The organism is Clostridium omnivorum (genome assembly GCF_026012015.1).
Lineage (GTDB): Bacteria > Bacillota > Clostridia > Clostridiales > Clostridiaceae > Clostridium_AX > Clostridium_AX omnivorum.
In genome coordinates, this window is the sequence record NZ_BRXR01000001.1 from 2,050,001 (window position 1) to 2,107,671 (window position 57,671).

Annotated in this window: 54 protein-coding genes, 7 tRNA genes and 2 rRNA genes (2 of these 63 running past the window's edge); 47 read left to right on the forward strand and 16 right to left on the reverse strand. The window is 32.0% G+C overall.

What is annotated here, in order from left to right; genetic code table 11:
- The 12 genes from bsdE14_RS09740 to pcp form a co-directional block, all read left to right on the forward strand.
- Positions 1-1,055 (forward strand): 23S ribosomal RNA (locus tag bsdE14_RS09740); it begins 1,854 nt to the left of the window's first position.
- A gap of 115 nt (positions 1,056-1,170) precedes the next feature.
- A 5S ribosomal RNA gene (gene rrf, locus bsdE14_RS09745) occupies positions 1,171-1,287 on the forward strand.
- 6 nt (positions 1,288-1,293) lie between these two features.
- Positions 1,294-1,370, forward strand: a tRNA-Ile gene (locus bsdE14_RS09750).
- 3 nt (positions 1,371-1,373) lie between these two features.
- Positions 1,374-1,449, forward strand: a tRNA-Ala gene (locus bsdE14_RS09755).
- A gap of 374 nt (positions 1,450-1,823) precedes the next feature.
- A complete protein-coding gene (locus bsdE14_RS09760; RefSeq protein WP_264849740.1) occupies positions 1,824-2,993 on the forward strand; it encodes an ABC transporter substrate-binding protein in 1,170 nt (389 codons plus the stop codon).
- A 73-nt stretch (positions 2,994-3,066) separates the two neighbouring features.
- Positions 3,067-3,960, forward strand: a complete 894-nt coding sequence (locus bsdE14_RS09765; protein WP_264849741.1) for a branched-chain amino acid ABC transporter permease — start codon at positions 3,067-3,069, stop codon at positions 3,958-3,960.
- A 3-nt stretch (positions 3,961-3,963) separates the two neighbouring features.
- Entirely contained in the window at positions 3,964-5,013 is a 1,050-nt protein-coding gene (locus bsdE14_RS09770) for a branched-chain amino acid ABC transporter permease (RefSeq protein ID WP_264849742.1), read from the forward strand.
- Complete coding sequence (locus bsdE14_RS09775) at positions 5,013-5,786, forward strand: ABC transporter ATP-binding protein (protein WP_264849743.1); 774 nt, start codon at positions 5,013-5,015, stop codon at positions 5,784-5,786. The genes bsdE14_RS09770 and bsdE14_RS09775 overlap by 1 nt, the downstream gene beginning before the upstream one ends.
- Positions 5,779-6,495 carry an ABC transporter ATP-binding protein gene (locus bsdE14_RS09780; protein WP_264849744.1) on the forward strand — a complete coding sequence of 239 codons (717 nt, stop codon included), beginning with the start codon at positions 5,779-5,781 and terminating at the stop codon, positions 6,493-6,495. The genes bsdE14_RS09775 and bsdE14_RS09780 overlap by 8 nt, the downstream gene beginning before the upstream one ends.
- A 205-nt stretch (positions 6,496-6,700) precedes the next feature.
- Positions 6,701-7,366 carry a DUF969 domain-containing protein gene (locus bsdE14_RS09785; protein WP_435382605.1) on the forward strand — a complete coding sequence of 222 codons (666 nt, stop codon included), beginning with the start codon at positions 6,701-6,703 and terminating at the stop codon, positions 7,364-7,366.
- A gap of 19 nt (positions 7,367-7,385) precedes the next feature.
- Complete coding sequence (locus bsdE14_RS09790; protein WP_264849746.1) at positions 7,386-8,342, forward strand: DUF979 domain-containing protein; 957 nt, start codon at positions 7,386-7,388, stop codon at positions 8,340-8,342.
- Between the two features lie 80 nt (positions 8,343-8,422).
- Positions 8,423-9,064, forward strand: coding sequence for a pyroglutamyl-peptidase I (gene pcp / locus bsdE14_RS09795; RefSeq protein ID WP_264849747.1), 642 nt, complete (start codon positions 8,423-8,425; stop codon positions 9,062-9,064).
- A gap of 57 nt (positions 9,065-9,121) precedes the next feature.
- On the opposite strand, the gene bsdE14_RS09800 is transcribed toward pcp, so the two are convergent.
- Positions 9,122-10,387, reverse strand: a complete 1,266-nt coding sequence (locus bsdE14_RS09800) for an MFS transporter (protein WP_264849749.1) — start codon at positions 10,385-10,387, stop codon at positions 9,122-9,124.
- Between the two features lie 282 nt (positions 10,388-10,669).
- On the opposite strand from bsdE14_RS09800, the gene bsdE14_RS09805 reads away from it, so the two are divergent.
- From bsdE14_RS09805 to bsdE14_RS09860, 12 genes are all read left to right on the forward strand, one after another.
- On the forward strand, positions 10,670-11,167 hold the full coding sequence (locus tag bsdE14_RS09805; protein ID WP_264849750.1) for an HDIG domain-containing metalloprotein: 498 nt from the start codon (positions 10,670-10,672) through the stop codon (positions 11,165-11,167).
- A gap of 99 nt (positions 11,168-11,266) precedes the next feature.
- Positions 11,267-11,782, forward strand: a complete 516-nt coding sequence (locus bsdE14_RS09810; RefSeq protein ID WP_264849751.1) for a transcription repressor NadR — start codon at positions 11,267-11,269, stop codon at positions 11,780-11,782.
- A gap of 22 nt (positions 11,783-11,804) precedes the next feature.
- Positions 11,805-12,968: a DUF362 domain-containing protein gene (locus bsdE14_RS09815; protein WP_264849752.1), complete on the forward strand. Its 1,164-nt coding sequence runs from the start codon at positions 11,805-11,807 to the stop codon at positions 12,966-12,968.
- Between the two features lie 5 nt (positions 12,969-12,973).
- A complete protein-coding gene (locus bsdE14_RS09820; protein ID WP_264849753.1) occupies positions 12,974-15,697 on the forward strand; it encodes a UPF0182 family protein in 2,724 nt (907 codons plus the stop codon).
- Positions 15,698-15,853: 156 nt separating this feature from the next.
- On the forward strand, positions 15,854-16,684 hold the full coding sequence (locus bsdE14_RS09825) for a L,D-transpeptidase family protein (protein ID WP_264849755.1): 831 nt from the start codon (positions 15,854-15,856) through the stop codon (positions 16,682-16,684).
- A 9-nt stretch (positions 16,685-16,693) separates the two neighbouring features.
- Complete coding sequence (locus bsdE14_RS09830) at positions 16,694-18,091, forward strand: NAD(P)/FAD-dependent oxidoreductase (protein WP_264849756.1); 1,398 nt, start codon at positions 16,694-16,696, stop codon at positions 18,089-18,091.
- A gap of 21 nt (positions 18,092-18,112) precedes the next feature.
- A complete protein-coding gene (locus bsdE14_RS09835; protein WP_264849757.1) occupies positions 18,113-18,475 on the forward strand; it encodes a DUF1667 domain-containing protein in 363 nt (120 codons plus the stop codon).
- A 154-nt stretch (positions 18,476-18,629) separates the two neighbouring features.
- Complete coding sequence (serS, locus tag bsdE14_RS09840; protein WP_264849758.1) at positions 18,630-19,907, forward strand: serine--tRNA ligase; 1,278 nt, start codon at positions 18,630-18,632, stop codon at positions 19,905-19,907.
- 196 nt (positions 19,908-20,103) lie between these two features.
- A tRNA-Ser gene (locus bsdE14_RS09845) sits at positions 20,104-20,194 on the forward strand.
- Positions 20,195-20,205: 11 nt separating this feature from the next.
- A tRNA-Ser gene (locus bsdE14_RS09850) sits at positions 20,206-20,296 on the forward strand.
- 195 nt (positions 20,297-20,491) lie between these two features.
- Positions 20,492-20,568: transfer RNA gene (locus bsdE14_RS09855), tRNA-Arg, on the forward strand.
- A 249-nt stretch (positions 20,569-20,817) separates the two neighbouring features.
- The gene (locus tag bsdE14_RS09860) at positions 20,818-22,014 is read left to right on the forward strand and encodes an oxygen-binding di-iron domain-containing protein (protein ID WP_264849759.1); all 1,197 of its coding nucleotides are present in this window, start codon (positions 20,818-20,820) and stop codon (positions 22,012-22,014) included.
- Positions 22,015-22,056: 42 nt separating this feature from the next.
- Here bsdE14_RS09860 and rd read toward each other — a convergent pair whose 3' ends face one another.
- Positions 22,057-22,221, reverse strand: a complete 165-nt coding sequence (rd, locus tag bsdE14_RS09865) for a rubredoxin (RefSeq protein ID WP_264849760.1) — start codon at positions 22,219-22,221, stop codon at positions 22,057-22,059.
- A 248-nt stretch (positions 22,222-22,469) separates the two neighbouring features.
- Between rd and rpsD the strand changes: the two genes are divergently transcribed.
- Positions 22,470-23,048, forward strand: coding sequence for a 30S ribosomal protein S4 (rpsD, locus tag bsdE14_RS09870; RefSeq protein WP_264849761.1), 579 nt, complete (start codon positions 22,470-22,472; stop codon positions 23,046-23,048).
- A 146-nt stretch (positions 23,049-23,194) separates the two neighbouring features.
- Here rpsD and bsdE14_RS09875 read toward each other — a convergent pair whose 3' ends face one another.
- On the reverse strand, positions 23,195-24,679 hold the full coding sequence (locus bsdE14_RS09875) for a leucyl aminopeptidase (protein WP_264849762.1): 1,485 nt from the start codon (positions 24,677-24,679) through the stop codon (positions 23,195-23,197).
- A gap of 337 nt (positions 24,680-25,016) precedes the next feature.
- On the opposite strand from bsdE14_RS09875, the gene bsdE14_RS09880 reads away from it, so the two are divergent.
- Positions 25,017-25,463: a chemotaxis protein CheX gene (locus bsdE14_RS09880; protein WP_264849763.1), complete on the forward strand. Its 447-nt coding sequence runs from the start codon at positions 25,017-25,019 to the stop codon at positions 25,461-25,463.
- 39 nt (positions 25,464-25,502) lie between these two features.
- On the opposite strand, the gene bsdE14_RS09885 is transcribed toward bsdE14_RS09880, so the two are convergent.
- Positions 25,503-26,393 carry a phosphatidylserine decarboxylase gene (locus tag bsdE14_RS09885; protein ID WP_264849764.1) on the reverse strand — a complete coding sequence of 297 codons (891 nt, stop codon included), beginning with the start codon at positions 26,391-26,393 and terminating at the stop codon, positions 25,503-25,505.
- Positions 26,394-26,685: 292 nt separating this feature from the next.
- On the opposite strand from bsdE14_RS09885, the gene bsdE14_RS09890 reads away from it, so the two are divergent.
- A complete protein-coding gene (locus tag bsdE14_RS09890; protein WP_264852255.1) occupies positions 26,686-27,252 on the forward strand; it encodes a TetR/AcrR family transcriptional regulator in 567 nt (188 codons plus the stop codon).
- 219 nt (positions 27,253-27,471) lie between these two features.
- Positions 27,472-31,323 (forward strand): YhgE/Pip family protein, encoded by a 3,852-nt coding sequence (locus tag bsdE14_RS09895; RefSeq protein WP_264849765.1) that lies wholly within the window; start codon positions 27,472-27,474, stop codon positions 31,321-31,323.
- Between the two features lie 40 nt (positions 31,324-31,363).
- Here bsdE14_RS09895 and bsdE14_RS09900 read toward each other — a convergent pair whose 3' ends face one another.
- The gene (locus tag bsdE14_RS09900) at positions 31,364-32,965 is read right to left on the reverse strand and encodes an ABC1 kinase family protein (protein WP_264849766.1); all 1,602 of its coding nucleotides are present in this window, start codon (positions 32,963-32,965) and stop codon (positions 31,364-31,366) included.
- Between the two features lie 54 nt (positions 32,966-33,019).
- Positions 33,020-33,331 (reverse strand): phasin family protein, encoded by a 312-nt coding sequence (locus bsdE14_RS09905; RefSeq protein ID WP_264849767.1) that lies wholly within the window; start codon positions 33,329-33,331, stop codon positions 33,020-33,022.
- Between the two features lie 168 nt (positions 33,332-33,499).
- Here bsdE14_RS09905 and bsdE14_RS09910 point away from each other — a divergent pair, with 168 nt between their 5' ends.
- The 14 genes from bsdE14_RS09910 to bsdE14_RS09975 all read left to right on the forward strand — a co-directional run bounded on the left by bsdE14_RS09910 (position 33,500) and on the right by bsdE14_RS09975 (position 45,226).
- A complete protein-coding gene (locus bsdE14_RS09910) occupies positions 33,500-34,357 on the forward strand; it encodes a MurR/RpiR family transcriptional regulator (RefSeq protein WP_264849768.1) in 858 nt (285 codons plus the stop codon).
- 119 nt (positions 34,358-34,476) lie between these two features.
- A tRNA-Arg gene (locus tag bsdE14_RS09915) sits at positions 34,477-34,553 on the forward strand.
- Between the two features lie 112 nt (positions 34,554-34,665).
- Positions 34,666-36,642 carry an HD domain-containing phosphohydrolase gene (locus tag bsdE14_RS09920; protein ID WP_264849769.1) on the forward strand — a complete coding sequence of 659 codons (1,977 nt, stop codon included), beginning with the start codon at positions 34,666-34,668 and terminating at the stop codon, positions 36,640-36,642.
- Between the two features lie 33 nt (positions 36,643-36,675).
- Positions 36,676-36,795 carry a Fe-Mn family superoxide dismutase gene (locus bsdE14_RS09925; RefSeq protein WP_435382469.1) on the forward strand — a complete coding sequence of 40 codons (120 nt, stop codon included), beginning with the start codon at positions 36,676-36,678 and terminating at the stop codon, positions 36,793-36,795.
- 114 nt (positions 36,796-36,909) lie between these two features.
- Positions 36,910-37,353, forward strand: a complete 444-nt coding sequence (locus tag bsdE14_RS09930) for a nucleoside deaminase (RefSeq protein WP_264849770.1) — start codon at positions 36,910-36,912, stop codon at positions 37,351-37,353.
- Positions 37,354-37,411: 58 nt separating this feature from the next.
- A tRNA-Ser gene (locus bsdE14_RS09935) sits at positions 37,412-37,504 on the forward strand.
- A 362-nt stretch (positions 37,505-37,866) separates the two neighbouring features.
- Positions 37,867-38,442, forward strand: coding sequence for a DUF5317 domain-containing protein (locus bsdE14_RS09940; protein WP_264849771.1), 576 nt, complete (start codon positions 37,867-37,869; stop codon positions 38,440-38,442).
- A gap of 31 nt (positions 38,443-38,473) precedes the next feature.
- Complete coding sequence (locus tag bsdE14_RS09945; RefSeq protein WP_264849772.1) at positions 38,474-38,962, forward strand: hypothetical protein; 489 nt, start codon at positions 38,474-38,476, stop codon at positions 38,960-38,962.
- Positions 38,943-39,611: an accessory gene regulator ArgB-like protein gene (locus bsdE14_RS09950; RefSeq protein WP_264849773.1), complete on the forward strand. Its 669-nt coding sequence runs from the start codon at positions 38,943-38,945 to the stop codon at positions 39,609-39,611. The genes bsdE14_RS09945 and bsdE14_RS09950 overlap by 20 nt, the downstream gene beginning before the upstream one ends.
- Positions 39,608-39,733, forward strand: a complete 126-nt coding sequence (locus bsdE14_RS09955) for a cyclic lactone autoinducer peptide (protein WP_264849775.1) — start codon at positions 39,608-39,610, stop codon at positions 39,731-39,733. The genes bsdE14_RS09950 and bsdE14_RS09955 overlap by 4 nt, the downstream gene beginning before the upstream one ends.
- 58 nt (positions 39,734-39,791) lie before the next feature.
- Positions 39,792-41,474 carry a bifunctional diguanylate cyclase/phosphohydrolase gene (locus bsdE14_RS09960; RefSeq protein ID WP_264849776.1) on the forward strand — a complete coding sequence of 561 codons (1,683 nt, stop codon included), beginning with the start codon at positions 39,792-39,794 and terminating at the stop codon, positions 41,472-41,474.
- 316 nt (positions 41,475-41,790) lie between these two features.
- Positions 41,791-43,338, forward strand: a complete 1,548-nt coding sequence (locus bsdE14_RS09965) for a leucine-rich repeat protein (RefSeq protein WP_264849777.1) — start codon at positions 41,791-41,793, stop codon at positions 43,336-43,338.
- Positions 43,339-43,479: 141 nt separating this feature from the next.
- Complete coding sequence (locus bsdE14_RS09970) at positions 43,480-44,649, forward strand: MFS transporter (protein WP_264849778.1); 1,170 nt, start codon at positions 43,480-43,482, stop codon at positions 44,647-44,649.
- A 10-nt stretch (positions 44,650-44,659) separates the two neighbouring features.
- Positions 44,660-45,226: a TetR/AcrR family transcriptional regulator gene (locus tag bsdE14_RS09975; protein ID WP_264849779.1), complete on the forward strand. Its 567-nt coding sequence runs from the start codon at positions 44,660-44,662 to the stop codon at positions 45,224-45,226.
- On the opposite strand, the gene bsdE14_RS09980 is transcribed toward bsdE14_RS09975, so the two are convergent.
- The 6 genes from bsdE14_RS09980 to bsdE14_RS10005 form a co-directional block, all read right to left on the reverse strand.
- A complete protein-coding gene (locus bsdE14_RS09980; RefSeq protein WP_264849780.1) occupies positions 45,223-46,782 on the reverse strand; it encodes a serine hydrolase domain-containing protein in 1,560 nt (519 codons plus the stop codon). The two genes, bsdE14_RS09975 and bsdE14_RS09980, sit on opposite strands and share 4 nt — an antisense overlap.
- 13 nt (positions 46,783-46,795) lie before the next feature.
- Complete coding sequence (locus bsdE14_RS09985) at positions 46,796-47,518, reverse strand: ABC transporter permease (RefSeq protein WP_264849781.1); 723 nt, start codon at positions 47,516-47,518, stop codon at positions 46,796-46,798.
- A gap of 11 nt (positions 47,519-47,529) precedes the next feature.
- Complete coding sequence (locus bsdE14_RS09990) at positions 47,530-48,264, reverse strand: ABC transporter permease (RefSeq protein ID WP_264849782.1); 735 nt, start codon at positions 48,262-48,264, stop codon at positions 47,530-47,532.
- Complete coding sequence (locus bsdE14_RS09995; RefSeq protein ID WP_264849783.1) at positions 48,257-49,180, reverse strand: ABC transporter ATP-binding protein; 924 nt, start codon at positions 49,178-49,180, stop codon at positions 48,257-48,259. Before bsdE14_RS09995 ends, bsdE14_RS09990 begins: the two co-directional genes overlap by 8 nt.
- A 121-nt stretch (positions 49,181-49,301) precedes the next feature.
- Positions 49,302-50,231: a sensor histidine kinase gene (locus bsdE14_RS10000; RefSeq protein WP_264849785.1), complete on the reverse strand. Its 930-nt coding sequence runs from the start codon at positions 50,229-50,231 to the stop codon at positions 49,302-49,304.
- Positions 50,232-50,235: 4 nt separating this feature from the next.
- A complete protein-coding gene (locus bsdE14_RS10005) occupies positions 50,236-50,934 on the reverse strand; it encodes a response regulator transcription factor (RefSeq protein ID WP_264849786.1) in 699 nt (232 codons plus the stop codon).
- Between the two features lie 318 nt (positions 50,935-51,252).
- Here bsdE14_RS10005 and bsdE14_RS10010 point away from each other — a divergent pair, with 318 nt between their 5' ends.
- The 5 genes from bsdE14_RS10010 (at position 51,253) to bsdE14_RS10030 (ending at position 55,089) form a co-directional block, all read left to right on the forward strand.
- Positions 51,253-52,317: an HD-GYP domain-containing protein gene (locus bsdE14_RS10010; RefSeq protein ID WP_264849787.1), complete on the forward strand. Its 1,065-nt coding sequence runs from the start codon at positions 51,253-51,255 to the stop codon at positions 52,315-52,317.
- Between the two features lie 112 nt (positions 52,318-52,429).
- Positions 52,430-53,047, forward strand: a complete 618-nt coding sequence (locus bsdE14_RS10015; protein WP_264849788.1) for a hypothetical protein — start codon at positions 52,430-52,432, stop codon at positions 53,045-53,047.
- A 56-nt stretch (positions 53,048-53,103) separates the two neighbouring features.
- Entirely contained in the window at positions 53,104-53,241 is a 138-nt protein-coding gene (locus bsdE14_RS10020; RefSeq protein ID WP_264849789.1) for a hypothetical protein, read from the forward strand.
- Positions 53,242-53,274: 33 nt separating this feature from the next.
- Positions 53,275-54,549: an HD-GYP domain-containing protein gene (locus tag bsdE14_RS10025; RefSeq protein ID WP_264849790.1), complete on the forward strand. Its 1,275-nt coding sequence runs from the start codon at positions 53,275-53,277 to the stop codon at positions 54,547-54,549.
- A 9-nt stretch (positions 54,550-54,558) separates the two neighbouring features.
- Positions 54,559-55,089 carry a DUF5317 domain-containing protein gene (locus tag bsdE14_RS10030; protein WP_264849791.1) on the forward strand — a complete coding sequence of 177 codons (531 nt, stop codon included), beginning with the start codon at positions 54,559-54,561 and terminating at the stop codon, positions 55,087-55,089.
- Positions 55,090-55,274: 185 nt separating this feature from the next.
- Here bsdE14_RS10030 and bsdE14_RS10035 read toward each other — a convergent pair whose 3' ends face one another.
- The 4 genes in view from bsdE14_RS10035 to bsdE14_RS10050 are tightly spaced (at most 21 nt apart) and all read right to left on the reverse strand, a layout consistent with a single transcriptional unit that may run on beyond the window.
- Positions 55,275-56,315 (reverse strand): hypothetical protein, encoded by a 1,041-nt coding sequence (locus bsdE14_RS10035; RefSeq protein WP_264849792.1) that lies wholly within the window; start codon positions 56,313-56,315, stop codon positions 55,275-55,277.
- 14 nt (positions 56,316-56,329) lie between these two features.
- Positions 56,330-56,923, reverse strand: a complete 594-nt coding sequence (locus bsdE14_RS10040; RefSeq protein ID WP_264849793.1) for a hypothetical protein — start codon at positions 56,921-56,923, stop codon at positions 56,330-56,332.
- Positions 56,913-57,641: a hypothetical protein gene (locus bsdE14_RS10045; protein WP_264849795.1), complete on the reverse strand. Its 729-nt coding sequence runs from the start codon at positions 57,639-57,641 to the stop codon at positions 56,913-56,915. Before bsdE14_RS10045 ends, bsdE14_RS10040 begins: the two co-directional genes overlap by 11 nt.
- Positions 57,642-57,662: 21 nt before the next feature.
- A protein-coding gene (locus tag bsdE14_RS10050) for a M73 family metallopeptidase (protein WP_264849796.1) crosses the window boundary here: on the reverse strand, positions 57,663-57,671 show its final stretch. Its footprint extends 594 nt past the window's final position; the window shows 9 of its 603 coding nt (coding positions 595-603); its start codon lies beyond the right edge, outside the window; its stop codon occupies positions 57,663-57,665.

The following is a 57,671-nucleotide window of genomic DNA, read 5'->3' on the forward strand; positions in this document are numbered from 1 at the left end:
AGGTTAAGGGGACTAGTTAGCGCAAGCGAAGCTATGAACTTAAGCCCCAGTAAACGGCGGCCGTAACTATAACGGTCCTAAGGTAGCGAAATTCCTTGTCAGGTAAGTTCTGACCCGCACGAATGGCGTAATGACTTGGGCACTGTCTCAACAACAAATCCGGCGAAATTGTATTGCGAGTGAAGATGCTCGCTACCCGCGATTGGACGGAAAGACCCCGTAGAGCTTTACTGTAGCTTAGCATTGAATTTCGGTATTGTCTGTACAGGATAGGTGGGAGACTGAGAAGTAGGGGCGTCAGCTCCTATGGAGTCACCCTTGGGATACCACCCTGACAGTACTGAAGTTCTAACCACAGTCCATGAAACTGGTCGTGGGACATTGTTAGGTGGGCAGTTTGACTGGGGCGGTCGCCTCCTAAAATGTAACGGAGGCGTCCAAAGGTTCCCTCAGAGCAGTTGGAAATTGCTCGTAGAGTGCAAAGGCAGAAGGGAGCCTGACTGCGACACCCACAAGTGGAGCAGGGACGAAAGTCGGGCTTAGTGATCCGGTGGTACCTCGTGGGAGGGCCATCGCTCAACGGATAAAAGCTACCTCGGGGATAACAGGCTGATCTCCCCCAAGAGTCCACATCGACGGGGGGAGGTTTGGCACCTCGATGTCGGCTCGTCGCATCCTGGGGCTGAAGTAGGTCCCAAGGGTTGGGCTGTTCGCCCATTAAAGCGGCACGCGAGCTGGGTTCAGAACGTCGTGAGACAGTTCGGTCCCTATCCGTCGCGGGCGTAGGAAATTTGAGAGGAGCTGTCCTTAGTACGAGAGGACCGGGATGGACTGACCTCTGGTGTACCAGTTGTTCCGCCAGGAGCACGGCTGGGTAGCTATGTCGGGACGGGATAAACGCTGAAAGCATCTAAGCGTGAAGCCCACCTCAAGATAAGATTTCCCATAGCGTAAGCTAGTAAGACCCCTTGAAGAACACAAGGTTGATAGGTCAGGGGTGTAAGCGCAGTAATGTGTTTAGCTGACTGATACTAATAGGTCGAGGGCTTGACCAAATATTCTTAATCTGTTCAGTCTTGAGAGAATAACATTCTCTTAAAGGAAACTCGCTCAACAGAGTTGAGGAGTACTGATTAGTTAGCAAAATCGAAGATTTTGACTAATCATGTATCTGGTGGTAATGGCAAGAAGGTAACACCCGTTCCCATTCCGAACACGAAGGTTAAGCTTCTTAGCGCCGATGGTACTGCAGGGGAGGCCCTGTGGAAGAGTAGGACGCTGCCAGGTTAAAATGGATCTTTAGCTCAGTTGGTTAGAGCAACCGGCTCATAACCGGTTGGTCCGGGGTTCGAGTCCCTGAAGGTCCACCATACGGGGGTATAGCTCAGTTGGGAGAGCATCTGCCTTGCACGCAGAGGGTCAAGAGTTCGAGTCTCTTTATCTCCACCATATAACAGTCCGAAAGGGCTGTTTTTTTATTTTACTTTGTTTTCTTATTTAAATTTAATGTAATTATAAAGCAGACGATAAGTCTGCTTTTTTTTATTATTAAGAAGTACAAATATAATATATTAAAAATAAATCATAGAAAAAGACATTGTTATGGAAAAGAAAATAGAAATTTAGTTTTAAAAGACCATAGCGATTAATAGTATATTATATATAAAGTTATAAAGTGAATATAGTTTTTATTCAAAGAGTAAATGCAGTAACAGATATAAATAAATAGTGTATTATTTTTTAATTGCTTTTTTATAATTAAAACTGCAGTAATGGCGTTTAAGCTACTAGCTGTAGTTAAAATAAATAAAGGGGGAAAAAACATGAAAAAGAAGCTTTCAATAATTTTAACTGTTTTTCTGATTTCATCTATAGCTTTTACTGGATGTACTAAAAAGGATGAAGGAACAACAAGTACAGCTAGCTCTGATGTTATAAAAATTGGAGTATTTGAACCAATAACAGGAGCTAATGCAGCAGGTGGGGCACTAGAGGTAGAGGGAGTTAAACTTGCTAATAAGATGTATCCTGAGGTGCTTGGAAAAAAAGTTGAGCTAGTAGTAGTAGATAATAAGTCAGATAAAGTAGAAGCTGCTAGTGCTGCAGCTAGATTAGTTGAAAAAGAAAAGGTATCTGCAATTATAGGAAGCTGGGGAAGTTCTTTATCTATGGCAGCAGGAGATATAGTAAAAAAGGGAAAAGTTCCGGCAGTAGGAGCGTCATGTACAAACCCATTAGTTACAAAAGGAAATGATTTTTACTTTAGAGTATGTTTTATAGATCCATTCCAGGGTACTGTTATGGCAAATTACGCTTATGGAAAGTTAAATGCTAAAAAAGCAGCTATAGTAGAGGAAGTATCTAATGATTATGCGGTAGGTCTTTCAAAGTTTTTTACAGACTCATTCAAAAAACTAACTGGAGATGATAACTGTATAGTAGCAGTGTCAAATTACAATACAGGAGATCAAGATTTTACGGCTCAATTAACAAACATTAACGCTAAAAATCCAGATATTATTTTTGCACCTGGTAATTTTACAGAGTCAGCTCTACTAATAAAACAAGCAAGACAACTTGGAATAAAAACTCCTATTATAGGTGGAGATACATGGGAGACTCCAGAGTTTATAGATATTGGTAAAGACGCAGTTGAAGGGGCTGTATTTTCAACTTTCTTTACATCAGAAAAGCCAATAACAAAGGAATCAGAAAAATTTTTAGAAGCATATAGAAAGCAGTATAATAAGGAACCAGCAGCAGTTACTGCTCTATCTTATGATGCCTATATATTAATTTTAGATGCAATTAAAAGAGCTAATAGTTCAGACCCAGTAAAAATACAAGAACAATTAGCTAAGACTAAGGGCTTTGAAGGGGCTGCAGGTATTATAACTCTTGATGAGAATGGAGATGCAGTTAAAAATGCTGTTATAAAGGTAGTTAAGAATGGTAAGTTCACATATTTAGATACTATCGAACCTCAAAAATAATAGTTTTTAAAATTTGATATAATTCCAGTTTTTACTGGAATTATATCAAACTAAATTTATGGGTGGTGAGAATATGAGCTTTGAAATGTTTTTACAACATCTTACTAATGGAATATCCCTAGGCAGCTTATATGCACTTATTGCAATTGGTTACACCATGGTATATGGGATACTGAGACTTATAAATTTTGCTCATGGAGATATATTTATGATGGCTACATACTTTGCCTTTTTTGGTGTTGTTAGTTTTAGTATGCCTTGGTATGTATCATTTATTGCGGCTATAATTCTTACAAGTGTGTTTGGAATGATGGTAGAGGTATCAGCTTATAGGCCATTAAGAGATGCACCTAAAATATCTATACTTATATCAGCTATAGGTGCTTCATTTCTTATAGAAAATGTAGCTATTGTACTATTTGGGGGGAGGCCAAAGGCATTTCCTCAGCCAAAATTATTTACCCAAGTAGTGAAAATAGGAAGTGTTTCATTACAAAGGCTTACATTTATAATTCCAGTAGTAACTATATTGCTTTTGTTATTCTTAGTTTATTTAATAAATCATACAAAAAGTGGGATGGCTATGAGAGCAGTATCTAAAGACCATGAAACTGCTAGGCTTATGGGGGTAGATGTGAATAAAATAATATCCTTAACCTTTGGAATAGGTTCTGCACTTGCAGCTGTTGGAGGTATGATGTGGGGATTAAAATTTCCGCAGATTGCTCCACTAATGGGAATTATACCAGGATTAAAGTGTTTTATTGCTGCAGTAATTGGTGGAATAGGAAATATAACAGGAGCAGTAATTGGAGGATTTATTTTAGGAATTGGTGAAATTATGTTAGTTGCCTTTCTTCCAGGATTAACGGGGTATAGAGATGCATTTGCATTTATAGTGCTTATATTAATTTTATTAATTAAACCTACTGGAATAATGGGCGAAAAAATATCAGAGAAGGTGTAGGCTATGAAGAAAAGAAATATGATTTTAAATGCAATTTCTATTTTGCTTTTATTAGCTTTTCTTATTTATGCAAATAATAACTTAGATGCATATAAGGTTAGAATATTAAACCTCTGTGCTATATATGTGGTATTAGGGTTAAGCATGAATTTAATTAATGGGTTTACGGGACAATTCTCACTTGGGCATGCCGGTTTTATGGCAGTTGGTGCTTATACTACAGCAATTCTTACTATGCCTCAGGCCGTAAAAACTCAAAATTTTTTTATGGTGCCAATGATTAGACCACTAGATTCAATTACCATGCCATTTTTTCCAGCACTACTAATAGCCGGAATATTATCTGCTTTTGTGGCATTTTTAATTGGAGCACCTGCGTTAAGACTTAAAGGTGATTACCTAGCAATAGCAACTTTAGGCTTTGCTGAAATAATAAGGGTTATATTTACAAATACTCAAAGTATTACAAATGGTGCTCTTGGATTAAAAGGGATTCCTAATACAACAAATCTTTGGTGGAGCTTTGGAATTGCCTTTTTTACCGTGGTATTTATGGCGCTATTAATAAACAGTAGTTATGGTCGAGCGCTAAAAGCAATTAGAGAAGATGAAGTTGCCGCAGAAAGCATGGGCATAAACCTATTTAAACATAAAGTACTATCCTTTATTATAGGTGCATTTTTTGCTGGTATTGGAGGAGGTCTTTTAGGTAACTTGCTTGGAACTATTGATCCACTTATGTTTAGATTCTTACTTACATTTAACATACTTCTAATAATAGTTTTAGGAGGAATGGGCAGTATCACAGGAACAATTATATCTGCATTTATTGTAACTATAGCAGGTGAAGCTTTAAGATTCTTAGATGAATCAATTAATCTAGGGTTTGTAGTTATTCCAGGAAAAGCTGGGCTTAGAATGGTTATATTTTCTATGCTGCTTATGCTTGTAGTTATATTCTATAGAAATGGAATTATGGGTACAAATGAGTTTAGCTGGGATAGGATTATAGCGAGATTTACTAGAAAACCTCTTAAAAAGGAGGGAGAATAATGACTGTATTAAGAACTGATAATATAACCATGCAATTTGGCGGGTTAACTGCTGTTAAGGATTTTAACTTGACTTTAAATAAAGGCGAAATAGTTGCATTGATAGGGCCTAATGGGGCAGGAAAGACAACTGCATTTAATATGATAACAGGAGTTTATAAGCCAACAAAGGGTACTATCTACTATAATGAAAAAGATATTACAGGGACTAGATCTGATGTAATAACAAAGATTGGCATTGCAAGAACCTTTCAAAATATTAGATTGTTTAAAGATTTAAGTGTACTTGATAATGTGCTTATAGCAAATCATCTACATATTAAGTCTAATTTTCTAGAGGCTACTTTTAGGCTGCCACGATATATGAGAGAAGAAAGAAATATGCTTAAAAAGTCATTAGAACTTCTTGATATAGTTGGATTAAGTAATATGAAGAATGAAAAATCAAGTTCATTACCTTATGGAAAGCAAAGGAGGCTTGAAATAGCTAGGGCTTTGGCTACAAATCCACAGATTCTTCTTTTAGACGAGCCAGCAGCAGGAATGAATCCAAAAGAAACTGAAGATTTAACTGCATTTATAAAGGATATTAGAAATGAGTTTGATTTAACTGTATTTATGATAGAACATCATATGCAGGTGGTTATGGATATATCAGATAGAATATATGTATTTGATTATGGAATTACTATTGCTGAGGGCAGTCCTAGTGAGATTCAATCAAATCAAAGAGTTATAGAGGCCTATCTGGGGGTGAACGAAGAAGATGCTTAAGGTAGATAATTTAGTGGTTTCATATGGTGGGATTGAAGCATTAAAAGGAGTAAGCTTTGAAGTTGAAGAGGGGAAGATTGTTTCATTAGTTGGTGCGAATGGAGCTGGTAAAAGCACTATTTTGAGAACAGTTGTTGGTCTTGTAAAACCTAAGAGTGGGGAGATAGTTTACAATAATAAAAACTTACTTCAACAAAAGACAAGGGATATGGTGAAGGAAGGTATTGTATTAGTTCCTGAAGGAAGACGGGTATTTGCAAATCTTAGTGTTATTGAGAATTTAAAGATAGGTGCTTATTTTAGAAAAGATGAGAAAAATATAAAAGATGATATAGAATGGGTATATAATTTGTTTCCAAGATTAAAAGAAAGAAGTTGGCAGTCAGCAGGTACTCTCTCTGGTGGGGAGCAGCAAATGTTAGCAGTCGGTAGAGCGCTTATGTCAAAACCTAAGCTTTTAATGATGGATGAACCATCTTTAGGATTGGCTCCATTAGTTGTAAAGGATATATTTAGTATTATTAAAGAAATACACAAACAGGGAGTAACTATATTACTAATTGAGCAAAACGCAAATGCAGCCCTCCACATTGCAGATATTGCTTATGTTATAGAAACAGGAAGAATAACTTTAAAGGGGACTGGTAAAGAACTTCTTATAAATGAAGAAGTTAAAAAGGCATATCTAGGGCAGAGTGCGAAAAGTTAGGAATAGAGCTAGCAGAATTTAAACTGCTAGCTTTATTTTTTAGAATGGCTTTCTTTTTAAGAAATTATATTATTTATTAAGAAGGTTTTAAGCTATTTAGGCATATGTATACGAATTTAATTATAAATATAATGTATAGGGCTTTATATTTAAGAAATTTCATTAATATAGGCCTATATTTATAAAAAAGGGAGGTATATTTATGATTAAACTGTTAGGTATTTTAATTATTTTAGTTGGCTTTATTTTAAAACTAGATACCATAGCTGTAGTTGTGGTGGCTGGCATTACAACTGGTTTAGTTTCTGGAATGTCTTTTAATGAAATTATGACGGTATTAGGAAAGGCTTTTGTTGAGAATAGGTATATGTCGTTATTTATTATCTCTCTTCCTGTTATAGGAATACTGGAAAGGTATGGCTTAAGAGAAAGAGCTGCATATTTGATTGGCAAAATTAAGTCAGCTACGGTGGGAAGACTTACAAGTTTATACTTAGTTATTAGAACCTTGGCAGCTATGTTCAGCATAAGAATAGGTGGACATGTTCAATTTATAAGACCTTTAATACTTCCTATGGCACAAGGTGCTGCTAAATCAAGATATGAAAATATTGATGAAGAGGATGAGGAGGCAGTAAAAGGCTTAGAGGCTGCAGTTGAAAATTATGGTAACTTTTATGGACAAAACTTTTTTGTGGCTTCTGGCGGAGTACTTTTAATAGTAGGTGTTTTGAAAGAACTTAAATATAATGTAGAGGCATTAGATATAGCAAAGGCTTCACTACCAATAGCTATAATAATTATGGTTGTTGGAACATTGCAGTTTTTATATTATGACAAGAAATTTGATAAGAAATACAGGAATAAATAATGTATGGAGGTGAGATATAATGCTTAAAAATTCTTTAACTGAATTACTATATGTATTATGTGGACTAGTTTGCTTTTATTCTGTATATGCCACATTAAAAGATAAAAAACACCCTTCAAGAATTGCTACAGCACTATTTTGGGGTCTACTGGGTATCATATTTACCTTTAGCAGAATCGGTCTATTATGGGGTAATAAAAATATTTTTATAAAGGATATATATATAGGATATGCAATTTTAGTATTAACATTATTATCAGCTTCAAAGAAAGTTAAAATTGGTAAGTTTAAAGAATCTACAGAAGAATTTAAAAAGGCTGCTTCTGAAAAGGTTGGCAATAGTATATTTATACCTGCATTAACTCTTGCTATAGTTACCTTTGCAGTTGCGCAAATATGGACAAAACAATTAGGATCATTAGTTGCACTTGGAATAGCTGCAGTAGTTTCTGCTATTTTAGCACTAGTTATTACAAAAGGAAAATCTAGTGATATGGCAGAAGACGGCAGAAGGCTCTTAGAAATTGTTGGACCAGTTAACATACTTCCTCAGCTCCTTGCAGCTCTAGGTGCTTTATTTACAGCTGCTGGTGTAGGTACTGTAATATCAAATGGCATAAAAGGGGTTATTCCTCAAGGAAATATACTTATGGGAGTTATAGCATATTGCGTAGGTATGGCTTTATTTACAATGATAATGGGAAATGCATTTGCTGCGTTTGCTGTAATTACAGCAGGCATAGGGGTACCATTTGTAATAGCACTTGGCGGTAATCCAGTAGTTGTTGCTGCATTAGGATTAACTGCAGGTTACTGTGGAACTTTACTCACACCAATGGCTGCTAATTTTAATATAGTTCCTACTGCAATACTTGAAATGAAGGATAAGAGATATGGTGTAATAAAGTATCAGGCTCCAGTGGCACTTATAATGCTGACAATACATATAGTTTTGATGTATGTTTGGGCATTTTAGATATTTTAGTATAGGACTTTTAATTAGGTCCTATACTTTAAAATTTTTTATAGAATCTAGTAGTTTTGGAGGGCAGAAAAATGAAAATATTAGTTACTGGTTTTGATCCTTTTGGAGGAGAAAAGGTAAATCCAGCATTTGAAGTTATAAAAAAATTAAAGGATAATATTGAAGGGGCAGAGATAGTAAAGTTACAAGTACCAACAGCCTTTTATAGCTCTGTAAACAAGACTGTTGAGAAGATAGAAGAAATAAAACCAGATGTAGTATTAATGATTGGGCAGGCTGGTGGAAGGTTTGATGTTACAGTAGAGAGAATAGCTATAAATTTAGATGATGCCAGAATACCAGACAACGAAGGTAATCAGCCTATAGATAAGCTAGTAGACGAAGAAGGGCTTACAGCTTATTTTGCAACTTTACCTATAAAAGCAATTGTAAATAGAATTAAGGAAAAAAATATACCTGCAAGTGTATCAAATAGTGCTGGTACATATGTGTGCAATCATTTAATGTACGGTGTTTTAAATCATATCTATAAGAATAAATTAAATATAAAAGCTGGGTTTATACATATACCTTTTTTATTGGAGCAAGTTTTAAATAAACCTAATGTGCCTGCAATGACACTAGATAGCATGGTTACTGCTATAGAATCTGCAATAGAAGTAATTGCAAGGAATGAAGAAGAAGTAAAAGTAATAGGTGGAGTTATTTGCTAGTATAAAAGCTAACCCTTAAAGTATAGTAATACAGCTACTTTAAGGGTTAGCTTATGTTTATTTATGCTTATAGGCTCTATATCTCATAAAGAAGGCTATAGAAGAAAGTAGTCTTAAGCTTCCAACTATAAATAGCGCTATATAGATGTTGGTCCAATGCTTTAAATTCATGCCTAATATAGGTGCCGCCATTAAGGTTATATTAGTAAGCACTGTATATATTCCAATATATAAGGTTCTGTTTTCATTAGGTGCTGATTCATATAGGTTATTTAGAAGCAGCAGTGTAGTTCCAGCTACTGCAGAGCCAGTAACAAAATTAAATAAAACAACATGAATTATATTGGTTGATATCATGTACATAAAAGGAGTTAAGCCCATAATAAAAATAGCTAAAAATATACTAAATTCATTACCTTTTTTCTCGGATAACTTTTGCCATAATGGAAAGGTAATTGCTTGAGCAATACAAGATACTGTAGTTATAAGAGCAGTCCAAGACTCATTTGAGTGAAGTATATCTACTTCATAACTAAAGAAAAGAGGCCAGCCCATTTGCCAAGCAAAGTGAAACATAACTACACAAATGCAGTAGTGGAGAAATCTTTTATTTGAAGTAGTCATATTAATAATATTTTTTATGTTATGTAAAAAGGAACTGCTTTTGAATTCAGTAATAGTTTCAATTTGTCTATTGCTTTTATCTAATTTATATTTAGTAAGTGAATATATCTCAAAAATAGCTAGAATAAAAGCTATGATAAAGAATACTTGATAGAATTTTATTCTCTCTGTATTACTTTTAGGTATGTAAAATAGCAATTGGCCTGTTATAAGGGTAACGACAAGGGCACTTATTGTAGATAGAGCACTTCGTTTTGAAAAGGCTCTACCCCTCCAGGTTTCAGAAAATATATCTGCCATGTAGGATTGCCAGCCCATAGTTGCTATAGAGTTAGGAAAGTTCATTGCCCCATAAAGAAGAACGAACAAGCCAGGTTGAATCCATGCAGGTAAAAATGGTATTAAAACAAAAAGTAAAAAGAAGCTTCTTCCAAATCCAAAGAAAAGCCCTGTTACTCTTTTTTTATTTTTATATTTTCTAAAAAGGTAACTTCCAATGAATACTGCAAGAATTGAAAAGATAGCTGGATATGAATTTAAAAGAGCTATATCATTATCCGTACCATTAAGACGCTTTGTATAAAGGCTTGCAAAAGGAATAACTAAGTTTATTGATAGAGCTTGAAGTATGCCGTTTATATTATTTACCGATAAATTATAATCCAAAATTGACTTCGATTTATTTTTGAAAAGTTTCATAAAAATGCCTTAACTCTTTAAGCTAAAGCTGCACCCCCTTTGTTGTTTTGATACCAGCCCCTAGTATTATATTAATTGAAACCTTCGTTAAAAGCAAAGCAAATGTTATTTTTCATTCATTAACAAATTGTTAATACATCTGCTATAATAAATGTATTAAAATGTTAGTATTACATGAAGTGTTTCTATTAATAATTAAGAAAAAGACCTATATGGACTTTTTAAGGAAACTTAAATTATAAAGTAAAAAGTACCCACTGGTCTAACTTTAAGGAGGATGCAATGTCCTTATATAGAGTAAAGCAGTTTTTTTGGGCAATTACAGCTAAAATGAGCTTAGAGGATATAAATTTTATAAAAAGCTATCTAAATTCTTCAGAAGTAGAATTATTCAATACACTAACGGGTTATGAACAAAAGCATTCAGTAAATGTAGCCATGGATGTTAAAGAAACCTGTAGAGCTAAAAATATGAATAGTTATAATATGATTAGAGTGGCACTTCTTCATGATATCGGCAAAACACAGGCTAGATTGAATCCTATAGAGAAGTCTATTTTTGTTATTATAAATAAATTATCTAAAGGCAGGCTTAAAAATATAAAAACATTAAAAAAAGTAGAGAAATATTATAATCATGGAGAGATAGGTTATAGAATATTAAAAGAATGTGGTAAATATGATGATCGTTTTTTGTATCTCATAGAAAATCACCATAACAAAAGTATAGTCGGAGACAAAGAACTGGAAATACTTATAGAAAGTGATGATAAAAATTAAATTGTTTCTATTTGTATGCTACTAGATTAATGTGCATTAATAACTGATTATATGAGGGCTAATAATAATTATGGTTACCTAAGGATATAGGAGGGCTTTATGAATTCTAAAGAGAGAAGAAAGTATATTGAATCACTTCTTTTACAGTCTAATGAGCCGCAAAAAGGAAGCAATCTAGCAAAAGAATTAGGGGTTACTAGGCAAATAATTGTAAAAGATATCGCTATTTTAAGAGCTGAGGGTGTAAATATAATTGCAACGCCGGATGGATATATAACACCAAAGGAACAAAAGAATTCAATAAAAAGGGTTATAGCAGTATGCCATAAGCCTGAGGATATAGAGAATGAGCTTAGCTGCGTTGTAAAGTTTGGAGGAATTGTAGAAGATGTTATTATTGAACATCCGTTATATGGAGAAATGAGGGGCATGCTTATGATAAAAACCCTATATGATCTTCAAAACTTTATTCAAAGGCGCAGTGAATATGAGGCGGAACCATTATCAGCTTTAACAAGAGGAGTTCATTTGCATACTATAATTGCGGAAAACGAAGAAGTTATGGATAGAATAGTAAAAGAATTAAAGGAAAAAGGTTATTTATTATATGAATAAAAACGAAAACATGGAGGTTTTCATGGAAAAGGTAGCGCTTTTAAGATGTGAAGAATATGATGTAGACTTAATAGAAAAAAAGCTTAGAGAGGGCTTTCAGCTTTTGGGTGGAGATTCTTTTTTACGACAGCTTATTCCAGAAAATAGTAGGGTTTTGTTAAAGCCCAATTTATTAAGTGTAGAAGGTGCAGGATCGCCGGTAATAACTCATTATGCCGTTTTTGAAGCAGTAATTAGAATAATAAAGGAATATTCAAGTGATATTACCTTTGGAGATTCTCCAGGCTTTGGAGACCCTAGAAAGGCTGCTGAAAAGTCTGGGCTTATGGAAGTTGCAAATAAGTATGGTGTAAAGTTTGATGATTTTAGAGAAACGGTACATGTTAAGCTTGATGAGTCAATTTTGTGTAAGTCATGGGATGTTGCAAAAGCAGCTTATGAGTCTGATGTTTTGATAACTTTACCAAAGCTAAAAACTCATGCTATGGCATATTTTACAGGAGCAGTAAAAAATCAATTTGGATGCATATCAGGAACTCAAAAGGCTTCATGGCATACTAGAATGCCTGATGCAAATAATTTTTGCAAAATGCTGCTGGATTTAAATACAGTCGTTAAGACAAGCTTTGCAATTTTAGATGGTATAGTAGCCATGGAGGGTAATGGACCTAGAAATGGCCAGCCACATAAGATGGATACAATTATTATGGGTAAAAGTATTAGTGCCGTGGATTCAGTCGGTGTAAGGCTCATTGGATATGACAATCCACTAGATACACCAGTATTAAAAGAAGTAGCAGATCATAAATGGGGTACAGTGTTACCAAAGGATATTCAGGTTTTAGGTGAAACTATAGATACTATGAAAGCAAGGAATTTTAAGCTAAGCAGGACGGGAGGGAGTTTTTATTTTAAAAGTCCAGCAGTTACAAAGTTTTTAGCAAAGATGCTGGCTCCAAACCCAGTTTTAATACCAGATAAGTGTATTGGGTGTAAGCGATGCCAAGAGGTTTGTCCGGAAACCCCAAAAGTAATATCTATGGTGAAAACCGGAGATAAATTTAATCCAACTTGGGACATGAGCAGATGCATAAGATGCTTTTGCTGTCAGGAGTTATGCCCTGTAGGAGCAATTGAGACAAAGCATTCAACTATTGGAAAAATATTAGGTCATAATAAGAGGTGAGCATTATGAAAAAAAGAGCAGCAGGAATAACTACATTGATTATTTTAATCCTTGTGGTTGCGTTTTTTGACAGAATAGTTAACTTTATAGTTAATATAAAGTGGTTTAAGGAAGTAGGCTATTTATCAGTTTATTTTACGAAAATAGTGGCTGTGCTTGAACTTATGGTACCTATATTCCTTATCGTTTATTTGGGAATATGGTTATACTATAGAAGCATTAGAAAAAGTGTTATAAAGCTTCAAGATGTTGTAGAAATAAATCCAAAGAAAAAGTCTCTAGAAAGAAAAATATTCGTTATAGCTGACTTATTTGTATCATTCTTAATTTCTTATGGAGTTGCTTCTAATTATTGGTATAGGATATTACAATTTAAAAATTCTACTAACTTCAATGTAAAGGATCCAATATTTAACATGGATGTTTCATTCTTTATATTTAAGCTTCCTCTAATTGAATCTATTTATGCGGCGCTAATGACACTGCTTGTATTTTTGGTAATAATAACTTTAGTTATATACTTTGTTTTTAGTGCAAAGGATAGAATAATTTCAGGAAATGTTAGAGATAGAATAAATTCAGTAAAATCCGTAAGAAGCGGGCTTACTAAATTTGCTGGAAAACAGCTTGCAATGGTTTCTTCATTAATTTTATTGCTTTTGTCCTTTGGATATTTAATAAGGGCATGGAATTTAGTATATAGTCCAAGAGGAGTAGCTTTTGGAGCAAGCTATACTGATATGCATGTAAGCTTAATATTCTTCAGAATAATAACAGTAGTGTCTATTATTGCAGCAATAGTTATTTTTATAAGTGTACTTAAATCTAAGGTTAAGCCCATTATTATATCTGTCTCAGCAATAATAATATTAATGGTACTTGAGGGAGTTGCCTCAATGTTGGTTGAAAACCTTGTTGTAAGATCAAATCAAAAGTCTTTAGAGCAGCCTTATTTACTTAATAACATTAACTATACCAGAAAGGCCTTTAATATAGAAAATGTTGAACAAAAACCATTTGAGGTTAAAAATACTTTAACGAAGGAAGATATAGGTGCTAATAAAGATACTATAAATAATATTAAAATAAATTCCTTTAAACCATCACTTGAATTCTATAATCAGGTACAGGTAATAAGATATTACTATGGATTCAATGATATTGATGTAGATAGATATACGATAAATGGAAAGTATAATCAAGTGTTTGTAGCTCCAAGAGAGATAAATTTGGATTCCTTAGAGGGCAATGCAAGTACATGGCAGAATAAACATTTAATTTATACCCACGGCTATGGAGTTGTTATGAGCAAGGTTAATTCTGTTACTTCAGAAGGCCAACCTGATTTTGTAATTAAGGATATACCACCTGACAATTCTACAGATATTAAACTTAATAATCCAAGAATTTATTTTGGAGAAAAGACAAACGATTATGCTATAGTTGATACGAAAATGAATGAATTTGACTACCCTAAGGGTGGAGATAATCAATGGAATAAGTATGATGGTAAGACTGGAATAAATTTAGGGATATTCAATAGATTGCTCTTTGCAATAAACGAGAGAAACATGAATTTCTTATTATCTAAAGATATTACTAGTGATAGTAAAATACTTATTAATAGAAATATAGTAGATAGAGTTAATAAAATTGCTCCATTTTTAAGTTATGATAAAGATCCATATGTAGTTATAAGCGATGGAAAATTGTATTGGATTATGGATGCATATACTACTTCAGATAGATATCCATATTCCCAACCATACGATAATGTAAACTATATAAGAAACTCTATAAAGGTAGTAGTAGATGCTTCTGATGGTACTACAAACTTTTACATTGTTGATAAGAATGATCCTATAGCAGCTAGTTATAAGAAGATATTCCCTGATTTATTTAAGGATGTATCTACTTTATCAAAGGATATAGTGAGTCATTTTAGATATCCTCAAGATTTATTTAATATTCAATGTTCAGTGCTTGGAAAATACCATATGACTGATCCAGGTGTATTTTACAATGCAGAGGACCTATGGGAAGTATCAAAAAATCAAACTACAGTTCAGGGCCAAACAACTGCTAATGAAGGTTCTTATGTAATTATGAGACTACCTGAAAGTAAAGATGAGGAAATGCTTCTTCTACAATATTTTAACATGAGAAATAAGGATAATATGGTGGCACTGTATGGAACTAGGATGGATGGAGATAATTATGGAAAGATGGTTTTATATAAATTCCCTCCTCAAAAGACTATATACAGTCCGTATTTGTTCAAACAAAAAATAAATCAGGATACTACTATATCACAAGCATTATCTCTATGGAATAAAGAGGGCTCTGAAGTTATATATGGAGATACTATGATAGTTCCTATAAATAATTCGTTGCTTTACGTGGAACCAATGTATCTAAGAGCTAGTGGAAAGAATAGTATCCCAGAAATGAAGAGAGTAATTGTGTCTTATGGGGATAAATTAATTCTTGCAGAAAGTATAGATTCAGCGTTAGAACAGTTGTTTAATTATAGTGAAGGAAATGGACAGCAGCCTACATTACCTAATGCAAACGGAACTTCAAATTTAGATGCTAATTCAAAAGAAAAGCTTAAGAGTGCTAAAGAGATGTTTGATAAAGCAATTGAGGCGCAAAAGAGTGGGGATTGGGCTAAATATGGTGAATATATAAATAAAGTATCAGAATTATTAAGTGATTTAAATAAGTAATGAGAGAGATTTCATCCTAATAAACTAAGCATTGGGATGAAGTCTTTTTTCTTTCCCAGGAAATAAAAAATAGGAAAACTCGGTTAGAATATGAAAAAGCTGTCTAGAATACCATTATGAGGCGGTTTAAAAGCTAATATTATTGGAGGCAGCAAAATGAAAAAAAGCATTATAATATTTTTGATTTTTACCATATTTTTTATTTTCGCACCACCTTTTTTAGTAAAGTATGATAAAACTCAGCAAATAACTAGTGTAGAGGCTTCAAAGAAGGATGGAGTTAATACAGAAGTTACAAATAATGAAATAAAGGAAAATGAAAGTAAAGTATCTGAGAATAAAGTAGATAATGAAAAAGATGAAGATATAACGACTTTTTCTTCTAATACTTGTTTTAAGAAGACTTATTATATTAGCGGTGATAGAGTTAATATATATGAGGACAGCACTGGAAAGGATAAAGTAATTGGATATTTAAAAAAGAATGATGTAATAGTAGCATATGAAGAGAAGAATGGATATATATATTGCGAAAATAACGTAGGAAACAAAGGATGGGTAAGAAAGAATAAAGATAATCTAACTGGAAGCAACTATAAAGCAACTCAATATAAAGTAGATATTAACATAACCACTCAAAAAATGAATATTACAAAAGATAATAAAAATATTAAAACTATACTTTGTTCTACAGGAGAAGTAGGAAATGCTGATACTGAAACTCCAATTGGAGTTTTTTATGTTCAAGAAAAGGGATCTTATTTTTATAGTTCAAAGTATAACCAAGGAGCAAAGTATTTTATTAAATTTTTTTCAAATTATTTAATACACTCTATACCTACAGACAAAAATGGTAATATAATAGAAGAGGAAAAGAAAAAACTAGGAATTCCTGTATCTCATGGCTGTATAAGAGTGCCTATGGAAGATTCAAAGTGGATATATGACAATATTCCTAAAGGGTCAATGGTTGAGATACATTATTAGGAGGACGGTATGGATTACGATGTGGTTATACTAGGTGGTGGAATCATAGGCTGTGCTGCTGCTTATGAACTTTCAAAATATAGCTTAAATATCGCAGTAATTGAAAAAAATTATGACATTGCAGATGATGTAGCTTTAGTAAACACAGATATAATATACGATGGAATAGAATGCGATGATACTTTGGTTTCAAAGCTGGAACTAATGGGCAACGGTATGTTTGAGGAATTGTGCGAAAGACTGGATGTACCATTTAACAGGTCTGGCGGACTTATAATTGCTGGAACAGAAGAAGAAGAAAAAAGAATAATACAAATGTATGATAAAGCCATAAATAAAGGAATTAAAAATCTAAGAGTTTTAGATAGTGAAAAAGTTTATGAAATGGAACCTAATCTTAATGTTAAAGTTAGAAAGGCCATATATTCAGAAAATATGGGAGTAATTTGCCCCTATGATCTAGCTATTGCTTATGGAGAAGTAGCCTTTGATAACGGTGTTAATTTCAAGCTTGAAGAAGAAGTTGTTGAAATTGTAAAGCTGTCAAAGGGCTTTAGAGTTGAAACAAATAAAAATAAATTTACTTGTAAGATGGTAATAAACACAACATATAAAGGTCAGTATGGAATAGATAATGAAACCTTTGAAAGTGTAGATAACAATGGAGGAGATGTTAATTACTTCTTGTTAGATAAGGGCTTTAAAGGCATGTTTTCTAATGTTCTTTTTAATATAGGTGAAAAAGGGGACATAACTTACGCTGTACCTGCTGTACACGGTAATACAGTGGCTGCACTTAATACAAGGGAAAATTTAGATTTTAATAATTCGCTGCAAAAGGTATCAGGCCTTGTAAATGGTATAAAGGTAGAAAACATAGTAAATTACTATCAGACAACCCTACATGACAATACCGTCCTAATAGACGATAGCTCTGTAGATAAGGGATATATAAAGGTAATTGCAAAGCACTATGGAGAAGTTACTATGACTCCTGCCATAGCTATAATAATTTGTGAGACTGTTATAAGCAATACAAAATGTAAATTAAGAAGAGATTTTAATGACAAGAGAAGAGAGTTTTTTAGATTTAGATACATGTCCAATGAAGAAAGAGCAAAAGTAATAAAAGTAGATAGCAAGTATGGAAAGATGATCTGCAGATGCCAGAAGGTAACAGAGGGTGAGATAGTTGATGCTATTAGAAGACCACTAGGGGCTAGAACTGTTGAAGGAATAAAGAGAAGAACTGGAGCCACCTTTGGAAGCTGTCAGGGATCTTATTGCTTAAATAAAATTGTTAGTATACTGGCAAGGGAAACTAATAAGAATGTTATAGATATAGTAAAGGATTCTAAAAGTTCTAGGGTAGTTCCAAATAGAATAAAAGAATTTGATGGAGTATAGAAATAAGGTAGGTGAGTTTACTTGGTAAAGCAAGCAATATGCAATAGATGTCTCAAAAAATGTATTTTAGACATAGAAAAACTAGATACTTTACTTGAAGTATCAGGTAACCAATGTGATGAAGGCATAAAATATGCTGAAGAGGAGATAAAAAACAATAGTGGCATATTAACTACACTAGTAAGGATAAAAGGAGCAAGCTATAATGTAGTACCCGTAAAAAGCAGCAAGCCTATAGAAAAACAACTATGGGTTGATTGTTCAAAAGCACTAAGCCGGATTTATGTTGGAGCTCCTATTAAAATAGGCGATATAGTATGTAAAAATATACTTAATACAGGGGTTGACATAGTCTGCAGTAAAAACGTAGATAAATTAAAATAGAATTAATTTTATTAAGTTATGGTGGCAACGGGGAGTCTTTTGTCCCTTTAGAGACTAAAGGCTCTTTTTATTTTGTACAAATATTGATTAAAAAATTAGCTGGTTTTTTCAGTAATATATATTCTGCCCAATTTAATAATCAAGGGGGATTAGTATGTTAGATTTAAAAAGGATTAGAAATAATCTAGAAGAAGTAAAAAACAGATTAGCTGTAAGAGGAGAGGCATATTTAACATTTATAGATGAAGTTGTAGCACTTGATGAGCAAAGAAGACAGATTCTAGTACAGGTGGAAGAATTAAAGAGCAAAAGGAATCGAGTTTCAGCCGAAATACCTAAGCTTAAGAAAAATGGACAAGATGTAGCGCCTATAATGACTGAAATGAAGCAGGTAGGGGAACAGATTAAAGAACTAGATACAAAAGCTAACGAACTAGATGAAAAGATACATAATATAATGCTTAGAATACCCAATATACCAAATGCAGAAGTACCAGTAGGAAAGTCAGATGCAGATAATTTGGAAATAAGAAAATGGGGAGAGCCAGTAAAATTTGAGTTTCAGCCAAAAGCGCATTGGGATTTAGGTTTAAATTTAGATATACTTGATTTTGATAGAGCAGGCAAAATAACAGGGTCAAGATTTACTGTTTACAAAGGACTTGGAGCTAGACTGGAGAGAGCCATTATAAACTATTACCTAGATACTCATATTGAGAAAAATGGATATACAGAAATAATGCCTCCATACATGGTAAACAGAAAGAGTATGACAGGAACAGGACAGCTTCCTAAATTTGAAGAAGATGCCTTCAAGGTTACAGGTACTGATTACTTTTTAATACCAACTGCTGAAGTACCAGTAACAAATCTGTATAGTGATGAAGTACTAAAAGGAGAAGAGCTTCCTATAAAACATGCAGCTTATAGTGCTTGTTTTAGATCAGAAGCAGGTTCAGCAGGTAGAGATACTAGAGGTTTAATAAGGCAGCACCAATTTAATAAAGTAGAACTTGTTAAATTTACAAAGCCTGAGGAATCATATGAAGAACTAGATAAATTAATTAATGATGCTGAATCGGTACTTCAGGGGTTAGGACTTCCATATAGAGTGGTAAGACTATGCTCAGGAGATTTGAGTTTTACATCAGCTTGTACCTACGATATAGAGGTTTGGATGCCAAGCTATAACAAATATGTTGAAATATCAAGCTGCAGTAACTTTGAAGATTTTCAAGCTAGAAGAGCAAACATAAGGTACAAAGAAAATGCTAAAGATAAGCCTAAGTTTATTCATACTCTAAATGGTTCTGGGGTAGCTATTGGAAGATCAGTAGCAGCTATATTAGAGAACTATCAAAAAGAAGATGGAACTATTGAAATTCCAGAGGTATTAAGACCATACATGGGTGGAAGAGAAACAATAAAATAAAAAGTACTTTTAGTTAAAGTATTTATAAGGCAGCCAGTATATAGAAGTAAATTATATAGTACAGATAATGAATAATAATTAATCTGCAGGTTATTATAATTACTAGCTGACTGCTTTAAGTTCTTATAAAAAAATTAAAAAAATACTATTGACATTAAAATTGAATGTTGATATAATAATCATTGTCACTGGACATGGAAAGATGGTCGAGTTGGTTTAAGGCACCGGTCTTGAAAACCGGCGTACGGGTGACCGTACCTAGGGTTCGAATCCCTATCTTTCCGCCATTTTTTTATTTGGAGATGTACTCAAGTGGCTCAAGAGGACGGTTTGCTAAACCGTTAGTAGGGGTAACCTTAGCATGGGTTCGAATCCCATCGTCTCCGCCAAAAACATCTAACAAAGGTTAGATGTTTTTTGTTTTATTATACAAGTATACTAGAACTACAATATATGAGTAAGGTTGACAATCCTATGGATTAAATTACTTATAACTGTCCATAATTACTATAGAATAAGTAATATGGCATAAAATTGTATTTGATTTTTATACTAGTGTATGATAATATAATAATGCTTAACATGCGACGGTAGCTCAGTTGGATAGAGTAGCTGGCTACGAACCAGTTGGCCGGGGGTTCGAATCCCTTTCGTCGCACCATAAAAAAGACCTTCACGAATTTAGTGAAAGTCTTTTTTTATTTGTAGCATACCTTGTATTAAAAATCTCTATAAAATTATTTTTGTGATTCTATAAGGATTTCCATAAGTAAGTTAGTTGTTTCCCACTAAAATCCCTTTCCTCTTAATTAATAACCACAAAACTTAAACATCCTTCTCTGAATATTATGCGGTTTGAAAGCAAATATTATAATTAATATTAATATTAGTTTAGAAGGAAGTGTGTATTATGAAAGAACTTAGAAAAGGGGTCTATTGGGTAGGAGCTTCTGATTGGAAGGTTAGGTATTTTCATGGTAATGAGCTTTCAACCCATAGGGGCAGTACATATAATTCCTATCTTATAAAAGACGAAAAGACGGTGCTTATAGATACAGTATGGGAACCACTAACAGATAGGTTTTTAGAAAATTTAAGTGAAGTTGTTGATATTAAAAAAATAGACTATGTGGTGATGAATCACATGGAACCAGACCATTCTGGAGCTTTACCTACCATCATGGAGTATATTCCAGATGCAACAATTATTGTTTCTAAAAGAGGGGTTGAAACAATAAAGGAGTATTATCATAAGGATTGGAAGCTAAAGGTGGTCAATCAAGGAGATAAGCTTAGTATAGGAAAGAATGAGCTTACTTTTATCGAAGCAAGTATGCTTCACTGGCCAGACAGTATGTTTACATATCTGAGTGGGGAGAATATCCTTTTTTCTAATGATGCTTTTGGACAGCACTTTGCTTCGTCAGAAATATTTAATGATTTAGTAGATGAAGCTGAAGTCTACCAGGAAGCTATAAAATATTACGCTAACATATTAACCCCTTTTAGTAACTTTGTTACTAGGAAAATAAATCAGCTTAAGGAACTGAATTTGCCTGTGGAAATGATTGCTCCAAGTCATGGGGTTATATGGAGAAAAGATCCTATGAGCATAGTAGAAAAATATTATGAATGGGCACAGGGGAAATCAGAGAAAAGTGTTGTTATAATATATAATTCAATGTGGGGAGCTACTCATAAAATGGCAGAGTTCATAGCAAAGGGTCTTGGAATGGCTGGAGTTGAATACAAAATATTCAATACAGCTACAGCAGATAGAAATGATATACTGGCAGAAGTTTTTAAATCTAAAGGTGTCATTCTTGGTTCTTCAACAGTAAATAACGGTCTGCTCACATCATTAATGCCAGTAATAGAAGATTTAATTGGACTAAAATTTATTAACAAAGTTGGAGCTGCATTTGGAAGCTATGGATGGAGCGGAGAATCTCCAAAGCTTCTGTCGGAGTACCTAACAAAAGCTAAAATAGAAGTCATACAGGAAGGTTTAAAGGCAAAGTATATGCCAGATACTGAAGAACTGGACAAATGCATTGAATTCGGTAAAAATTTTGGTGAAACTATGTTATCAAAGTTTAATGATTAATAAAAAGAAGTATTTGCTGCAGCAAATACTTCTTTTGTTTTTTTAATCCTCTGTCACTTCAAATTGGTCCTTGCCAACTCCACATAGTGGACATACCCATTCTTCAGGAATATCTTCAAAAGATGTGCCTGGAGCTACATTATTATCTGGATCTCCTATTTCTGGGTCATATATGTAACCACAGACTATACAAATATACTTTTTCATAATATCTTCTCCCTTCAATACTTATTATTAGAATACTTTTACCAGTAAGTTCTTTTGATGGTTTTACTATATCATATGCAGTTATTTTAATATGTGATTTAAATCACACTTTTCTTTTGTAAATGAAAAATATTCTCATTTACAAAAAGTTATATATATGTTATTCTTTAATTACGGCTGACTGGCGCCAAATTATTACCGCGGAAACTATTAGAGCTGCAGGCTCTAAATTAACCAGGAGGAATAGTATGGCAAGGTTTATGGGACCTAGATTTAAATTGGCAAGACATCTTGGGGTTAATGTGTTTGGACATCCAAAAGCATTAAGTAGAGGTGTAAAGAAACACAAGCTTTCAGTGTATGGAGAGCAGCTGCTTGAAAAACAGAAGCTGAAGGCTTATTATGGGGTTCTTGAAAAGCAATTCAGAAGAGTTGTTTTTGATGCATTAAGATCAAAGCAAAAATCTGATGAGGTTCTGGTTCAGAGCCTAGAGAGAAGATTAGATAATATGGTTTATAGGTTAGGCTTTGGGTCTACATTGAGAGAAGCGAGACAGATGGTTAACCATGGACATATCCTTATAAACGGCAGCAGGGTTGATATCCCTTCCTATAAGGTAAACCTTGGTGATGTAATAACCTTAAGAGAAAAGTCAAGGAAGATAGAGGCTTATGCGTCAAACTTTAAAAATATAGTTCCAGTTGTAAGTTATATAGAAAAGGATACTGATAATTTCTCAGGGAAGCTTATAAGACTTCCTAATTCTGAGGAAGTTCCAATAGAAGTCAATTACTCGAAGGTTCTAGAATTCTATTCTAAAAATTAAAGCACAGTAAGGCTATTCCAATTATTTTTGGAATAGCCTTTTTTTACAAAGCAGCCAAATTAATTACTATAGTTATACAATGGTAATGGTGTGATTCAAATCACTGATTATGGAATAGGGATTTAATATACTAAAGGTGAAGCTTCTTACTTGGTATTATTCTTAATCATATTATATAGTGTTCTTACTCCAACACCTGTACCACCTTTTGTTATATAATCATGCTCATTTTCAGACCATGCAGTTCCTGCTATATCCATATGAATCCATGGAATATCTTTAGCAAACTCACCTATAAATAATCCAGCTGTAATTGTACCTGCATTTGGCCCTCCAATATTTTTTAAGTCAGCTATATCTGATTTTATTAATTCTTTATATTCATCGAAAGCAGGGAGTCTCCAAACTTTTTCATCTGCTGGGTTTGATGCAATTTGTAAGTCATTATAAAATTCATCGCTATTGGATACAACCGCTGTTGTTGTAGTTCCTAGTGCTACCAATGCAGCTCCGGTTAATGTTGCCAAATCTATTACTTTGTTTACTCTTTCTTTGGATATTATATAATGAACCGCATCTGCTAAGGTTAATCTTCCCTCAGCATCAGTATTTAAAACTTCAATAGTCTTTCCAGCCATAGAACCTATTATATCACCAGGTCTGTAGGAATTTGCTGAAATCATATTTTCACAAGCTGCTACAACGGCTGTTACATTTGCTTTAAGTTTCATTTTAGCAATGGATGCCATAGCACCTATAACTGCGGCAGCTCCACCCATATCGCTCTTCATTGTAACCATGCCTGCTGTTGGTTTTAAAGAGTAACCACCAGTGTCAAAGGTTAATCCTTTTCCTACAAGTCCAAAAATCTTTTCTTTATTGTCTGGGTCTCCTAGGTATCGCATTATAATAAACCTTGGTTTATTCTCTGATCCTTTAGCAACAGAAAGATAGGCTTCCATACCTAATTCTTCTATTTTATCCTCTTTTAAAATTTCCACTTCAAATCCATTTTTTTCACCAGCTTCACTAGCTCTTTTTGCGAGTTCCTTAGGATTTAGTACGTTTGCTGGTTCATTTACAAGATCCCTAGCTAGTATAGTACCTAATGCAAGTGCTTCTGCCTCAGCTAAAGCGCTGCTATAATTAGCTATTTTCTCAATATCGCCTATAACTAGATTCAATTCATTAAGAGTTATTTGACTTTTCTTTTCTTTATATTTATCAAACTTGTAATTTGTTAAAATTGCTGTCTCAGCAATAACTTCTAAAGTTTCTTTGGAGACTAACTCGCTTGTGTTAATAAGATTTAGTTCCGCAGATGAAAGCTTTAATTCATTTGCTTTCCTAACTATCTTTGCAATAAGTTTTCTTAGCTTTTCACTTTTTAATTCTTCACTTTTCCCAAGTCCTATAATTAATACATTTTTATAGACGTTCTCATACTTTATCACTGCTGATATTTCTTCACCAAAGCTAGCCTTAAATTTTTCTTGTTCTTTAAGAACTGATAAATACTCACTTATCTCATTGCTTAGAACATCTAAGTTTCTAAAGTCCTCAAAAACCCCAAATACCAATAGCTCAGATATGGTTACTTCACTTTTCTTATTTAATAATTTTATATTCATAATTTCACCTCTATTAATTAATAATTACTATTACTTAATATTATATATTAAGTATTTTGATTTTTCTAGTATTTTCTTAAAATTCTTTTTATTTCTTTCTATTAATTATTAGGATTAACTTCGTCCACAACGTATTAAACAGAATTAGAAATACGCTAAATTCACATATCTTTTTTCTAGTTTAAGAAAATGTAGTATTTTGTAAAAAAATATTGACTATGCCATATTTTAGTGTAACATTATAATTAACTGTAAGTGTATATTCAGTGAAAAGTGATGTTTATAATCAATTAATGATATTTATGTTATGTGGTCCATTAAGGGGGGAGTGACGTTAATGATACTTAAGGAAGCACTAGTGGAAGCAGCAATGGAAATATCTCAAATGTTTGGTTTAGATATGGTTTTTCAGGAGGAGCTTGAAGAAACACACCAGCTAAAAGCTGATCAGGTTAATGTACTTATGGGACTTACTGATGGATTAAAAGGAAATGTAATCTTGGGATTTAAGAAAGATACTGCTCTACAGGTTGTTTCCTCAATGATGGGTGGTATGGAAGTTAAGGAGCTTGACTTTATGGCACAAAGCGCATTAGGAGAGCTTGCTAATATGACAGTAGGAACTGCTCTAATGAAAATTCAAAATGAAAGTATCGTTAATCTTTCACCTCCAACAGTAGTGGCAGGTGGAAATGTGTTTTTAACTTTAAGTGGTACCGAATCAAAAAAACTTCTTTTCAAACTTAATGAAAAATCTTTTAATATGATATATTCAATAGATTAAAAGGTTCTTGATAACTACAAGAACCTTTTAATTTATGTATTATAATATAACTTTTCCTATTGTTTCACCCATTAATACGGCAGTTTCTATTCCTTCTTTTGAGTGATTTAAGATGTCCTCATCTATAGAAGCTTTGTTTGGTTCTAAAAAGAGGATAACTGTTGAACCACCAAATTTAAAATAACCTTTTTCGGAGCCTCTTTCTACTCTTTGGTTAGGAGAATAGGTTTGTATTATTGAGCCTACACAAGTAGCTCCAACTTCTACATAAAGAACATCTCCAAAGTTATCTGAATGGAATATACTCCATTCTCTTTTATTTTCACAAAATAACCTTGGGACTTTTTCTAAAGCTACAGGATTAACTGAATAGTAATGTCCTTTAATCTTATTAGTTTCACTACAAATGCCGCTATCAATAAAATGAAATCTATGATAATCTGTAGGACATAGTCTTAATACTATACAAATACCATTTTCATATTTATTTGCCGCATCATTGTCATTAATGAGTTCTCTTAAACTGTAGGTATACCCTTTAACTTGTATTACTTTATCTAGATCAATATTTTCATAGGCTAATATTTTACCGTCACCCAAAGCTACTAGGGAATTTTTATTCATATCCATAGGACGAGAAGTTTTTTTAACTTTTCTAATAAAAAAGTCATTAAAGGATTTAAAGTCTTCTGCATTATTTTCATACTCATCCATATTAATATTAAATTCTTTAATAAATTGGTTAACTTTTTTTCTACTTAGGCTGCTGCTGCAGTATGAACCATAAAGTGAACTAAACAGCTTTTTTTTAACTATTGTTTCAAGAAGACTCATGCCTACAGGGGATGAATATATCCAATTCAAGTACTTTTCACCAGCAACATTCTCTATTTCATAATTTTTTGTTTTTCTGTTATAATATTTAATCATTTCATTTACCTCTTGTTAAATAATATATAGCTATTTTATCACATAGGATTATTATTTAACCAGCTTTTTATACCTATTACAAGTTTTTGTGATAGATGATTTAAATTATTGAAATGAGTCAATTATATTATTATGGACTTTACGTGCAAATTACAGAAAATTTGATAAAATCGTACTAATAGTATAAATTTTACTTGTGTTATAATAAATCCATAGTATAATATAGTTGATAATGGTTCTATACTGACTAGTCTAATTTTTTTATTTAATATAAATTTGGAGTGATATTATGATTAACAAAACAAAAAGGGCTATTTTCGAATCAGCCATTAAGGTATTTTCAAAAAGTGGGTATGACGGAGCTACAGTAGATGATATAGCAGCAAATGCAGGAGTTGCAAAGGGAACTTTATATTATCATTTTAAAAGTAAGGAAGAAATCTTTAGATTTATAATTACTGAAGGAATAGAAGTTATAAAGGAAGAACTTCAGGATGTGCTTAGTAAAGATGAAGATGCTCTTTCAAAGATGAAGAATCTTTGCAGAGTCCAATTAAATTTGGTATATCAAAATAAAGACTTTTTTAAAGTAATTATGAGTCAACTGTGGGGGCAAGAGCTTAGACAGTTAGAATTAAGAGATATCATTGAAAAGTATGTAGAGAGCATTGAAAAGTATGTGACAGAAGCTATAGAAGCAGGAATAATCAAAAAAGGTGAGCCAAAGTTTATGGCATATACATTTTTAGGGGTATTGTGTTCAGCTGGAATTTATGAGCTATTGAATACACAGGAAACTAATGTGGATGATGTCATAGACAATTTAGTTATGTATATACTAAAAGGAATACAAGTATAAAAAGTATAAAATACCTTAAAAAGACTGAAATTCTTATTTTGAAAGGATTTCAGTCTTTTTTTCTCTATAAATATATTAAAAATATATGTTGACAAATTACTCAAAAAGAGTTATAAATAAAACTGACCAGTCAGTTAAGACTAAACAGTCAGTTTTTATTTAGCAATTTTAAAGAGGTGATTGCTAACCAAAAATAAATAGAAGGGATGAGGTGGTACCATGAATTTTATTAAGATTGCCTGGAGAGACATTGTAAGTATATTCAAAAACAGGTTTATCAGAGTATCTGTTACAGCAATTATAATAGTACCTCTTTTGTATAGTTTACTTTATCTCTACGCTTTTTGGGATCCATATAGCAAGCTTCAAGATGTACCAGTAGCGATTGTCAACCTTGATAAAGGAAGTGTCAAGGATGGAACGGACGTGAACTATGGAAATGACTTAGTGAAAAACCTAAAGGATAATGACAAAATGGGTTGGAAGTTCGTTTCAAAAGAAGATGCTGAAGAAGGCGTTAAAGAAAAAGATTACTACGCTATGTTTATAATCCCAGAGGATTTTTCAACAAAGGTAGTAAGTGCTAAGGATGGAAAGCCAGAAGAGCCTAATATAACTTATACTGCTAATGAAAAGAAAAACTTCTTAGCAGCTCAAATTAATGGAAAGGTACTAACTGAGCTTAAAGCAGAGATTACTAAGAATATTACAAAGGAATATACAAAGGTTACCTTCGACAATCTTTATGAACTAAAAGATGGAATGCAGAAGGCAGCTGATGGAAGTAAAGAGCTTAAGGATGGAATTGTTACAGCTAAGGATGGAAGCTCACAAATAAATGATGGAGTAGGAACTCTAAAAACTAAAGTAGATGATGGAATAGCACTTGCTAATTCACATCCTGAGCTTAAGTCACTAGTTGATGCAAGCAATGCAGTGAAGACTAGAAAGGTTTTACAAGATGGTTTAGCACTTAAAGATATAGATACATCTATGTTAGATATGGTTAATGAAACTAATGTTGGACTTGCAACAAAGTCAGCATCAGATGTAAGTGGATTAATGAATTCTCAAGGTGTTAAAACAATAATGAATATTCCATCTCTTCAAGTTGTGTTATCTCAGATGGATTTCACAAAGAGTGGAAATGTAGACGCACTTAAGGAAAGAGTTAATAATGTCGAAAGTTTATTAAGCGATGTTGCAGTACTGCAAAGTGCAGTTTCAAAAATTGATCAAAATAAATTAAACGCAATGTTAGCACCACTAGCTACACCAGAAATGCAGTCAGTTTTAAAAGATCCAGTTAAGTTAAATGCAATGGTTACAAACGCAAATAATTTAATTGGAACTGCAAATAATTTAAACACTGTAGTAAGCAAGGTGGATAGTGATAAATTAAAAGCATTAGTTGCACCACTGGCATCACCACAAATGCAAGCTATATTAAGCGACCCAGCTAAGCTTGATGGAATGGTAACAAATGCCAGTCAGCTAATAGATTTAGCTAATAACGTGAATGGTTTATTAACCAAGGTAGATGGAACTAAGTTAACCAATATGGTGTCTCCATTTATGACACCACAAATGCAAGCTGTTATAAATGATCCAACACAGCTTAATGCTTTAGTAAATAATACAAACAATCTTATTACTACAGCCAGTGTATTAAATGATACATTAAAACAAGTAGATGGTACTAAGCTTAATGCAATGCTTCAGCCGCTATTTACACCACAAATGCAGGCTATATTAAATGATGATACAAAGCTTACTGGAATGTTAGCTAATGCTCAAGCTTTAATTAAAACTGCAGGTGATTTAAATACTATACTTAATGGTGTAGATGGAAATAGTTTAAATACAGCATTAACTACTTTAAGCCCTGTATTAAGCGATTCAACTAAGTTAACAAGTTTAACCAATATGGCTAAGACAGCATCAGCAGTAGGAAGTGATGCTGCAACTATACAAGGTATGCAGTATGTTTTAAGCAATGCTTCTAAGATGAATGATTTATTAACTACTTCTACAGCTATGAGCAATAAGGTTAATATTTCAGATGCTGATAAGACAACTCTAGCTAATGTACCAGATGCACAGCTTACAGCATTAAATACTAATAAGCAAGCACTTATTAATGTAATTGCATCTGAAGCTGCAAAAGGTAATATAGACCCAACTACTGCTCAATCATTAACATTAGCAGTTACAATAGGTTCTGATATAAGTCCAGCAGTTAAGGATTTAGTTACTGTACAAGGTAAGTTAGCTGATCCAAGTATAGCTCAAATTCAAACAGTATTAAGTGGTATGGATGCAAACAAAGTTACAGCAATGAATTCACTATTAACTGGTGTAAAGGATAATGCCCAAGTTCTAGGAGCATTACCAACTGTATTAACTACTACTAATGCAAACAGCTTATTAGCTTTACAACCAATAACACAAAATTACACTACTATTAAAAATACATTAAGTAGCAATTTACCATTACTACAAGCAATAAGCCCAACATTAACAGTTGATAATGTTAAGAATGTAAAACCACTATTAGGTTTAGCACCACAATTTGATACAATGAAGACTCAGCTAAATGGTGGGGTAGGTTTATTAAATACAGTTAAGCCATCACTTACAGCAGATAATATTTCAAATGCTGCTCCATTATTGTCACTAGTTCCAAAGTATGATTACCTAAAGGGTCAGTTAAATGGAAATATAGGTTTATTAAATACAGTTAAACCTTCACTAACTACTGACAATGTAGCAAATGTACTTCCTCTAATGTCATTGACTTCAAACTTTGATGGTATGAAGAAGGATTTAGGCAGTAATATTGGATTATTAAATACAATAAAGCCTTCATTAACTACTGATAATGTAGCAAATTTAATGCCTTTACTAAGTGTTACTTCTAAATTTGACAGTATAAAGAGTGACATAGCTAAAAATGAAAGCAACTTAGCTTTACTAAATGATCTAATGCAGAAAGCAAATGATCCTAGTGTAAAGGCAATATTACCACAAATTCAAACTCTACAACAAGACTTACAAGCTGCAAAACCATTATTAACACAGCTTAGCAGTCAAGATTATATGAATAAGATAGCAGGTTCCCCTGCATTAGTAACACAATTAACTTCAATGCAAAAGGATTTGAAAAACAGTTCAGATGTTATGACAATTGCACAAAATGCATTATCTGACGGAAATATAAAGATGGCTAATGACTTAATAGCATCTATACCTGTTTTAACAGATGGAGTTAATAAATTATATGATGGAACAAATAAGTTAAACGATGGTATGACTAAGCTTGCAGATGGTTCAAAAGAACTTAATGATAAGCTAACAGAAGGTTCAGACAAGTTAAACAAGAATCTTGTAAATGATAGTGACACAATGTCTACATTTATATCTGAGCCATTAAAAATGGATGAGAAGCCAATGTTCCCAGTTAAGAACTATGGAACAGGTTTTGCACCATACTTTATACCACTTTCACTATGGATTGGAGCTCTAATGATGTTCTTCGTTATAACTGAAAAGGTTGATGAAGACATTAAAGCAAGTTCAGCATCAATAGTTCTTGGAAAATATTTATCCTATAGTTATATAGGTATTATTCAAGCAGTACTTGCTAGTGCAGTTGTTATAGCTCTAGGATTAAGACCAGCGAATGTACCATTGTATTTCTTGTTTAACATCTTTATGTCCTTTGTATTTATTGCTATAATACAATGCTTGGTGTTCTTACTAGGAATGGCAGGAAGATTATTATCAATAATATTACTAATATTCCAATTAACTTCTTGTGCAGGAACTTTCCCACTAGAAGTTGTACCACCACTATTTAAGGTATTGAATCCATTTATGCCATTTACTTATTGCGTATCTGCATTAAGAGAAGTAATTTCTGGAATGAATGGTCATGCAGTATTTATGAAGGATGTATCAGTACTTGCAGCATTTATGATAGTATTCCTTGCAATATCTGTATTAATGAAAGGACATGCAGATAAAGTTCAGGAAAAGATAAAAGAAAAAGCTATCAGTATGGCTTCATAATAAGCAAAATTAAACCCCTGTGATTTTTCACAGGGGTTATTTACATTTTACCTGATCTTAAAATAGATACTATGAGCCAAAGACCTGCAAAACCTGCAAGGAAAAAGCCTAGTATTCCTATAATTGAGATATCCCAAATTTTTGGACCAATGTTTGAATTTAAGATTAAAGAAGAACCAACAATTGTTGCAGCTACAATAAATGAGATTACTAATCTATTCACCATTTTATTGAGTTCATTAATAGCTTTATTGAGATGTCTTAATTCAAATTGAATCTTAGCTCTTCCGTTTAATACACTGTCGGACATTTCAAGAATTTTGCTAGGAATTCTAGTAGAGTCTTTCATGAACTTAACAGAATGAAAAAGAAAGTCTTCAAAATTGATATCCTTTAACATAGAATCTTTTATATTAGTCTTTACATAGGGAAGTGCTACATCTAAAATCTTAATTTCTGGCGCAATATGGGCTATTACACCTTCTAGGATTACAAGACTTCTAATAAGTAAAGTCAATTCTTTTGGCAGCACTAAGTTATTATGCTTTGATATATCGAAAATTTCTTGAAGCATAACAGATATTTTTATATTTTCTAAAGAGGTGGAGAGATAACTGTCAAAAAGGTATTCAATGTCTTCGTAGAGGTTATTTTTATTTATAGGACCTTTTTTTATGCCAATAGACATTAGTACGGAAATAAGCATATTAGTATCTTTAAAAGCTGTAGCTATTAGAGCTTGATTTATGGATTCTCTTAGTGATTTTGATAGTTTGCCTACTATTCCAAAATCAATAAAACATATCTTTCCTTCTCTAATTAATATGTTCCCAGGGTGAGGATCACCATGAAAAAAACCATCATCAATAACTTGCTTTAAATAGCCAATAGCAAGCTTTTTTCCTATATCATTTAAGTCATACCCATTTTCTTGTAATTTAACAATATCATCTATTTTAAAACCGTTTATTTTTTCTAAGGTTAACACTCTTGTACTGGAAATATCCATAATAACTTCAGGAGCATAAACAAAATTCACATTGGAATTAAGCTGTTTAAAAGCTATTATATTAGCTGCTTCATTTTTAAAGTTCAGCTCTAATTCTGTAGCATAGAGAAGTTCGTTTAATGCCTCTTCAGGATCTATGAGAGCATCAGCAAATCTGCTTTTAGTTAGACTTACTATTCTTTTAAGGATACTTATGTCTATTTTCATTTTTTCGTATATATCAGGTCGTTGAATTTTTACAATAACACCCTTACCATTTTTTAATATAGCATTATGAACCTGAGCAATTGAAGCAGAGGCAAAGGGTTCTTCTTCAAAATATAAAAATGTTTCATCAATGGTTTGCAAAAATTCATTAAAGAAAACAGCGCTAATATCATTGAAATTTTCAGGGGACACGTTATCCTGAAGCTTGGAAAGTTCCTTTATGTACTCAGGAGAAACTATGTCAGGTCTGGTACTTAAAATTTGACCTATTTTTATAAAGGTAGGACCAAGCTCCTCAAAGGCCCTTCTTAAGTTTTGTGGAGATTTATCCTCTTTATTAAGTTTACTGTCAACTATATATCCAAAACCATAAGAGGCAAGTACTTTAACTATTTCTCTAAATCTTTGTATGGTGTTTTTGTACATATAAATACCTCACTTAATAGTAAAAGCCCAAACCTGTAGGCGGGCTTTTATATATTAACCTTGGAGTTCTAATTTAGTTAATCTTTGTCTTATATCTTCTAAATCTTCTTGAGTAGCAAAATTCATCTGTTTTAATAAATCTGCCATTTCTTCCTTTGTTATTGGATGAGTATTTACGTTACTGTTCATACTATTTGTAGACATATTTTTTCTCTTTAATTCCTGCGAAAGCTCTTTGCCTTCTTCTATAGTTATTTTTCCCTTTTGAACCATATCATCTACTATTTGAGTAGCTTTTTCATAGGTATATGCCATAGAACCAATACCTGCAAGCATTATATTTTTTAAGTCTTCAGTTACTGCCATAATTTACTCCTCCTCACATAATATTTATTAGTTTTCTCTATTAATTCAATTCTATTCCAAATTGTTAAAAAATACAAACATAAATAAAAAATTTTGCTTTCCAATATGCAATAGTATATACAGTTGGTATAATTAATAATAGAAAGAAAGAGAAAGAGAGATTGTGATATGTCAGGTAATATAATTAAGATAAGAGAAATCATAAATAACTTAAGTCCATCGGAGAAAAAAGTAGCCCAGTTTATCTTAGAAAAACCAGAACAGATATCGAATCTATCAATTGGTGAATTAGCTGAAAAAAGTGGCTCAAGTGAGGCTACTGTAGTGAGAATGTGTAAAATATTAGGCTTTAATGGCTATAAGGATTTTAAAATTAGTATTACTAAGGATATTGCATACATGTCTAAGGATGAAGAAGGTGAACAATACACTGATGTTGAGCCTGGAGATACCTTGGAGTCCATTGTACAAAATATAAGCTATAATAATAAAAAATCTATAGATAATACTTTAGACATTATTTCATTTGATGCTATTAAAGCTGCAGTAAGTGCAATAATATCTGCAGATAAGATAGATTTTTACGGGGTTGGTGCATCAAATATTATTGCAACAGATGCTATGCAGAAGTTTACAAGGATTAACAAGATAGTAACCAGCTATTCTGATCCGCACCTTCAAATAGCTTCAGCAGCAAATTTAAATAAAGGGGATGTAGCTGTAGCAATATCTTACTCAGGAGATACAAAAGATACTTTTGAATCCATTAAGGTTGCTAAGGAATCAAGGGCTACAACTATAAGTATTACAAAGTTTGGCCAGAGTCCAATAAGTGAAATTTGTGATATAAATCTTTTTGTATCAGCTCCAGAAATAAGCATAAGAAGTGGAGCAATGTCCTCAAGAATAGCTCAGTTAAATGTAATAGATATTCTATTTGCAGCTGTAGCAAGTAAACAATTTGACATAGCCAAAAGATATCTTGAGAATACTAGAAAAGCAATCATAAAAAAGAAAATAAAGTAGCTATATATAAGAGCTGCATACAGTTATTAGCTAATGAAATTAAGACTTTTATTTTCCAATTAAATATCCCTGTTGACAGTATATTTAAAGTGAAGTAAAATATACTATGATAATCATATGCGCTCGTAGCTCAGTAGGATAGAGCGACGGTTTCCTAAACCGCAGGCCGGGGGTTCGACTCCCTTCGGGCGCACCAAAACTTGTAATTTATAAAATTACAAGTTTTTTATTTTTTTGACTTATTAGTGTGTTTTTTGCTATTCTAAAGTATAATTATACTGATAATATTAGTTTATGGGGGATTTTCAGTGAAAAATAGAAAGGCTACTTCAATTGCAGGTTTATATAAAAGTCAAATCAAGATGATTTTCATATTAATTATTAGTGTAATTATTTCTATATTTCTTTTGCTATTTATAAATCAAAGCAAATTTTATAATGACAGTGCTCTTATTAATGTCTTAGGAAAGCAAAGAATGCTCACTCAAATGATGGCAAAGGATACTGGCAGAATATACGAGCTAAGCTCACTTGCAAGTAAGGATCAGGATATGGAAACTCAAAACAGAATAAGTGGTGAGTTAAAGAACACAATGAAAGAGTTAGAGCAAGCAAAAGAGGAATATGACAGGCAATTTAGTAACATTAAAAATGGATTTGTAATTGCTGATAATAAAAAGATTAGTTTTGGTAAGGTACTAAATGAACTTAACCCTATACTAAAAGAGCAGGATGATATTTGGATTAATTTTAAGAAAGATATTGATATAATAAAAAGTTATAAATATGATTCTGAAGAATTTATCGATGCATCTAGATATATAAATGAAAATAATAACAAGCTGCTTTCAAATAGCGATGAAATAACACAGATTATTTTAAAACGTAATATTAAAACAAGTGAAAACTTAAGTTACATAGTAATGATGCTGGCAGTTGCACTTCTGGGATTTTTAATATTTTTTATAAGAAATGCTTACAAATCCTTATTTTTGCCTATAAGCCAGATAAATGGAATAATATCAAATATGGCTATAAGTTCAAATGGGGAATTAAAGGAAAGTTTGAGCGAAAGTGGACAAGACTTTATATTCACTGAAGTTAAAAATATATTTAATGAGTTTAATTATATAATCAAGATTATAGAAAACTTAAATAAGAATGTACCCTTTAAAGATAATTTGAATTATATATTTGATGCATTTTCAGGATATATTCCATATTCATATATAGGGGTTGCACTGCTTGATGATAGCGGTAAAACAATCAAAGCTTCTTATGGTGTTTCAGGAAAACATCATAAAAATTTGGGTAAAAAATTAGTAGGATTTAAATATAAACTAAGTAATACAAGTCTTCAAGAGGTATTACTTAGCGGAAAGGTTAGAATAATAAATGATTTAGAGGAATATGTAAAAGGTAAACCTGTGAAGCCATATAATAAAATATTATTACAAGAAGGCATCAAATCCTCTATTACATTTCCATTAAAGAGTGATGATAAACCTCTTGGCATAATATTCTTTTCAAGTAATACAAAAAATGTATATAAAAATGAACATGTAAGATTCCTCAAGATACTTGCCAATAGCATTATGCTAAGCTTGGAGAAGGATATACTTATGCAGGACATGGTTATAAGCTCAACCTTAGCTTTAGCAGCTCTTACTGAGGAAAGAGATCCTGAAACAGGTGAGCATCTTAGCAGGATGAAAGCTTACTCTAAAGTTATTGCTGAACTACTATCAAAAGAGAAAAAATATAAGGATATTATTGATATAGATTATATAAACAACATTGAAAGATTTAGTCCTCTTCATGACATTGGAAAAGTTGCTATTCAGGATTCTATACTTTTGAAGCCAGGAAAACTTACTCCTGAAGAATTTGAAATAATGAAAACTCACGCTACTTATGGTGCAAAAACCTTAGCTATGGCTGATGATTACATTAAGAAAAAAGGAAGAAGTATATTCAAAATAGGTATTGAAATAGCAGGAGGACATCATGAGAAGTGGGACGGAAGTGGGTACCCCTATGGAAAATCGGGAGAGGAAATTCCATTAAGCGCTAGAATAGTTGCACTTGCAGATGTATTTGATGCATTAACTAGTAAAAGGCCCTATAAAGAACCCTTTAGTTTTGAGCAATCAACAAAGATAATAGCTGAAGGGAAGGGAAAGCATTTTGATCCATATATTATAGATGTATTTTTTAATAATATAGATGTAATCCATGGATTATATGAAAAGCTAAATACGGAAAATTATGAGGCAGACCTCTAAAGCATGTACTAGTGTTGCTCTAAAAGAATAGTAATGGGTGCTCGTAATAAATATTTTAAATATCAAAATAAAAGAGCAGGTTTTGTTGAGGCTTGGTGGAATCTAGTTAACTGGCATGATGTAAATAACAGACTTAATATTTGTAAAAGATAAAAGTATGTGTTAGAGCACACCTTAAGGATAGGTGTGCTTTATTTTACATTAATATTTACATTAAAACGGATAAGCTATAAAATGTAACATATTATATAATTTACGGAGTGACTTATGAAAGAGTATTTTATGAATGAGGCGTTAAAAGAAGCTAGAAGAGCACTTATAATGAAAGAGGTTCCAGTTGGAGCAGTTATTGTTAAGGATGGAAGAGTAATTTCAAGAGCCCATAATTTAAAGGAAACACTGTCAGATCCAACTGCACATGCTGAAATACTAGCCATAAGAAGTGCCTGTGAAAACTTAAATAACTGGAGATTAAATGGGTGTGAAATGTATGTCACACTAGAGCCATGTGCCATGTGCGCATCAGCAATAGCTCAAGCTAGAATTTCAAAACTTTGTATAGGAACTTTTGATCCTACAGCAGGAGCCTGTGGATCTGTAATAGACCTCCTTGGAACAAATAGCTTAAATTATTGTGTCCCAGTAGAATGGATGTATAATGAGGAAAGCAGTATAATATTAAAAGAGTTTTTTAAGATGAAAAGACAATAATTATAATAACAATTGATTTAAACCAAGTAAAATAGTATAATTATTTTGTTCTATATAAGGAGAGATGTCCGAGTGGTCTATGGTACCTGACTCGAAATCAGGCGTATGGTTTATTGCCGTACCAAGGGTTCAAATCCCTTTCTCTCCGCCAAAATTCAAATCCTTAGCAAGTTTTTGCTAGGGATTTTTTGTATGGAAATGGGTTTAGTCATCCACTTGATGACCAAATAGAAAACAAAATGAGAATAAATAATAAAATAGAATTTAAAATAATAATTTTAGAATATTGAATTGGGAAACTCATATGGGTAGCCTAAATAATACTTTTGAATTACGTTTTTAGTAAAGTTTAAATTTAAAGGAAAAAAGTGTATATAACGAATATTTTGATGAAATGGTAAGAATTATAGTATTTAATGAATGATAATGGTATAATATAATTATTTGAGGAAAAAATAGTAAGCTATTAATTTGACAAAAATAAAGATATCGTAAAATTAAGGGGTATGCATTATGATAGAAACCATAATCATAGCTATGTTGGTGGCAAAAATAAGAGGGTACAAATTAAAACCTATCTTTTTGTCTTGGGAAGTATATCCTATATTGGCCTTTGCAGGTTTATATATGTTTTTAAATATGGAAGTATTCCTTGGAAATTATAACTTTATAAAATATGCGGGGATATTAGAAACCATTTATATTTGTACATTTCTAATTTTAATTTATTGGTACAAGCAATATGTTAGTGCAATTATTGGGTCAATAGCTATTATTATTGGAACATTGCTAAACAAGGTTGCGATATATGCCAATGGTGGTAAAATGCCGGTGTTTCCCACATTATCATATATAACTGGTTATGTAAGACCGGATGTTTTTACAAAAGTTAAGGATATACATGTTATGGGAAGTGAAGCTACTAAGCTTATATTTTTAACTGATATCGTTGATTTAGGTTATAGTATTTTAAGTATTGGTGATATATTTATAAGATTCTTTGCCTTTATTATTATTTACAGTTGTATCAAAAGTGCTAATAATATTAAAGAAAAAGTAGATGATGATGTAATTGGAAGCACTGTATAGAACATAATTTTTTACTAAGGAGAAAAAGTCTATGCTAAAATTGTCATTTTTAGAATTGATAATAAGAGGAATTCCAGAAGACTTAGTATTTTTTTTAGCAGTTTATACATTCACAAAAATTAAGGTTGAAAAAAAGAGATATTTAATCTCTGTTATAATTCAATCTATAATTGTGTATCTTATTAGATTCCTTCCAATTCAAAATGGAGCGGATTCAATATTAAATTTGATTTTATTAATATTGTTGAGCGTATATGTAAATGAAATTGAAATAATTCAAGCTATTAAAGCAGGAATTATTATAATGCTATGTGAATTTATAAGTGAAGGTATAAACGTATTTTTTATTCAGTTTATACTAAAAAAAGATTTAAATTCTATTTTTAGAGATCCAATGTTAAAAATATTATATTCAAGCCCTTCATTATTGATTTTTGCATGCTTTGTAATTATTTATTATTTATTATTATGGAAAAGAAAAGAGTTGAAGAATATTTCATATGGAAAAGTTGACGAATAATATTGCTGATAAAGTTGCAGCAGAATTAAAACTTGATAATGATAATAAAGAAGTAATCTCCTATGGAATGTTTGCGGTAATACATATAGCTCTATCCATAATTCTTGTTATTATTTTTGGTTTAATATTTCACGTTACCATAGAGGCTCTTATAGTATGTTTTGCAGGAGCTATATTAAGAAAATATTCTGGAGGTGCTCATGCAAATTCACCAGGTAATTGTGCTGCTATAGGAACCATTATTTGCATTGGACTATCACTGTTTTTTTCCGCAATAATTGGTCCTGTAATTACTTCTAGTGTATTAATTTTATTAGGAATGTGTATTTTTGGAGTTTCTTATTATTTTATTTATAAGTTAGCTCCAGTAGATAGCGCTGCAAAGCCAATAAAGTCAAAAGAAAAGAAAGCCAGGATGAAAAAAGGTTCTATTTTTGTATTATGTATTTATATAGTAGTCGTTATTATTAATGTAGCTATCAATATTTTTTCAAGGGATAAGAGATTTTTGGTTTATTCTCTATGTGTATATGGAGGAGTGGTTTGGCAGGTGTTTACACTAACTAAACTTGGTCATAGTACAGTAAATAAAATAGATTCCTTTTTAAATAATATTTTAAGAATTATAAAAAAGGGGGAAGTACAATGAAAAAAAGAATGTTACTTTTAGTTGCTTCTGTTGCAACTTTGGTTGCTGCAATGGTAGCTTCATCAGCATGTTATTTTTTCAACTATCAGCCAGAAGAGCCAAAGTGCTTAAGAGAAGACTAGACAAAAGGTCGGTTTTACCGACCTTGCTATTTTTAGTTTAATATAAGGTAGTGAAGATATGAATAAAACTTATGATGAAAGAAAGCAAATAAATGACATAGTATCCGTAGTAAAATTATGTTCATTATTATTCTCAGGAATGGGGATTTTTAAGTATGTTTTAAATTATTATAAAATTACTGGAGATAATTCAAATGATACTCTAGCAATGGATGTAATTATTGTAGCAGTGCTGGTTTTAACGCTTATTTACTTTATATGGACCTTTTCCACTACTAAAAAATTTAATGAAAAAAACATTACAAGAATTCAAATAGCAGAATCTTATTTATTCGTTTTAATATTCTTCATAATTATATTTCTTACGGATTCGTATAAGAGTGATTTTAAATTTTTATTTTTATTTATAATAATAACCACAACCATACAATCCGGCATGAAACAAGGAATAACAATTGCTTTTGTTTCTTCAAGTATATTGCTCATAATGGATTTGATATATGGTCCACATTCGTCAGAAAACATATATTTTGAAAAGGATTTGATAACAGCTGGAGTTTTTATACTTACAGCATGGACACTAGGCTTTTATGTGAAAACCGAAAGCGACCATATAAAAAAGCTTGAAAATTTGGCAAATGAAGATGGACTTACTGAAGTTTACAACCATAGGTTTTTTCATGATGCTTTAAGAGAGAAATTAACAGCATGTGAAAAGGATAATAAGCCTATTTCGCTGATATTTATAGATATAGACTATTTCAAATATTATAATGATTTGAATGGCCATCAAAAGGGTGATCAGGTACTAAAAACTATAGGGTCTCTGCTAAAAAGTAGTGTAAGAGATGGAGATGTTGTGGCAAGATACGGTGGGGAAGAATTTTCTATTATACTACCTGATACTTTGGAACAGGATGCAATTATAATAGCTGAAAATATAAGAAAAAAAATAGAAGAATCTTATTTTGAAGGTGAAGAACATCAGCCTAATGGAAAGCTAACTGCCTCCATAGGAGTATCTGTTTATCCTGACAAGGCTAAAAGTGATGTTGAACTTATAAAATCTGCAGATGATGCTCTTTATAGAGCTAAATTCTTTAACAAAAACAGAGTTGAAGCATATCATTCTATACTAGATGAGTTAAAAGAGGATATAGATGATAAAAATATAGACCTTGTTACTTCTATAAAGACATTAATAAGCGTTATTAATGCTAAAGATAGATATACCTATGGTCACGTTGAAAGAGTGGTTATTTATAGTAGGTTAATTGCAGATAAGCTGGGACTTAGTGAGAAAGATAAAAAGAAGCTAATATATGGAGCCTATATGCATGATATTGGTAAGATTAATATTTCCGAAGAAATATTAAATAAAAAGATGCCACTAACTAAGGATGAATGGGAAATGTTAAAGCTGCATCCAGTAAATGGGGTTGAAATTATAAAGCCTGTTGAATCGCTGATGGATATCTCTCCTCTAATATTACATCATCACGAAAGATATGATGGAAATGGTTATCCCGGAAATCTAAAGGAAGAGGAAATACCTTATCTTGCTAGAGTTTTGACAGTTGTGGATAGTTATGATGCTATGACATCTAATAGACCATATTCAAAACCAAAAACTCAGGAGGAAGCAATTGCAGAGTTAAAAAAATGCAGCGGCACTCAGTTCGATTCTTCTATAGTTGATGCATTTGTAGAAGTTATTAAAGAAAATAATATTGATTATTAGATTAATCTATGGGAATGCACTGGGATGTAGTTAGGTATAACTGCTATTAGCTTGTTCTAGGAGTATAATACGAAATAATAACATGTAAAAACAAAAAGTCTTTGAAATAACTCTTAATCAGGCGTAATGGTAATACCGGTATCAAGGGGCAAAGTCACTTTTTCTTCGCCAAAATAAGGGCTCTAGCAAAATTTGCTGGAGCTTTTTTTTATGGATTATTGATTTACTTTAGTATATAATTATCAAAAAGAAGTTAAAGAAAAAAATGAAGATACGATAATATTAATAATAAAATACTTTTGATAGGAGAATATAGATGAAAAACAGAAGAATAAAGGTGTTATCGTTAATGTTTGTTTTGATAAACTTATTTGTAAGCTTTAATGTGATGCCAGCTGCTGCAGCTGCAACAGGCACAGATACAAGTGGTTTTACTTGGCAGTCTGATGATGGAGTGACATATTCCATAACAGGTTATAATGGTAGCGACACAAATATTATAATACCTAGTTCTATAGATGGACATACGGTTACGAGTATAGCTAGTAATGCTTTTAAAAATAAATCATTAACTAGTGTAGTAATTCCTAATACTGTTACAAGTATAGGTGGTTTTGCATTTTACTATTGTTCATCTCTTGTAAATATATCAATACCAGATAGTGTAACGAGCATAGGAGACAGTGCATTTGCATATTGTATATCCCTTCCTAATATAACACTTCCAGTTAATCTTAATAGTATAGGAAATTCAACCTTTCAAGATTGTAAAGCATTAACAGAAATTACAATACCAAATAGTGTTACAAGTATTGGAACCTATGCGTTTTTCGAGTGCAATTCTCTTACTAATATAACAGTTCCAAATAGTGTCACGTACATTGGTGAAGGTGCATTTAAGGATTGTAAAGCCCTTATATCTGCACTAATACCTGATAGTGTATCAAGTGTAGGAAATTATTTGTTTTATAATTGTCAGCGTTTATCAAGTGTAAGATTGTCAAATAATCTTACGAATACAGGAGATTTTATATTTTACAATTGTTTCTCTCTTGTAGGAGTTACACTTCCAAGCAACCTCACGAATATTGGAAACAGTGCATTTGAAAATTGTACAGCCCTCACAAGTATAGCAATTCCAAATGGTGTCACAAGAATTGGATATCGTGCTTTCATTATGTGCAGAGTTCTTTCAAATATAACAATCCCAAACACAGTTAAAACCATAGATTTTAATGCATTTGCTCATTGTTATGCTTTTACAAATATTGTAATTCCGGATAGTGTTACAAGTATTGGAGATTATGCATTTTATTATTGTACATCTTTAACTGAAGTAACTATTCCGCAAAGTGTTAATAGTATTGGCTTTTTAACATTTAATAGTTGTAATTCAAATTTGATAATTAAAGGTTTTGGAGGTTCTTACGCACAAATGTATGCAGGTAGTAACGGTATTCCGTTCCAAGAACTGGCTACAACTTATACAGTAACATTTAACAGCGAAGGTGGAAGTGGCGTAAACAGTATACAAGCAGATAATAATACATTAATAGTAGAACCAGCAGCACCATCAAAAACTGGCTATGTCTTCGGTGGTTGGTATAAAGAGGCAGAATGTATAAATGTATGGAACTTTGCAATAGATAAAGTAACAGCCAATACAGCGCTGTATGCAAAATGGACAGATATATGCGACGTTGATTTTGATGGTATGGTCAGTGTGTTAGACTTAGCTTCAGTTGCTAAGAATTATAATACAAATAATACGGATGGAGAATGGAATTCAACCTTTGACTTTAATAAAGATGGAACAATTGACATCTTTGATTTAGTACTTTGTTCTAAAAAGATAAGTAAATAATTTTATTGAAATGGGAGTTTTACAATTAAGTTGTGTAAGACTCCTATTTTTAATTTGTACTAATTGACAAGAACAAATAAAAGAAGTATATTAATCGTGGAAACTTTAAAAACTATATTGGTTTCCAAAGGGAGAGAGTATATGAATAAAAATTATTTTTCAAGAAAAGAGCTTTTATTTTTAATAACTATCAGTATAGCTTTAGGAATTAGGCAAATGGCTATGACTATGGTTATGCCTTTTATATCTACTTATAGTAAAATTTTAGCTTATAGTACTCCAACCTTAGCTGGAGTTGCGCTGGGCATTTTTGGATTGACACAAGCTATATTTCAAATTCCCTTTGGAATATGGAGTGATAAAGTCGGAAATAAATTAGTTATGCTATTTGGTATAATGGAAGTAGTAATAGGGCTGATTATAGCATATTTGGCGACCAACATCTATTTATTGATATTTGCTAGAGCCTTGCAGGGGAGTGGGGCTATACTTGCGGTAGGCTATTCATGGGTAACGGGTTCTGTATGTGCTGAAAAAAGACCCAGGGCATTAAGTATCTTAGGTACCATAATTGGGGTTGCTGCAGCTAGCTCTTTTGCCTTAGGGTCAATAGTTAACAAAATTTTATCTGTAAAAGATATGTTTTTAGTGTGTGCAGCTCTTATTTTTGTAGTTTGGGTTGTTATTTTGGTATTTCTAAAGGAGGAAGACAATTCAGCTTCTAGCAGTGAAATAGGGGGTAAAATAGACATAAAGGGAAGCCTTAAGACATTGCTGAGTAATAAGCTATACGTCAGACTCAACTTAGCAGGCTTTATAAATAATTTTATTATGACGGGAGTATTTTTTATAATACCACAGTATTTAGATAAGATTACTGGCATGAGCGGCATGTGGAAGGTTTTTATGCCTGCAGTAATAATTGCTGTTATATGCATGAGAAGGGTTATAAGCTTTGTGGAAAAGGGACACAGCTTAAAAGTTATTGTTATTTCCTATATAATAATTGCTATTGGAGTAGGCTGCTTTTTTAATAAATCATCATTTTATTTTATTCTAATTGGAGCTATACTTTTTATGACTGGATATATATTATTAAATACTGTAATACCATCAGTAGCTAATGATATAGCTGAGGATAGTTATAGAGGCACTGCAAATGGAATAATAAATAGCTTTCAATATGTAGGCTCCTTTGTGGGATCTGTTGCTGCAGGAGCTTTATGGAGTAATCATGAAAGTTTAGTTTTAATTGTACTAATTGTAATGTCACTACTTGGAGTTGCCACAGTTAAAATAAATATAGAATAGAGGAATTAAAGTGAAGGATATTATATTAAGGACTGCTGCAGAAAAAATTCAATGCTATGGATTAAGAAAATTCACTATGGATGAAATTGCTGAAGAACTGAAAATAAGCAAAAAAACTCTTTATAAATATTTTTCTGGTAAGGATGAGATTATTCATGAGTATTTTATTGCCATAGTAAAGAGTGATATAGAGAGCACAGAAGAAGCATTAAAAAAGGCTAATTCTTTATCCGATAAGCTTAATGCTATAGTTAATTCGTATCATAAATACAAATTACCTGCACATGTCTATGATGAGGCAAGTAAATTTTATAAAAATGAATGGGAAGAAGTGCAGAAGCTAAAAAATTATAAATTAGAGCTTATTAATGATATTTTAAAGGCTGCTGTGAATGAGGGCTATTTAAAGAAGGATATCAACCTCAATATAGTAGGAGTAATGCTGGAAAAAACCGTTGATACCCTTTTTAGCTACGAATTTTTAAGTGAAAATAACATGACCATACATGAAGCCTCAGATAAGGTAATTAATATATTATTGCACGGAATTATGGATGATAGCCAGAAAAAAGATTAAATTTTTTCATAGCTTTTCTTAAATAGGCATTTGAGTGAAATATAGAGATATGTTAATCCGATATTCGTATAAATCAGGTAAAGTGCAATCTTTATAGTATTTGGGTACCATACGAAAATGTACTCCCAGGTTCTCTTGTTAAACAGAAAGTATGGCACTGAATAAATTGTATAACTAACCAAGAGTAAAGACAGAGATAAAATAACTACTTTTATAATAGTTTTTTTACTTCTAGGTTGAAAGATTCTTGATTTGAAATGGATATGTCTTATTAGCTTGATTAATGAAAACAAGAGAATGCATAATAAGATGCTTGATATAATAATGATTTTAGTTGAAATTGCATCAATTAAAATATTAAAATCACCAATATCCTTAACAAGTTTCGTTCCTAAAAGCATGTTCATAATACCATTGCCTATGGTAGATGCATAAAATGAATTTGTATTGCAAAGTACAGCAACACCTAGTTTTTCTTTGGGTCTAAGCACTATGTGGGAGGAGTAATTGGGGTTGGAGCCACTGTGAAAAAATTCAGGGCCATTATTAGCATATATATACCATCCGGCAGCATAACGCATACCATTTTCTGAGCTATCAAGATTTGGGTTTGGTATGTGTGAAGCTTCAATGAGCTTACAGTCAAAAGAAGATAGGTTATATGTACCTAGCTGAATTTTCATCCAGGCTGCCATATCCTCGGAGTTTGAAATAATATATCCAGCAGGCTTATTACCACTGTAAGATGGAGCTTCATAATTCTTAAGTTTTGAAAACTCTATTATGTATCCCTTTGACATATTGATTGAATTTATTTTGCTTTTATACATATATGTGCTGTTCAATCCCATTGGTTTTAGAACTTTCTTTTCTATATAATCTTCATACTTTTCTCCAGACACCTTTTCGATAAGAAGCCCTAAAACGTCATAATTAATTGTTGCATAGGTGTGCTTGCTGCCTGGTTTATTGCTTAATTCTATACCCGCTAGCTTTCTTACTGTTTTTTCAATCGCAGTTTTATCTCCATCATTTGCTTCAGGAATAATAGCTATTGTGTAGGAGGGTATGCCGCTTGTATGGTACAAAAGTTCCTCGATAGTAACGGTTGCTGCCATACCTTGATACTTCATTTGTAGCCATGGAATGTATTTGGTGATTGGATCATTTAGTTTAATAAGACCATCCTGCTCCAGCTTTAGAACTCCTAATGCTGTAAAGGCCTTACTATTAGAGCCGAGCTCAAATAATGTTTTAGAAGTTATCTTTTGATTTGATTTTAAATCTGCATATCCAAAGCTTTTTTCATAGATTGTTTTATCCCCTTGAGTAATAACTATAGATATTCCTGGCAGCCTTCCTTTAATAGTGTTTTTATTTATAAACTTGTCTATATCAAGCTCACTACAATTTAATCCATAATACTTCAGTGCAGATACAGAACCACTAGTAGGGTTTGTTTCTTCTTTATATTTAAAGTATTTATCATTTGGATATATGAAGAGATAAGTAATGCAGAGTACAATTAAAATGCCAGATATTAAAGCCTTTTTCATCTTTTTACACCTCCTAAACATCCCTTTCCATTCTATAATTTTGTGTAAGTTTTAATATTATCCAAGCAATCAATACAGAAGTGAATAAGCTGAGACAGCAGACAATATATTCAGTGCCTTTTGCTTTGCTGGCACCTGAAAAGCCAAATACAGCAGAAATAGGATAAATATAACGATACTTGGAACTTGCGGCTATAAGGCCTGTAAAAGAATATAATTCTGCAAATATGACAGAAAGCCAATTTCCATTTTTAATTGTTGTCATTAAAGAAATAATAGGCAGCACAGCAATAAAACATCCTAGCCCTTGAAGAATATAGCTCTTTAGTTGAATAAATATGAGCATAGCTGTTATTTGACTTGGATGAACTGCTACTTCTGTTATAAGGGTAAATGCAAATAAAAACATGCACAGTAATATTCCTATAATAAGAGAAGCTATTAGCTTTGCAGCAATCAGATTATTTGTATTAATAGGTATCATCATAAGACTTTTAAGTGTATCGTCATGGTGCTCTCTGCTGATCATATAGCTTCCAAGTAAGGAGAAAAGCGCTGGAATAATGAAGAACGTTCCATATGCAAGGGTTTCATTCATCAGTCGTTCTGCAGTGTAATTGGACTTTAAACCTTGAGCAGCGGCACACAGAAAGAATAAAAAATTTGTAACTATAACAATATACAATATTTTGGAGCGTTTTAATTTTGAAAACTCCAGTGTTACTAACTTAATCATAAAAGCCTCCATTAAAAATCCTGCATTTTCAGAGAGTAAATTGATACTGCTATTGATATTGCATCAACAATTGTAATATTGAGAATGCAAGAAGTTAAATTGGCACTTAACTTAATACCTTCAATATTTTTATTCCATATAATTCCAGCTACACTTGAAAGAGGATGAACTCCTACCAGATTAGAGGATAGTATAAGTCCTGAGATGGAGTAAATCAACGAAGCACAGGTAGGCATAATATAGCCCTTTTTTGCAATTACCACTATTGCCACTATAGGAAATATTGCAAAGGTAGTTAAGAAGCCTGTTTGTAGACATAGTGAAAAAAGGCGTAAAATTAATGCTATGGTTATGTCAGGGTATCCCAATATAAAAGCACCGAGGATAGTAAATACTGCATTTAAAAGCATGAATAGTATTGAAAATAAAAGTAATATTATAAACTTTGAAAAGATGAATAATGCCTTGTTTACAGGTACAATCATTATTTGCTTCAAAGTGCAATTTTCCCTCTCGTCAAAAAAGATCATTGAGGCTATCATGCCTAATACAATGGGAAGCAGCACCCATTCTGTAAAAGTGAATTGATAAAAATCTGTAAATTTAGCATTTATACTGCTGCCTTTAGGTAAATTAAGGGTATATAAGGTTGTAATTAATGGTGGCACAGTGGAAGTAAGCAGTGCAAAGAGAACAATCCATTTTCTTTTCAATTTTATAAATTCTGTTTGGAGTATATTAAGCAATGCCCTCACCTCCAGTAATTTTCTTAAAATAATCCTCTAGAGTATCATTGCAGATTTGTGAAATGGCTACATCAATACCATCTAAAATAAGAACTCTATTGATTTCTGCTGTGTTAAAGTCAGTATCATAGATTCTAATTGTAATATTATCTTCTACAGTGTAGTCATAGATTTTAAGCTTTTGCTCCAATACACGAGAGGCCCTTGAAGAAGATGAGACCTTAAGAAGTATGTACTTCCTGTTCTTTTTTTGAAGGTCCTTATAACTGATTTCCTGTAGCAAAACACCTTCATGTATAATGCCGATTGTATCTGCAAGCTGTTCAATTTCCGTAAGAATGTGGCTAGATATCAGTATAGTTATTCCTGTTTCTTTGCTAAGACTTTTAATAAATTTCCTCATCTCAGTAATACCAATAGGATCAAGACCATTGGTGGGTTCATCTAATATTAAAAGTTCAGGTTCATGCATAATAGCGTTAGCAATACCTAAGCGTTGTTTCATTCCAAGAGAGTATTTTGAAAACAGTTTTTTATCGTTATATGGAAGGCCAACTATATCCAGTGCATGCTTTATTCCATCTTTTTTTGACATTCCTCTTAGCTTTGCAAAAATTTTTAAGTTTTCCGTTCCTGTAAGGTTTGGATAAAAGCCAGGGGTTTCAATAATTGCCCCAATACGTGGATATATATTTTTTTCATTACCTTTAAGGGCTTTCTCAAATACTTTAATTTCTCCGGATGTAATAGAAGTTAGGCCTAATATCATCTTCATTATGGTAGTTTTGCCAGCACCGTTTCTACCAAGTAAGCCATAAATGTCTCCTTTTTTAATATGAAGATTAACATCATTAACTGCAAATTGTTCATTATATTTTTTTGTTAGATTCATTGTTTCAATAACCAACTTGTTCATGGATAAATTATCTCCTTTTTTTATCTATAGCTTTATTATAAATACAAAACCTTGCTAAAATCTTGCCAAAATCTTGTTTTTTTCTTGTTTTTGGCTAAGATAATAAAGCTCCGTGATACATTCACAGAGCTTTATTTGCAGGAAGAGTAATTGTAAAGGATGTTTTATCATATGGAACACTTTCAATGGAAATAGAACCATTATGGGAAGTAACAAGCTCTTTAACAATAGAAAGGCCCAAACCACTTCCTTTATTGGAGCGTGCTGTATCACATTTATAAAGCCTTTCAAAAACATAAGGAATTTCTTTTTCGGCAATTCCTTTGCCATTATCATTGATAGTTATTTCGATAGTATTATTTTTTTGAACAATACTAATGCCAATTTGAGTTCCATTGCTATGAAGCATAGAATTTTGTATGATATTATTAATTATACGTGCATAAGCTACTACATCTAAAGAAGCATAATACTCAGCTTCTGGGATATCAATGCTAAATTTTATAGAATTTTTATCAAAGCTTGGTATCCAGTCTGCAATTATACTTCTTGTAAGTTCGTTAATATCAATATTTTCAAAATGAAATATTCTTTCTTTAGAGTCCAACTTAAACCATTCAAATAGCATATCTATGAAGTCCTTTAAATTATATGCTTTATTACGTGCAATCTCTATGTACTCATCTTTTTCAGTTCCATCTACAATCTTATTATGAATTGCATCCAAATATCCTATAAGAGATGTAAGAGGAGTTCTTACATCATGTGAAAGACTTGTCATCAGTTGTTTATAAGCCATGTCCGATTTTTCAAGCTCAGCAATTTTAGAGGAGTTTGTCGCAATAATATCATTAATTTTATAGCATATATCAGCTGTTATTTCATTATTCCTAGCTAGAATTCTCCTGTTAGGATTACCTTCCTTTATTTCATCTAAGATTTCAGATATAAGTATATGTTTTTTTCTTATACTGATTAATTCATATAAGAGTATAGCCACTAATAATGTAAGCAGCAGAATTATTAAAATCAATAGCTTTACTATATCCATAATTTTATACTTCTTGGCTAAATCGATAGCCAACTCCCCATACTGTTTGAATATAAGTAGGATTATTTATATCAGGCTCTAGCTTTCTTCTAAGCTTACTAATGAATGACATTAGGTTGCTGTCATCAAAGGCATATTCATCCTTCCATACATTGCTGTAGAGCTGCTTTTTTGTAAAAACTTGTCCTTTGTGAAGTGCAAGAAAATAGAGCAAGTCAAATTCCTTTCCTGTTAAACTAACTTCATCTTCATTTACAATTATTATTCTTTTTGAAGCATTTATGATCAATCCTTTAAAATATAGAGGTTCTTCTATAGCTTTGCTAGAGTTATTTAGGGTTGTATAACGTCGAATGAGGGAGTGCACTCGTGCAATAAATTCATTAATATTAAAAGGTTTAGTAAGGTAGTCGTCTGCACCTAATCTGAGCCCGGATACTTTATCTACTTCGCTGTCTTTAGCCGTCAGCATTAAAACAGGAACTGAACTTGTTTTTCTTAGTTCTGTTACTATATCAAAGCCGTTCATTTCTGGTAACATGACATCTAATACAATTAATTGATATTGTTTTTCAAAAGCTTGTCTTAGGCCGTAAGTACCTTTATGGGCTAAGTCAGCACTAATTCCTTCTTTTTCTAAACACTTTTTTATTAATTGACATAGTTCAATATCATCATCAATAACTAAAATATTAGCCTGCACATTAACATCTCCTCACAAAAAGCTGATTAAGTAAACGCTAAAAAAGTAACTACCAATATTATACTATACAAAGCACATAGTAGTTTAATTATTTATATCAGATTAATGACAAGAATAATAAGGATGATGTGCGAAAAAACAGTTTTAATATTATCGAACTGCTTATTCCATTAATTTTGAAAATAAAATTAGCTTCTCAGAGCATTTGCTCAAAGGAAAATATAAGTTTTTGTCGAATATAATTCTTACAACACTTGTAATTTATTGATTTTTATGAGTAAAATTAGGGGATTTATAAAATTTAGAGGGTGGATAACGATGGCTATGATGAAATTATTTTTAAGGCCTAATGATTTAAAACCAGGAATGATTATTGCAGAGGACCTTATAGAAAACAATATAGTACTTGCTAGTAAAGGAACAATTATTACTCAACCTATTATTGATAAATTGAGTCAGATATACTTTTTAAACAGGATAGCTGTATTCCATGAGGAAGATGAGAAAAAGAACAGCTTGATCATTGATAAAGTTAAATCCGTTGAGGAAGTTGAAAAAAGCTTCAATGAGTTTACTTTTAATGTAGAGGATATATTTGATGTAATCGACAGCAATGGAATAAAAGATTTAGAAGATATAAGAGCTTTTGCAAAGAAGATTCAAAATGAATTAGATTCTACTAGAGCTATAATTAAAAATATAGTACTCAATGGCAGCGGAACCGATACAATATATAGACACTCTGTAAATGTAGCAGCCCTTAGTTCTATTTTAGGAAGATGGCTTGGACTTGATGAAAGAGATATCAATCTTTTAACTTATTCAGCCGTATTACATGACTTTGGAAAGACTAAGATAGATAAAGAAATATTAAATAAAAAAGGTACTCTGACTCCAAAGGAATTTCATCAAATAAAGAATCATCCGATAGCATCCTATAACTTGATAAAACAGGTACCATTTTTGGATTCTTCGGTATGCTACGGAGTTCTTATGCACCATGAAAGACTTGATGGTTCAGGGTATCCGCTAGGTATTAAGGGTGAAAAAATTCATGAATTTGCTAAGATAATTGCTATAGCAGATACCTTTGATGCAGTTAATTCAAATAGGGTACATAGAAAAAGCAGGGGGCCTTTTGCTGCCTTGGAAATTATTCAAAAAGATAGTCTAGGAAAGCTTGATTATGAATACTGCAAAGTGTTTTTAGACCATGTAGTAAATTATTATATGGGAGAAGAAGTACTTTTAAACAATGATATGATATGCAAGATTATTCAAATTAATGTTAATGATCTAGCGCATCCTTTGGTACTTCACGATACTGAGTTTTTAGATTTGAAAAAAGAACCAGGATTAAAGGTAGAAAGAATAGTAAAATAGAATGTAACCAGCAGAAAATCGCAGCAGAATATCTTTAGGCATGTGGAAATTATTGTTTAATATTTAATTATATGTTATAATTTAGTTGAATTTTTAAGGGGTGAGAGATATTATGGAGTTTTCTGCAATACAAGAGATGATTTCAAAAATAGACGGGGTTATCAATGTTAAGGTAATAGCAAATGAGACTGATATAGAAGAGATACATATACTGGCAAATAATTTACGAGCACCAAAGCAAATTGTTAGGGATATAGAATCTTCTATACTAGCTTCTTTTAATTATAGAATTGATAGAAAAACTATAAGCATAGCTCAAATTGAAACAGATGAGCATGAGGAAATAAAAAGAATTAAGTTCGGAGGAATTTCAGTAAATACCTCCGAGAATACTATTCATTGTACTGTAAACCTTTATTACAATGATGAAGAGCATTCAGTTACACAAATGGGAATAAAAACATCCTCAAAGAGAAGAAAGATAGTAGCTGAAACTACAATTAAAGTCGTAGAACAAATACTTGGACAAGATGCCATTTTTGATATTGTAGATGTAATAGAAAGTAATACAAAAGAAGTATCTTATGTTTCAGTATTAGTAAGCATGTTAGTAAGCAACAATGAAGAAGTAATGGTTGGTTCAGCAGTAATAAAAAATGATATAAACGAAGCAATTTCCAAAGCAACTTTAGATGCAATTAATAGGAGAGTTCAAAAAAACAATTTATAGTTCTGTTAATAAAGGCCGATTAATGTTTTATTTTTTTGCCCTTAGCGGAGTTAAATATGACAAGTAATAGCGAAGTCTTGTTAATATACGCAAAGGGGGATTTTATAAATGAAAAAGTTAGTTCCAATTTTATTAGCTATTTTAGCTTTGGCTATAGCTGGTGGATCAACAGCAACTTGGATATGGTAATTTAAATAATCGGCCTTTATATATATTAGGAGGTACTTATGAAAAATTTGCCCTTCAAATTAAAAATATATTTAATCTTAGTATATATTTTTTCTGTATTATCAATATGTCTTTTTATAAAAACAAATTATGTTGAATTAAATATAACAAGTATGGGCAATATTTTGTTTTTTTCTGCCTTAATGGCAATTACAGAAACCTTCACTGTACCGTTTAAAAAAGTGTCATATAGTACCAGTTTTGCTATTCAATTAGCAGCTTATATGCTATTTGGACCAGCTTCAACCATTTTGATAATTATAATTGGATTTTCATTTAGAGTATTAAAGGTTAATGATAAATATAAGCACATCTTTAATACACCTTTTTATGGAACAGTGTTTAATTATTGCGCGTTGATACTTCCTATAATATGGGGAAATTATTTTTATATTATAAGCAGAGGAACATTTAATTTAGATAAAATATCTTCAAACATAGTACAAATAATGTTATTTTCTGTCATTGTTTTTTCATTAAATACATTAATCATATCAAAACTAAGTTCTCTAGCTACCAATAAAAAAATATTTTACTGTATTATTAGTAATTTTAAGCTATTATTAATAAATACAATAGCAATGATTCCATTTGGTATAATATTAGCATTTGCTTTTTATAAATATACATATTTAGGTGTATTATTAATACTTGCTCCAATTCTTTTAGTTAGATACACCTTATCTCTCTACGTGGATTCAAAAACAAAATTTGTTCAAACAGTGGATGCACTTATGAGGGCTATGGAAGCAAGAGATAAATATACTGAGGGCCATTCTCAAAGAGTTGCAGAATTAGCTAGTAAAATTGCAAAAGAATTAGGATATAGTGAATGGAAAATAGAACAGTTGAATATTGCTTCTCTACTTCATGATGTAGGGAAGATAGGTATAGATGACAACATATTAAATAAGCCTGGAAAGTTAACAGACGAGGAATATGAGACAATAAAAAAGCATCCAGAGATAGGTTACAATATTTTAAAGGATATAAATGGACTGGAAAATATTATATCCATTGCTAGACATCACCATGAAAGATATGACGGCAAGGGCTATCCTGATGGAAAAAATGCAGAGGAGCTTAGTTTTGATGTTTTTATAATCCAATTGGCAGATGCTGTAGATGCTATGGCCACTGATAGGCCGTATAGGAAGGCATTGTCAGAGAATGAAATATTGGAGGAGCTAAAAAGACATTCAGGTACACAGTTCCATCCGAAGGTTGTAGAGGCTTATTTACGTATAGCTGAAAAGCAAAAGAAAGCAGAGTGATTATATTTTATGTTTATTATAGCTCTAATTATTTCAATAATTATAGGATACATATTTAAGGGAAGATTAAAAAATCTAATAAATGTAGAAATGAATTACTTATATTTAGTTTTTGCGGCATTTATGATTGAAGCTATAACAATATTTTGCATTAGAAAGGGACTCCTTCAAAGGGGAACTATAACTTTTGTTTTAGACCTATGTATGTATATATTAATATTCCTATTTGGGTATTTTAATAGAAAGAATCCTTTTATTGTTATAATGTGTTTTGGATTTTTATTAAACGCTATTCCAATATTTTTAAATGGAGGAGCAATGCCCGTTGGAGTAAAAACTATAGATACAGTAGGACTTACCCATAATATAGATAGAGAAGGTCTATATAGGCTAGTAGACAGCAATACAAAGCTGTGGTTTCTTGGAGATGTTATTCCATTTAAGTTTATTACTAATCTTGCAATTAGCATAGGAGATATAGTGGCAGCTATAGGACTTATGCTGTTTGTAATAATGGGAATGAAAAAAACGAAGAGTTAAATAGATATATTATAGAGAACTAATAGGTTCTCTTTTTATTTTTGCATAAGAACAATAATATTCTCTTAGTCTTGACTTTTTACTGTAAGTATTGTTTAGTTTATATTGGGGAAATTGAATGTGAAAAATGCTCTACACCAAAAGCTTTCAGTATAGAGCATAATAATTTATTCTTAACCCCTTACTTATTTTTCATAGTTAACTACATAATTTTGAATAGGCATTGTATACTGATTGTATATAAAAGTTACTGTACATTCAGTTCTATCAAGTCTGCAATAGGAATCACCATTTTTTTGCATTTCATTAAGCACTAGTTCACGCATTTTTCCATCCCATCTTGTTTCCCACGGACTATTTCCATTTGAAACATGAGATTTATCTCCTTTTAGCATTTCTCTCAATTCTTTTAGATTATTTTCATCTTTATTTGTAAAACTAAGGTTACTAAAACCGATGTTGCCTATATCGTAAATAATCAAATCAGCCTCAGCAGCTGGGGTGTACTGATTATTAACTGTAGTACCAGTTTTAACATATTTTCCATCTAAAAAGTCAAAAGTTACTGCTCTATTTTTAATTATGTCTATATTTGTGTTTTCATTGATAAGTCTGTATTCATAAATCTTATTACTAGTATTTTTACCGGGTTTAGTTTTAAATACATCCGTTTGTGTAATCATTAAGCTATTATCATTTATCTTTATTTTTCCAAGGTGAATATTCTCTCTTATTGGGTTACCTATAACTATAAGATTATGAACTAAAGTCCCGTACTCATCGGGCTCATTACCAGGCAAGTTATTTCCAGCCCAATTATTAGACTTAGAACTAGCAATATTATTTAACTGGCTAATAAGCCCAGTGTTATTATTAGGTATATTTAAAAATTGAGCATACTCTGTTCCTACAGCACCTGTAGGTGCGTTGCCATCTATATCTTTCAGTATAAATGTACATGCATTTTCAAGCCATTGACCATAGCTAGGACTCTCATAGCTGCTTCCCACCTTTTTGCTTTCTCTAATATCTAGGAAGTACCCTTTATACAATGGTCCAACGGATGCATACATCTTTGCAAAAGGCTTTGGATATACACCAGTGGCTATTTTGTTATTAGAATTAGTTTTTTTACTTGATAAGAAAGCATATGTGGCTGCATTTGAAGCGATGATTACGCACATGCAAAGAGTAAGTATTATATATATCTTTTTAAACCTTCTCATAAACTCCATACCTCCTAATTTGAATAAACCCATTGTGTGTCGTTTGGCTGAGTTGCAAATACATTTATATTAAAGCCTACATTTTTGCCTTCGGATGAATATGGAGCATTTTCTTGAAGATAAATAGATAAACTTATTTCTTTTTTTTCACCTGGCTTTAGTAATATAGGTTGATTGTTCTCATCTACTATTTGAAAATATTTTTCTGCTTCTTTCGAAGCTAAAGTATATTGCTTTAAGTTGCCTTCATATACTTTCTTGTCTATTGTAATTTTGTAATTTAAATATGGCAGCAAAGTATCTTGCTGAGATTCTGTAAAATTATCAAAGGATAGTGCGATTTTATTGGTCAAACTGCCAGTGTTTTTTATTATAAACTTACTTTCTTGAGGGTTATTTGGAGCTAATCCATTTATATTTACAATAGCCTCGCTATAAGGAGTACTTCCATCAAGCTTTATAAAATTGGTATCAATTGTTCCCATAGATAGATTAATACTATTTTGAACCTTTTGATGGCTAACAAAATAGGAAAGAGTATAATTTGAGCTTGTAGCCACACACAGTAAACCTAATAAAACTATAAGTAGTTTCTTTTTATTTTTCACTGTTATTCCCTCCCTTTTGCAAAGAGGTTTCTTTATATCCTAGAATTATAAATCCTATTCCAGAAATACATAGCCCTACAACAACAAATGTTATAAGGTTATAAAATCCACCAGTTTTGGGTAAGTTAGTTATTTTATCAGTTACCACGCCGCCGTCTTTAAGCTCATATTGTATGCTTAAGTTAAATAAATGTCTTAGGTTTTGAAATATATTTCCTGCTGTTTCTTCAAAATGCAGACTTAAAGAAAATTCTTTTTGACCTTTACTAGCTATTTTCATTGGATAATTTAGTAGAACTCCATTTTTATTAAAACTTTCAAAGGTGTCATCAAAAATAATATTTTCTCCATCTTTAAGCTGTACCTTAAGATTTTTTAAAAATTCTTTGTATAAGTCTTCATCAGAATTGATAATTTTATTTAATACATACATATCAACTGATTGAATTTTAACCGATATTTTATTAAATTCGATTTCATTATTGAAGTCATTTTTTATAACAAATTGTTTTGAAACAGTTTTCCCGGGATACCAAAGCCCATCGGAATCACTAAATATTCCAACTGTTTCATCACCATTTTTAGGAACGATTGTAACCTTTTTTTCTAAATTCTCCTGTGCTTTAACATTAACATAGCCACCAATAAAAATAATAAACAGGGTTATAGCTATTAAAGAATAGATGAACTTTTTATCTTTATATTTTTTAAAATTCATAACTTAACACCTCTCTCATAGCTACTCACT

What these genes read in the sequence shown, in the direction of transcription:
- bsdE14_RS09945 (WP_264849772.1), top strand. Translation starts at nt 38,474, where the DNA reads ATGCTAAAATTGTCATTTTTAGAATTGATAATAAGAGGAATTCCAGAA.
- bsdE14_RS10035 (WP_264849792.1), bottom strand. Translation starts at nt 56,315, where the DNA reads ATGAGAAGGTTTAAAAAGATATATATAATACTTACTCTTTGCATGTGC.
- bsdE14_RS09765 (WP_264849741.1), top strand. Translation starts at nt 3,067, where the DNA reads ATGAGCTTTGAAATGTTTTTACAACATCTTACTAATGGAATATCCCTA.
- bsdE14_RS09825 (WP_264849755.1), top strand. Translation starts at nt 15,854, where the DNA reads ATGAAAAAAAGCATTATAATATTTTTGATTTTTACCATATTTTTTATT.
- bsdE14_RS09815 (WP_264849752.1), top strand. Translation starts at nt 11,805, where the DNA reads ATGGAAAAGGTAGCGCTTTTAAGATGTGAAGAATATGATGTAGACTTA.
- serS (WP_264849758.1), top strand. Translation starts at nt 18,630, where the DNA reads ATGTTAGATTTAAAAAGGATTAGAAATAATCTAGAAGAAGTAAAAAAC.
- bsdE14_RS10010 (WP_264849787.1), top strand. Translation starts at nt 51,253, where the DNA reads ATGGCTATGATGAAATTATTTTTAAGGCCTAATGATTTAAAACCAGGA.
- bsdE14_RS09860 (WP_264849759.1), top strand. Translation starts at nt 20,818, where the DNA reads ATGAAAGAACTTAGAAAAGGGGTCTATTGGGTAGGAGCTTCTGATTGG.
- bsdE14_RS09895 (WP_264849765.1), top strand. Translation starts at nt 27,472, where the DNA reads ATGAATTTTATTAAGATTGCCTGGAGAGACATTGTAAGTATATTCAAA.
- bsdE14_RS09905 (WP_264849767.1), bottom strand. Translation starts at nt 33,331, where the DNA reads ATGGCAGTAACTGAAGACTTAAAAAATATAATGCTTGCAGGTATTGGT.
- rd (WP_264849760.1), bottom strand. Translation starts at nt 22,221, where the DNA reads ATGAAAAAGTATATTTGTATAGTCTGTGGTTACATATATGACCCAGAA.
- bsdE14_RS09775 (WP_264849743.1), top strand. Translation starts at nt 5,013, where the DNA reads ATGACTGTATTAAGAACTGATAATATAACCATGCAATTTGGCGGGTTA.
- bsdE14_RS09940 (WP_264849771.1), top strand. Translation starts at nt 37,867, where the DNA reads ATGATAGAAACCATAATCATAGCTATGTTGGTGGCAAAAATAAGAGGG.
- bsdE14_RS09880 (WP_264849763.1), top strand. Translation starts at nt 25,017, where the DNA reads ATGATACTTAAGGAAGCACTAGTGGAAGCAGCAATGGAAATATCTCAA.
- bsdE14_RS09925 (WP_435382469.1), top strand. Translation starts at nt 36,676, where the DNA reads ATGGGTGCTCGTAATAAATATTTTAAATATCAAAATAAAAGAGCAGGT.
- bsdE14_RS10045 (WP_264849795.1), bottom strand. Translation starts at nt 57,641, where the DNA reads ATGAATTTTAAAAAATATAAAGATAAAAAGTTCATCTATTCTTTAATA.
- bsdE14_RS09980 (WP_264849780.1), bottom strand. Translation starts at nt 46,782, where the DNA reads ATGAAAAAGGCTTTAATATCTGGCATTTTAATTGTACTCTGCATTACT.
- bsdE14_RS09965 (WP_264849777.1), top strand. Translation starts at nt 41,791, where the DNA reads ATGAAAAACAGAAGAATAAAGGTGTTATCGTTAATGTTTGTTTTGATA.
- bsdE14_RS09810 (WP_264849751.1), top strand. Translation starts at nt 11,267, where the DNA reads ATGAATTCTAAAGAGAGAAGAAAGTATATTGAATCACTTCTTTTACAG.
- bsdE14_RS09900 (WP_264849766.1), bottom strand. Translation starts at nt 32,965, where the DNA reads ATGTACAAAAACACCATACAAAGATTTAGAGAAATAGTTAAAGTACTT.
- bsdE14_RS10025 (WP_264849790.1), top strand. Translation starts at nt 53,275, where the DNA reads ATGAAAAATTTGCCCTTCAAATTAAAAATATATTTAATCTTAGTATAT.
- bsdE14_RS09770 (WP_264849742.1), top strand. Translation starts at nt 3,964, where the DNA reads ATGAAGAAAAGAAATATGATTTTAAATGCAATTTCTATTTTGCTTTTA.
- bsdE14_RS09955 (WP_264849775.1), top strand. Translation starts at nt 39,608, where the DNA reads ATGAAAAAAAGAATGTTACTTTTAGTTGCTTCTGTTGCAACTTTGGTT.
- rpsD (WP_264849761.1), top strand. Translation starts at nt 22,470, where the DNA reads ATGGCAAGGTTTATGGGACCTAGATTTAAATTGGCAAGACATCTTGGG.
- bsdE14_RS09830 (WP_264849756.1), top strand. Translation starts at nt 16,694, where the DNA reads ATGGATTACGATGTGGTTATACTAGGTGGTGGAATCATAGGCTGTGCT.
- bsdE14_RS09970 (WP_264849778.1), top strand. Translation starts at nt 43,480, where the DNA reads ATGAATAAAAATTATTTTTCAAGAAAAGAGCTTTTATTTTTAATAACT.
- bsdE14_RS10020 (WP_264849789.1), top strand. Translation starts at nt 53,104, where the DNA reads ATGACAAGTAATAGCGAAGTCTTGTTAATATACGCAAAGGGGGATTTT.
- bsdE14_RS09960 (WP_264849776.1), top strand. Translation starts at nt 39,792, where the DNA reads ATGAATAAAACTTATGATGAAAGAAAGCAAATAAATGACATAGTATCC.
- bsdE14_RS09950 (WP_264849773.1), top strand. Translation starts at nt 38,943, where the DNA reads ATGGAAAAGTTGACGAATAATATTGCTGATAAAGTTGCAGCAGAATTA.
- bsdE14_RS09800 (WP_264849749.1), bottom strand. Translation starts at nt 10,387, where the DNA reads ATGAAACTTTTCAAAAATAAATCGAAGTCAATTTTGGATTATAATTTA.
- bsdE14_RS09790 (WP_264849746.1), top strand. Translation starts at nt 7,386, where the DNA reads ATGCTTAAAAATTCTTTAACTGAATTACTATATGTATTATGTGGACTA.
- bsdE14_RS09780 (WP_264849744.1), top strand. Translation starts at nt 5,779, where the DNA reads ATGCTTAAGGTAGATAATTTAGTGGTTTCATATGGTGGGATTGAAGCA.
- bsdE14_RS09885 (WP_264849764.1), bottom strand. Translation starts at nt 26,393, where the DNA reads ATGATTAAATATTATAACAGAAAAACAAAAAATTATGAAATAGAGAAT.
- bsdE14_RS09805 (WP_264849750.1), top strand. Translation starts at nt 10,670, where the DNA reads ATGTCCTTATATAGAGTAAAGCAGTTTTTTTGGGCAATTACAGCTAAA.
- bsdE14_RS09820 (WP_264849753.1), top strand. Translation starts at nt 12,974, where the DNA reads ATGAAAAAAAGAGCAGCAGGAATAACTACATTGATTATTTTAATCCTT.
- bsdE14_RS09910 (WP_264849768.1), top strand. Translation starts at nt 33,500, where the DNA reads ATGTCAGGTAATATAATTAAGATAAGAGAAATCATAAATAACTTAAGT.
- bsdE14_RS10015 (WP_264849788.1), top strand. Translation starts at nt 52,430, where the DNA reads ATGGAGTTTTCTGCAATACAAGAGATGATTTCAAAAATAGACGGGGTT.
- bsdE14_RS09930 (WP_264849770.1), top strand. Translation starts at nt 36,910, where the DNA reads ATGAAAGAGTATTTTATGAATGAGGCGTTAAAAGAAGCTAGAAGAGCA.
- bsdE14_RS09875 (WP_264849762.1), bottom strand. Translation starts at nt 24,679, where the DNA reads ATGAATATAAAATTATTAAATAAGAAAAGTGAAGTAACCATATCTGAG.
- bsdE14_RS10000 (WP_264849785.1), bottom strand. Translation starts at nt 50,231, where the DNA reads ATGGATATAGTAAAGCTATTGATTTTAATAATTCTGCTGCTTACATTA.
- pcp (WP_264849747.1), top strand. Translation starts at nt 8,423, where the DNA reads ATGAAAATATTAGTTACTGGTTTTGATCCTTTTGGAGGAGAAAAGGTA.
- bsdE14_RS09995 (WP_264849783.1), bottom strand. Translation starts at nt 49,180, where the DNA reads ATGAACAAGTTGGTTATTGAAACAATGAATCTAACAAAAAAATATAAT.
- bsdE14_RS10030 (WP_264849791.1), top strand. Translation starts at nt 54,559, where the DNA reads ATGTTTATTATAGCTCTAATTATTTCAATAATTATAGGATACATATTT.
- bsdE14_RS09985 (WP_264849781.1), bottom strand. Translation starts at nt 47,518, where the DNA reads ATGATTAAGTTAGTAACACTGGAGTTTTCAAAATTAAAACGCTCCAAA.
- bsdE14_RS09760 (WP_264849740.1), top strand. Translation starts at nt 1,824, where the DNA reads ATGAAAAAGAAGCTTTCAATAATTTTAACTGTTTTTCTGATTTCATCT.